General features: G+C 58.8%; 55 protein-coding genes and 1 pseudogene (2 of these 56 running past the window's edge). 20 read left to right on the top strand and 36 right to left on the bottom strand.

The features are described 5' to 3' along the window. The 4 genes from AB6803_RS27680 to AB6803_RS27665 all read right to left on the bottom strand — a co-directional run. Positions 1-140, bottom strand: the start of a protein-coding gene (locus tag AB6803_RS27680) for a carbohydrate ABC transporter permease (RefSeq protein WP_371111903.1). Its footprint begins 706 nt before the window's first position; the window shows 140 of its 846 coding nt (coding positions 1-140); the start codon lies at positions 138-140; its stop codon lies beyond the left edge, outside the window. A gap of 8 nt (positions 141-148) precedes the next feature. Next, positions 149-1090 (bottom strand): carbohydrate ABC transporter permease, encoded by a 942-nt coding sequence (locus AB6803_RS27675; RefSeq protein ID WP_371111902.1) that lies wholly within the window; start codon positions 1088-1090, stop codon positions 149-151. Positions 1091-1140: 50 nt separating this feature from the next. After that, positions 1141-2193, bottom strand: coding sequence for an ABC transporter ATP-binding protein (locus AB6803_RS27670; protein WP_371111901.1), 1053 nt, complete (start codon positions 2191-2193; stop codon positions 1141-1143). Positions 2194-2337: 144 nt separating this feature from the next. Then, positions 2338-3168: an IclR family transcriptional regulator gene (locus tag AB6803_RS27665; protein WP_371111900.1), complete on the bottom strand. Its 831-nt coding sequence runs from the start codon at positions 3166-3168 to the stop codon at positions 2338-2340. A gap of 168 nt (positions 3169-3336) precedes the next feature. On the opposite strand from AB6803_RS27665, the gene AB6803_RS27660 reads away from it, so the two are divergent. Both AB6803_RS27660 and AB6803_RS27655 read left to right on the top strand, forming a co-directional pair. Then, on the top strand, positions 3337-4341 hold the full coding sequence (locus tag AB6803_RS27660; RefSeq protein WP_371111899.1) for a Gfo/Idh/MocA family protein: 1005 nt from the start codon (positions 3337-3339) through the stop codon (positions 4339-4341). A 105-nt stretch (positions 4342-4446) separates the two neighbouring features. After that, positions 4447-5379 carry an SMP-30/gluconolactonase/LRE family protein gene (locus tag AB6803_RS27655; protein WP_371111898.1) on the top strand — a complete coding sequence of 311 codons (933 nt, stop codon included), beginning with the start codon at positions 4447-4449 and terminating at the stop codon, positions 5377-5379. 220 nt (positions 5380-5599) lie between these two features. Here the strand turns inward: AB6803_RS27655 and AB6803_RS27650 are convergent, their stop codons facing one another. From AB6803_RS27650 to AB6803_RS27640, 3 genes are all read right to left on the bottom strand, one after another. After that, a complete protein-coding gene (locus AB6803_RS27650; protein WP_371111897.1) occupies positions 5600-6406 on the bottom strand; it encodes a shikimate dehydrogenase in 807 nt (268 codons plus the stop codon). Further along, positions 6403-8376: an FG-GAP repeat domain-containing protein gene (locus tag AB6803_RS27645; RefSeq protein WP_371111896.1), complete on the bottom strand. Its 1974-nt coding sequence runs from the start codon at positions 8374-8376 to the stop codon at positions 6403-6405. The genes AB6803_RS27650 and AB6803_RS27645 overlap by 4 nt, the downstream gene beginning before the upstream one ends. A gap of 351 nt (positions 8377-8727) precedes the next feature. Then, positions 8728-9552: an IclR family transcriptional regulator gene (locus tag AB6803_RS27640; protein ID WP_371111895.1), complete on the bottom strand. Its 825-nt coding sequence runs from the start codon at positions 9550-9552 to the stop codon at positions 8728-8730. A 327-nt stretch (positions 9553-9879) separates the two neighbouring features. Here AB6803_RS27640 and AB6803_RS27635 point away from each other — a divergent pair, with 327 nt between their 5' ends. Both AB6803_RS27635 and AB6803_RS27630 read left to right on the top strand, forming a co-directional pair. Continuing rightward, complete coding sequence (locus AB6803_RS27635; RefSeq protein WP_371111894.1) at positions 9880-10755, top strand: ribokinase; 876 nt, start codon at positions 9880-9882, stop codon at positions 10753-10755. A 75-nt stretch (positions 10756-10830) separates the two neighbouring features. Continuing rightward, entirely contained in the window at positions 10831-11406 is a 576-nt protein-coding gene (locus AB6803_RS27630) for a LysE family translocator (RefSeq protein WP_371111893.1), read from the top strand. Between the two features lie 91 nt (positions 11407-11497). Here AB6803_RS27630 and AB6803_RS27625 read toward each other — a convergent pair whose 3' ends face one another. From AB6803_RS27625 to AB6803_RS27615, 3 genes are all read right to left on the bottom strand, one after another. Beyond that, positions 11498-11722, bottom strand: coding sequence for a transposase (locus AB6803_RS27625; protein ID WP_371111892.1), 225 nt, complete (start codon positions 11720-11722; stop codon positions 11498-11500). Positions 11723-11848: 126 nt separating this feature from the next. Then, positions 11849-12280, bottom strand: coding sequence for an IS5 family transposase (locus tag AB6803_RS27620; RefSeq protein WP_371111891.1), 432 nt, complete (start codon positions 12278-12280; stop codon positions 11849-11851). A gap of 660 nt (positions 12281-12940) precedes the next feature. Continuing rightward, positions 12941-13477: an STM3941 family protein gene (locus tag AB6803_RS27615; protein ID WP_371111890.1), complete on the bottom strand. Its 537-nt coding sequence runs from the start codon at positions 13475-13477 to the stop codon at positions 12941-12943. Between the two features lie 284 nt (positions 13478-13761). On the opposite strand from AB6803_RS27615, the pseudogene AB6803_RS27610 reads away from it, so the two are divergent. Next, positions 13762-14474: pseudogene (locus AB6803_RS27610) on the top strand (IS6 family transposase). An 88-nt stretch (positions 14475-14562) separates the two neighbouring features. Continuing rightward, positions 14563-14979 (top strand): NADPH-dependent FMN reductase, encoded by a 417-nt coding sequence (locus tag AB6803_RS27605; RefSeq protein ID WP_371111889.1) that lies wholly within the window; start codon positions 14563-14565, stop codon positions 14977-14979. Here the strand turns inward: AB6803_RS27605 and hpaI are convergent. The 7 genes from hpaI to AB6803_RS27570 all read right to left on the bottom strand — a co-directional run bounded on the left by hpaI (position 14944) and on the right by AB6803_RS27570 (position 22003). Then, on the bottom strand, positions 14944-15756 hold the full coding sequence (hpaI, locus tag AB6803_RS27600) for a 4-hydroxy-2-oxoheptanedioate aldolase (RefSeq protein WP_371111888.1): 813 nt from the start codon (positions 15754-15756) through the stop codon (positions 14944-14946). The two genes, AB6803_RS27605 and hpaI, sit on opposite strands and share 36 nt — an antisense overlap. 11 nt (positions 15757-15767) lie before the next feature. After that, entirely contained in the window at positions 15768-16571 is an 804-nt protein-coding gene (hpaH, locus tag AB6803_RS27595; protein WP_371111887.1) for a 2-oxo-hept-4-ene-1,7-dioate hydratase, read from the bottom strand. 2 nt (positions 16572-16573) lie between these two features. After that, a complete protein-coding gene (locus AB6803_RS27590; protein WP_371111886.1) occupies positions 16574-17443 on the bottom strand; it encodes a fumarylacetoacetate hydrolase family protein in 870 nt (289 codons plus the stop codon). A 20-nt stretch (positions 17444-17463) separates the two neighbouring features. After that, complete coding sequence (gene gabD / locus AB6803_RS27585; protein ID WP_371111885.1) at positions 17464-18918, bottom strand: NADP-dependent succinate-semialdehyde dehydrogenase; 1455 nt, start codon at positions 18916-18918, stop codon at positions 17464-17466. Positions 18919-18979: 61 nt separating this feature from the next. Beyond that, entirely contained in the window at positions 18980-19960 is a 981-nt protein-coding gene (gene hpaD, locus AB6803_RS27580) for a 3,4-dihydroxyphenylacetate 2,3-dioxygenase (protein ID WP_371111884.1), read from the bottom strand. Between the two features lie 38 nt (positions 19961-19998). Then, positions 19999-21516, bottom strand: coding sequence for a 5-carboxymethyl-2-hydroxymuconate semialdehyde dehydrogenase (gene hpaE, locus AB6803_RS27575; protein ID WP_371111883.1), 1518 nt, complete (start codon positions 21514-21516; stop codon positions 19999-20001). A 94-nt stretch (positions 21517-21610) separates the two neighbouring features. Then, the gene (locus tag AB6803_RS27570) at positions 21611-22003 is read right to left on the bottom strand and encodes a 5-carboxymethyl-2-hydroxymuconate Delta-isomerase (protein ID WP_371111882.1); all 393 of its coding nucleotides are present in this window, start codon (positions 22001-22003) and stop codon (positions 21611-21613) included. A 121-nt stretch (positions 22004-22124) separates the two neighbouring features. Here AB6803_RS27570 and hpaR point away from each other — a divergent pair, with 121 nt between their 5' ends. Further along, on the top strand, positions 22125-22598 hold the full coding sequence (hpaR, locus tag AB6803_RS27565) for a homoprotocatechuate degradation operon regulator HpaR (protein WP_112439865.1): 474 nt from the start codon (positions 22125-22127) through the stop codon (positions 22596-22598). A 12-nt stretch (positions 22599-22610) separates the two neighbouring features. On the opposite strand, the gene AB6803_RS27560 is transcribed toward hpaR, so the two are convergent. Genes AB6803_RS27560 through AB6803_RS27535 form a run of 6 tightly spaced genes read right to left on the bottom strand, consistent with a single transcriptional unit; the run spans position 22611 to position 28998 of the window. Next, a complete protein-coding gene (locus AB6803_RS27560; RefSeq protein WP_371111881.1) occupies positions 22611-23624 on the bottom strand; it encodes a phosphotransferase enzyme family protein in 1014 nt (337 codons plus the stop codon). An 8-nt stretch (positions 23625-23632) separates the two neighbouring features. Beyond that, positions 23633-24916, bottom strand: a complete 1284-nt coding sequence (locus AB6803_RS27555; RefSeq protein ID WP_371111880.1) for an aspartate aminotransferase family protein — start codon at positions 24914-24916, stop codon at positions 23633-23635. A 1-nt stretch (position 24917) separates the two neighbouring features. Next, positions 24918-26279 carry an aspartate aminotransferase family protein gene (locus AB6803_RS27550; RefSeq protein ID WP_371111879.1) on the bottom strand — a complete coding sequence of 454 codons (1362 nt, stop codon included), beginning with the start codon at positions 26277-26279 and terminating at the stop codon, positions 24918-24920. A 17-nt stretch (positions 26280-26296) separates the two neighbouring features. Then, the gene (locus AB6803_RS27545) at positions 26297-26947 is read right to left on the bottom strand and encodes an HAD family hydrolase (RefSeq protein WP_371111878.1); all 651 of its coding nucleotides are present in this window, start codon (positions 26945-26947) and stop codon (positions 26297-26299) included. Next, on the bottom strand, positions 26944-28212 hold the full coding sequence (locus tag AB6803_RS27540) for a Tm-1-like ATP-binding domain-containing protein (RefSeq protein ID WP_371111877.1): 1269 nt from the start codon (positions 28210-28212) through the stop codon (positions 26944-26946). The genes AB6803_RS27545 and AB6803_RS27540 overlap by 4 nt, the downstream gene beginning before the upstream one ends. Positions 28213-28236: 24 nt before the next feature. Then, on the bottom strand, positions 28237-28998 hold the full coding sequence (locus tag AB6803_RS27535; protein WP_371111876.1) for an IclR family transcriptional regulator: 762 nt from the start codon (positions 28996-28998) through the stop codon (positions 28237-28239). A 333-nt stretch (positions 28999-29331) separates the two neighbouring features. Here AB6803_RS27535 and AB6803_RS27530 point away from each other — a divergent pair, with 333 nt between their 5' ends. Together AB6803_RS27530 and AB6803_RS27525 are read left to right on the top strand one after the other, a co-directional pair. Next, positions 29332-30786, top strand: coding sequence for an APC family permease (locus AB6803_RS27530; RefSeq protein ID WP_371111875.1), 1455 nt, complete (start codon positions 29332-29334; stop codon positions 30784-30786). A 58-nt stretch (positions 30787-30844) separates the two neighbouring features. Then, a complete protein-coding gene (locus AB6803_RS27525) occupies positions 30845-32323 on the top strand; it encodes an aldehyde dehydrogenase (RefSeq protein WP_371111874.1) in 1479 nt (492 codons plus the stop codon). A gap of 85 nt (positions 32324-32408) precedes the next feature. Here the strand turns inward: AB6803_RS27525 and AB6803_RS27520 are convergent, their stop codons facing one another. Further along, positions 32409-32921, bottom strand: a complete 513-nt coding sequence (locus AB6803_RS27520) for a flavin reductase (protein ID WP_183688155.1) — start codon at positions 32919-32921, stop codon at positions 32409-32411. 9 nt (positions 32922-32930) lie between these two features. After that, positions 32931-34493, bottom strand: a complete 1563-nt coding sequence (locus AB6803_RS27515; RefSeq protein WP_371111873.1) for a 4-hydroxyphenylacetate 3-hydroxylase N-terminal domain-containing protein — start codon at positions 34491-34493, stop codon at positions 32931-32933. Positions 34494-34548: 55 nt separating this feature from the next. On the opposite strand from AB6803_RS27515, the gene AB6803_RS27510 reads away from it, so the two are divergent. From AB6803_RS27510 to AB6803_RS27460, 11 genes are all read left to right on the top strand, one after another. Next, positions 34549-35475: a helix-turn-helix domain-containing protein gene (locus AB6803_RS27510; RefSeq protein WP_371111872.1), complete on the top strand. Its 927-nt coding sequence runs from the start codon at positions 34549-34551 to the stop codon at positions 35473-35475. 154 nt (positions 35476-35629) lie between these two features. Beyond that, positions 35630-36601: a helix-turn-helix domain-containing protein gene (locus AB6803_RS27505; protein ID WP_371111871.1), complete on the top strand. Its 972-nt coding sequence runs from the start codon at positions 35630-35632 to the stop codon at positions 36599-36601. A gap of 126 nt (positions 36602-36727) precedes the next feature. Beyond that, on the top strand, positions 36728-38134 hold the full coding sequence (locus AB6803_RS27500; RefSeq protein ID WP_371111870.1) for an aldehyde dehydrogenase family protein: 1407 nt from the start codon (positions 36728-36730) through the stop codon (positions 38132-38134). 3 nt (positions 38135-38137) lie between these two features. Beyond that, a complete protein-coding gene (locus AB6803_RS27495) occupies positions 38138-39733 on the top strand; it encodes a GMC family oxidoreductase (protein WP_371111869.1) in 1596 nt (531 codons plus the stop codon). A gap of 73 nt (positions 39734-39806) precedes the next feature. Next, positions 39807-41060 carry an ABC transporter substrate-binding protein gene (locus AB6803_RS27490; protein ID WP_371111868.1) on the top strand — a complete coding sequence of 418 codons (1254 nt, stop codon included), beginning with the start codon at positions 39807-39809 and terminating at the stop codon, positions 41058-41060. A 69-nt stretch (positions 41061-41129) separates the two neighbouring features. Beyond that, the gene (locus AB6803_RS27485; RefSeq protein WP_371111867.1) at positions 41130-41996 is read left to right on the top strand and encodes a branched-chain amino acid ABC transporter permease; all 867 of its coding nucleotides are present in this window, start codon (positions 41130-41132) and stop codon (positions 41994-41996) included. Then, on the top strand, positions 41993-43030 hold the full coding sequence (locus AB6803_RS27480; protein WP_371111866.1) for a branched-chain amino acid ABC transporter permease: 1038 nt from the start codon (positions 41993-41995) through the stop codon (positions 43028-43030). Before AB6803_RS27485 ends, AB6803_RS27480 begins: the two co-directional genes overlap by 4 nt. Continuing rightward, positions 43027-43731 carry an ABC transporter ATP-binding protein gene (locus AB6803_RS27475; RefSeq protein WP_371111865.1) on the top strand — a complete coding sequence of 235 codons (705 nt, stop codon included), beginning with the start codon at positions 43027-43029 and terminating at the stop codon, positions 43729-43731. The genes AB6803_RS27480 and AB6803_RS27475 overlap by 4 nt, the downstream gene beginning before the upstream one ends. Before the next feature lies 1 nt (position 43732). Next, on the top strand, positions 43733-44452 hold the full coding sequence (locus AB6803_RS27470; protein WP_371111864.1) for an ABC transporter ATP-binding protein: 720 nt from the start codon (positions 43733-43735) through the stop codon (positions 44450-44452). 12 nt (positions 44453-44464) lie between these two features. Beyond that, positions 44465-45184 carry an SDR family NAD(P)-dependent oxidoreductase gene (locus tag AB6803_RS27465; protein WP_371111863.1) on the top strand — a complete coding sequence of 240 codons (720 nt, stop codon included), beginning with the start codon at positions 44465-44467 and terminating at the stop codon, positions 45182-45184. 10 nt (positions 45185-45194) lie between these two features. Next, positions 45195-46136 carry a helix-turn-helix domain-containing protein gene (locus tag AB6803_RS27460; RefSeq protein ID WP_371111862.1) on the top strand — a complete coding sequence of 314 codons (942 nt, stop codon included), beginning with the start codon at positions 45195-45197 and terminating at the stop codon, positions 46134-46136. 36 nt (positions 46137-46172) lie between these two features. Here AB6803_RS27460 and AB6803_RS27455 read toward each other — a convergent pair whose 3' ends face one another. The 11 genes from AB6803_RS27455 to AB6803_RS27405 form a co-directional block, all read right to left on the bottom strand. Continuing rightward, complete coding sequence (locus tag AB6803_RS27455; RefSeq protein WP_371111861.1) at positions 46173-46562, bottom strand: nuclear transport factor 2 family protein; 390 nt, start codon at positions 46560-46562, stop codon at positions 46173-46175. Between the two features lie 11 nt (positions 46563-46573). Beyond that, positions 46574-47353 carry a MoaF C-terminal domain-containing protein gene (locus AB6803_RS27450; RefSeq protein WP_371111860.1) on the bottom strand — a complete coding sequence of 260 codons (780 nt, stop codon included), beginning with the start codon at positions 47351-47353 and terminating at the stop codon, positions 46574-46576. A gap of 12 nt (positions 47354-47365) precedes the next feature. Next, positions 47366-48157 carry an SDR family NAD(P)-dependent oxidoreductase gene (locus AB6803_RS27445; protein ID WP_371111859.1) on the bottom strand — a complete coding sequence of 264 codons (792 nt, stop codon included), beginning with the start codon at positions 48155-48157 and terminating at the stop codon, positions 47366-47368. Between the two features lie 790 nt (positions 48158-48947). Beyond that, a complete protein-coding gene (locus AB6803_RS27440) occupies positions 48948-49649 on the bottom strand; it encodes an Asp/Glu/hydantoin racemase (protein WP_371111916.1) in 702 nt (233 codons plus the stop codon). A gap of 43 nt (positions 49650-49692) precedes the next feature. After that, complete coding sequence (locus AB6803_RS27435; protein ID WP_371111858.1) at positions 49693-51123, bottom strand: amidase; 1431 nt, start codon at positions 51121-51123, stop codon at positions 49693-49695. A gap of 30 nt (positions 51124-51153) precedes the next feature. Next, positions 51154-51918, bottom strand: coding sequence for an aspartate/glutamate racemase family protein (locus AB6803_RS27430; protein WP_371111857.1), 765 nt, complete (start codon positions 51916-51918; stop codon positions 51154-51156). After that, positions 51915-52931 (bottom strand): oligopeptide/dipeptide ABC transporter ATP-binding protein, encoded by a 1017-nt coding sequence (locus AB6803_RS27425; protein ID WP_371111856.1) that lies wholly within the window; start codon positions 52929-52931, stop codon positions 51915-51917. Before AB6803_RS27425 ends, AB6803_RS27430 begins: the two co-directional genes overlap by 4 nt. Then, complete coding sequence (locus AB6803_RS27420) at positions 52928-53890, bottom strand: ABC transporter ATP-binding protein (RefSeq protein WP_371111855.1); 963 nt, start codon at positions 53888-53890, stop codon at positions 52928-52930. The genes AB6803_RS27425 and AB6803_RS27420 overlap by 4 nt, the downstream gene beginning before the upstream one ends. Further along, the gene (locus AB6803_RS27415) at positions 53887-54762 is read right to left on the bottom strand and encodes an ABC transporter permease (protein ID WP_371111854.1); all 876 of its coding nucleotides are present in this window, start codon (positions 54760-54762) and stop codon (positions 53887-53889) included. The genes AB6803_RS27420 and AB6803_RS27415 overlap by 4 nt, the downstream gene beginning before the upstream one ends. Further along, positions 54755-55777, bottom strand: a complete 1023-nt coding sequence (locus tag AB6803_RS27410; RefSeq protein WP_371111853.1) for an ABC transporter permease — start codon at positions 55775-55777, stop codon at positions 54755-54757. Before AB6803_RS27410 ends, AB6803_RS27415 begins: the two co-directional genes overlap by 8 nt. 94 nt (positions 55778-55871) lie before the next feature. Continuing rightward, a protein-coding gene (locus tag AB6803_RS27405) for an ABC transporter substrate-binding protein (protein WP_371111852.1) crosses the window boundary here: on the bottom strand, positions 55872-56838 show its 3' portion. Its footprint extends 674 nt past the window's final position; 967 of the gene's 1641 nt are visible here — the last part of the coding sequence; the start codon falls outside the window, past its right edge — the gene reads right to left on this strand; the stop codon is at positions 55872-55874.

Genomic DNA, 56838 nt, shown 5'->3' with positions numbered 1-56838 from the left:
ACGACGACCGCTTCTACTTCTGTTTTGAACGATGTCGCAAAGGCCCATAGTACTGGCCCGAGAACGATAATCCCGATAATCAAGGATCCCAGGATCGCGGGTATCTGTCCGTTCGATCGGTTCGAGAGAGCGTTACTCATATTTGATCCTATCCGGTAGCGCGGCCGGTCAGCCGGCTGTAAAGAGCACCAAGGGCGACATTGATTATCAGGACGACGATCGAAATGACGGCAGTCGGCCCGATGTTGACCGCTTGAACGGTTCCGCGGAAAGCTTCGAAGCTAAGCGTGGTCGTCGACCCCAGCGGTCCTCCGCCAGTCATGACGATGATCAGCGTCATCAAGGTCAGATACATGATGGAAAGCGTCAGTGCCGTGCTTCCCAAAGTGGGAAGGATTTCGGTGAACGTGACATAACGGAACTTCACGAACGCACCGCCGCCATCAATTTCCACCGCTTCGTAGAGTTCCTTCGGAATGGACTGCATGGCTGCTGTCGCCATCACCATGACATAGGGAAATGACCACCAAGCAGTGACGATGATGATGAGGGGCAACGCCATTCCCGGATCCCCTAACATCAGGCCGGGGTCGATACCTAGCTTCTGGATTACATACGGTACCGGCCCGAAAGAGGGGTTGAGCAGCCAGAGCCAGATGCTGCCAACAACCGACATGGAAAGCGTCCAGGGAAAAAGGATGAAAACGCGCAACGCAGAGCCGGTAACGCCCGCCCGATTCAAGACCAGCGCTGAAGCCATGCCGAGGATCATGGCGCCCGCCAGAGAGCCTCCAACATAGGTCAAAGAAATTATGGTCGTGTCCCAGAACTCGGAGGAACGTAGCACTTCGACGTAATTGGCGAGACCGTTAAAGCCGACGAGCTCGTAGTATTTCGTTTTCTGAAAGCTCAACCAGATCACAAATATCGTCGGATAGAGCGTCACAAGAAACAGGATCAGGATTGCGGGCGTAAACCAGAGAAAGGGAGCCCAACTAAAGCGGTTTGCATTGTCAGTGGCGCCCACGACGTTGCTCGTCAGGTCTGTCGCGCCTTGATTGCTGCTGACTTGTAATGATGGTATCGACATTCGATTACTATTCCCCTGTGGCCGTCTCAGGCAGTGGGTAGTGTCTGTTCTTAGGACAAGCGCCTTCCGGTGCTCTCGCTGAAGAGGTGGACGCGCGAAAGATCAGGGGCCACGACGATGGTCTCGCCAACTTTCGGTAAAACTCGGTCTCGGAATATGCAGACGATGGTTTGAGTGCCATGCCGAGCGATGACCTGGGTCTCGGAACCTGTCGGTTCAACGACTGTGACGGTAAGGGGCAAACCCTCGTCACTCAGAGTGAGATGCTCAGGTCGAATACCGTAGATCACCTTCTCTGACGGACCGGCCATGCCTGGAGGCAAAGGCAGCTGGTGTTCATCCTCGAGAACGAACCGGCCTTGCTCCACATTCCCCTTCAGGAAATTCATCGATGGCGATCCGATGAATCCGGCGACAAATATGTTGGCTGGATAGTCATACAGCTCAAGCGGCGCGCCGACTTGCTCAACATAACCGTCGTGCATGACGACGATCTTGTCGGCCATAGTCATTGCCTCGACCTGGTCATGGGTCACGTAAACAGTCGTGGTCTTGAGCCGCTGATGAAGTTCCTTGATCTCAGCGCGCATTTGCACGCGCAACTTTGCATCGAGGTTCGAAAGCGGCTCATCGAACAGGAACACCTGGGGATTACGAACGATTGCTCTGCCCATCGCGACACGCTGACGTTGCCCGCCCGAGAGTTCGCGGGGGTAGCGATCAAGAAGTTTCGTGAGACTGAGGATTTCAGCTGCTCGTTGAACGCGCGTTGCCCGCTCCTCGCGGGGCGCCTTTTTCAGCTTCAGAGAGAAGCCCATGTTTTCCGCAACGGTCATATGCGGATAAAGGGCATAGTTCTGGAAGACCATCGCGATATCTCTGGCCTTGGGAGGAACATCGTTGACGGTGCGTCCGCCAATCTGGATCTCGCCACCTGAGATGTTTTCCAGGCCTGCAATCATCCTCAACAGAGTTGACTTTCCGCAACCCGAGGGCCCGACCAGGGTTACAAATTCCCCTTCATTGATGTCGACAGACACGCCATGAAGCACGGGTAAGGCGCCGTAAGCTTTGCGAACGGACTTGAGCTCAACACTAGCCAACTGTTTCCTCCTGCCGGCCACCGAAGCGGCCACTTGATCCAGCGCGATCTCCCCGATCGCTATTGGAACGTTATTCCACTAAGAGAAGCGGGTGTCAACAGACGTAGGCGTTACAAGAAGTACACCGTGAGCTACGGAAGATATTTAGATAATGTTGCCAACGACTTGCGACGCTTTCGAAGCGTTCGCTTGCGGGGTGGGCGAGGCGATCCGATAGGGCCAAAGTTCGGATAGTTCCTGGGCAGTGGCCTTCACCTGTTCCGCCAATTGAGGAACTACGAGTGGTGAAAAGTGGTGGATCGGGCCAGCGATGCTCACCGTTCCAACAACCTGACCGCCAACGCGAATGACAGCGGCGACAGCAGCGACGCCGGCTTCCGCTTCCTCAATCGCAGTGGCCCATCCCCTTTCTTCGGTCTCATCCAAAGCCGCAGAAAATGTCTGCCTCGAGGTAATAACCCGCGGGCCCCCCAGGTCTGTCCGTCCCAGTCCACTCGCTACGGCCCTTGCCAACGCCTCCTCCCGATCCAGCGTCGCTAGCCAGGCTTTGCCGTTGGCGGTCGTGTGCAGCGGAACTTTTGCAACGAGTTCCGGCTGGTAGATCAAGCCGGATCGCATCCCTTGTGAGTGGGAGATCCACGTCAAACCATCGGGATCCAGAATCGCAATCCTGCCCAGTCCTTTGGTATTACTGGCCAATCTGTCCAGTATCGGTTGGCAGATATCGGGGATTCGAGTTCCGGCCAACAGGCGCTGGCCCATTACGGCGAGGCGCAACGAAAGCCGGTAGAACCCGTTGTCGGGGTCCTGTTCGGCCCAACCCAAGTCACACAGACTGTTGAGCAGGCGATGCGCCGCGCTCTTTGGGACGTCCAGCCGACGGCTGATTTCGCCCAACGACAGTCCAGTGGCGTTCTCGCTCAACAGCGTGATGACGTCGAAACAACGATCTAGAAGGGATTTGACAAGGCGCATGGTACCACGATATTCGGTTTGTCGGAACGCTATTCCAATAGCATTGCGGAGGGCGTTTCACAAGGAGCCGCTTGACGGCGGTCAAACGTTAGTCCGCCGTTGTCCGGCCGGCCCATGCGTTTAACCACGGCTCCTCGCCTTGATAAACCTCCAATAAACGGAGTCGAGATGAAGATCGCAGTATTCGACGTCAGCCACTGGCATTTTCCGCTTTACATCGCTGCGCTGAAGGATCCGGGTATCGAGGTGATCGGCATATCGGACAGCGCTTCATTCGCCGGGCCTCGTTTTTCCGATCTGCTCAATTGCAAGCTCTTTGGTTCCAATGACGAACTGATGAGCCAGGACTTTGACTTTGCGCTCGTCTTTAGCCGTCACTCCGACATGGCCGAACTCGCTGAGCGGCTAATCGCCAAGGGCAAGCCCTTTCTCATCGAGAAGCCATGCGGGCTTAATGTAGAGGAGGTTCGTCGTATCCGCAATTTAGCCGAGAAACGCGGCGTCTACGTTAGTGTGCCTTTTATTCAGCGGGTGAGCGCTCTGGCTGATCTTCTATCGCCGGCTGCAGGTCTGATGGCAGACGGATTTGAACATCTTTCCTTCCGATTTGTCGTAGGCTCGGTCGCACGGTATGAACGAAACGGGTGCGCATGGATGCTTGAAAAGGCCCTCGCAGGCGGTGGGTCGATGCTGAATGTCGGTATTCACTTCATCGACCTGATCTCAAACCTGACGCAATCCCCCATCATCGAGGTCTCAGGCCAGGTCCAGATCTACCGGCCTGACGTGACCGTCGACGAACAGGCTGTCTTCACCTGCCGAACTGCCGCAGGACAGATCGGCGTGATCGAGACAGGGTATTTGTATCCATCCACAGCCGACGATCAGCGGGATTTCGCCTTTTCGCTGTCGCATCGTCAATCCTACATTCGCGGTTACGCCGACCAATTCTATGCAAAGACGCGTGAAAACGGGAGGGCTAGCTCGACGACAATCGAATATAACACGGACGAGTATTACCCTGTTTTCCTTCGCCGAAGTTGGGCTGACCTCGCAAATAATCGTCGTCCCGTTGCAGGCTTGCTCGAAGCGGAGCGAGCACTGGCCGTCATTGAGGCAGGCTATCGTTCGGCAGCAAACCGGGGCATGCCCGAGCGCGTGGAGACCAATTAGCTCGCTTACGAAATCAATCCTCACGGGCGGGCCATAGTATAAATCTGTCCGGATCCCCACAATAAATCGCTATTCCGACCTATTCGTTCAGGGCTTTCCCATTCTATGACGAAACCTGACATCGAGATCATTGCCAAGGGACTTCACTTTCCCGAAGGACCCGTCGAACTCCCCGACGGTTCGATTGCCGTCGTGGAGATCGGTGCCGGCAGGATCGTTAGGATCAGCGGAGGCGGAAAACACGAACTACTGGCCCAGACCGGCGGCGGCCCTAACGGGATGGCTTTAGGGCCGGATGGAGCGCTCTACGTTTGCAATAATGGAGGGTTCTCCTGGGAGCAGGAGGGCGAGTGGTTGCGACCCGTTGGTCTGGCCCCAGATTACTCCGGTGGAATAGTCCAGAGGGTCGATATCGCGACGGGCGAGGTGACGACCTTGTATGACCAGTGCGACGGCCGAACACTTAGTGGTCCTAACGACATCGTTTTCGATAATCAGGGCGGCTTTTATTTCACTGACACGGGCAGGGTCGGGGAGTTCCAGCGCGACCATGGTGCTGTCTATTACGGAAAAGCCGATGGCAGTTCGATAAAGAAGGTGGTATTTCCGCTTCTCGCACCAAACGGAATTGGCTTGTCACCCGATCTTTCGACGCTATACGTCGCCGAAATGGAAACAGCACGACTGTGGAGCTACGCCATCGCTGGGCCGGGGGTAGTCCACAAAAGACCTTTTCCGAGCCAGAGTGGCGGCGAGCTCATTATCGGACTAGGCGGCTTCCAGCGTCTAGACAGTCTGAAGATTGCGGCTTCCGGTAACATCTGCGTTTCAACCTTGGTGACCGGGTGCATAACGGTGGTGTCGCCAGGAGGCGAGTTGCTCGACCAAGTGTGGATGCCAGAGATTTATCCCACAAATCTAGGATTTATTGGCCAAGACTTGCAAGATGCCGTCGTGACCCTTTCGCTGACAGGTCGGGTTGGCAGACTTCGGTGGCCCGAGAAAGGTCTGAGGCTGCAACATCAAGGAGAGGGATAATCCTCGCCCAATTCTCTGGGAAAAGGCACGTGGATGTGTCATAGCAAGTCAGTCGGGGAAATCGCTTTTCTCGAAAGAAAAGCGTTGCGGAGATCGAGCAACATCTCGATGGCGCTTGGGGCGTATCACTTGAAGACGCGAAGTATGCCGCTACGCCGGATGGCGTTCGAGAACGTCATGCCTTACGGGTCAGGCATGACGCTTGATGCGAGAAACGCAGCTAAGCCCAGAGCTCACAGATATGGTCGACGGTGAGATCGGCTTGTCCGGTGATCATGTGCATGCCGGAATGGGTTTCGACACCCTTTGCTGCGGCCAATGCGAGAAGCCTGGTTGTTTCGGGCTGGGCAATGACTTCAGCGAATGTCATCCCAGGCAGCAGGAGATCCGGATTAAGCGGTAGCGCGTCCGTATCTTGAAGGCCGAGTGACGTGGCATTGACGACGAGCTGGCCCGCTTCCGGCTCGGCTTTGCCTGCCTTGGCAACTTTTCTTCCAAAGTCAGCGTTCACCGTCTCCGCCAGCGCTTCGGCTTTGTCAAAAGTTCGATTCGACACCGTGATGCTGCTGGCACCTGCCTCGACGAGTGCAAACGCTATAGCAACCGAAGCACCGCCGGCTCCGATGATGAGAGCATCGCGACCCTCTATCGCAATCCCTTTCGATTGGAGGCCACGCACAAAGCCTTTGCCATCGAACTGGTAGCCTCGAAAGCTACCGTCGCGTTCGCGCCGGACGAAGTTGACAGCGCCGACCCGGGCTGCCACCGGATCGAGACTGTCGCAGAGGTCGATCGCCGTCTGTTTGTGAGGTAGAGTAATGCCGAACCCCACGAGGTTCGGCATCGCCCTCAGGCCGGCCCAGATTGTGGCCAATTGTTTTGCTGGCACATGGAGCGGGATAGACACTATATCTGCCCCGCGTGCCGCGAAAAGAGGATTGACCGCAGCTGGCGACTTGGCTTGGGCGATCGGGTCGCCGATAATGCCAATCAGCTTAGTTGTACCTCGAATGCTGACGCCGCTCACCACGACAATTCCTCGCGCTTGAGCCAGACGATGCTGCCGTCCTCGATCCCGACAATGATGTCGAGATTTCCGCGGCCGGCCCAATCGACAACTTCCGGGGAGGCGACATGCATCGCCATCTGAATGGTCTCGTCGTGGTGTTTGATCGGGATTGGCAACGCAAAGCGCGGCTCTTCCGGCGTTCCGACATTGCGGGAGTAGAACAGGCCCGCCTGCTTCGTCGTATTTCGTGGTGCGCCGGTCCTCGGATCCGGTGGCACGCAGGCGCGGGCATGGGTGCCAAAAATAAGGTCCGTGCGACCTGTGCCTTCCCAATCGCAGAAGCACAGCTTTACGCGCCCGCGCCCGCCGCCAACATCGACCGTAAAACGTATAGCTTCGCCGTCTTCCCAACGTAGGAAACGTTTGTCGACGAGTTCCGTGTCGGACGCCTTCCTCCAATCGCTGAGGACTCCGTCCTCATCCAGTGCGACATAGTGGAGGTCGCTGTCCTTGAGCCAATCAACGACCGCCGGTCGAACCCGCCAGACTGTCTTCAACGGCTTGCCCTTGAAGGTTAGGAACTCCTCCTCGCCAAAGCGTGGCGGCAGGACCTTTTCGCCAGTGTTGCGGAACAGCCGATGACGGCCCGTAACGTCGCTGACCAATATGTCCATGCTGCCATTGCCGGTCCAATCGGCAAGGGTCGGGCAGGAGTAGCCGAACATTTTTTCCGACGGCCCCTGGATAGAGCCGGTCAATCCGGCTGCAAGCCGGATCGGCGTGTCGCCACCCTTCAGCATGACTTCCTTGTCGAGATAAATGATCCCGTCTTTTTCCCGGCTTTGGTAGAAGAGCAATTCCCCCGTGCTGTTGCCAACGACAAGATCGTAGTGCCCGTCACCGCTGAAATCATAGGCCGCGGGGCTTGGCAGGATACCCGCGTGGATCAATGGCTTCGTGGTCTCGATGCGGCCGCGCTGCTCGAAACGCGGAAGTCCGTCTTCGCCATCGCCGACGTTCTTGAGAAAGCTGATGTATCCATCCTCGGCGCCGTAAACGATATCTTCGCGACCGTCGCCATCCCAATCGACGACGCAGGGGAGATGGATGCACTGTTCGAGTTCCAGAACCGTGCCGTCGATACCGCGCACCAGACTGGTCGGCTCGAAGGTTCCGTCTTCGCGCTGCCGGGCAATATGCAGGATATTCCAGAACTCGCCTGCGATGATGTGTTGCTGCCCAGTCCCAAACTGGCCGAATGCATGCGCCAGCTGCCCATAGACCTCAAGTGGCGTTTCGCCGGCGATGAGGGCATGGCCCTTTTCCAGCACGGGCGCTGCGAGCGTACCTTTGTTCTTGAATGCGTACAGGAAGCCACGTAGCGGACCGCCGAGCCAACGTCCGGCGTCGTCATAGCCGCGATAGCCTTCGTCGTTCCATTCCAGACCGTTCGGCCAATAGTCGTTCCAGTAGTCGCTACCGACGATGAGTTCCGCCACCCCGTCGCCATCGATATCGTGGAACCGGGCCATATGGAAATATTCGTTACCCTTGACCCAGTCGGCATCGAGGTCAAGGCGCACGGGGTCGCCAAATTCAGGTGCGCCTTTTTTCCCGACATTGGGAAAGACGTAAATCTGTTTGCGCAGCCGCGACGCGGAGACTAGATGGAAAATATCTCCATCCTTAACGGCCGTCACGTAACCGCGGACGCCTTCCACCAGTTCTTCTTCACCCAGAATAGGCGTGCCGTCAGGATTGGTGCCGATCTGGCGACGCAGGAAAACGCGACCGTCATAGCATGCGTCCCATGCCGAAATCAGCATGTCCTTTGTACCTGTGCCGCTCCAATCGACGATCTCGACACAGGTGATGATCCGACCTGCGACAGCCGCCGACTTGACGTCCGGGTGGTATTTCAAAGCCTCCGAACCATAGTCTGGACCGTGCCAAAGAGTGGCGTCGTCCTCCCATCTTGTCACGCTCATCGCAAATCCTCTCCACTTGCAGAATTAATTGGAAATGATTTCTAAAACGAAACCACCTTTCAAATCTAGTGGAAAATTGAGTCGAGCGCCTTCGGGTGCAGAAGATCGGGACGGCGATAGATGGGGAGGAAGAGGCTGCTGTCCGGCAAAGGGCCGAGGATAAACGCGAGTATGCTCCATTCAGCCTGCGTTGCTGGCGGGCTGGCAGTGGACAAGCTGTTCTAGCGCGGGCGCGGGAGGCTCGCAGAACTGCCTCCGCGATGGCGCATGATGACGTCTGCAATGCAGAGCCCGGCGATCCTTGCAGATCCAGCCGGTTGTGATCATGCTTCAAAGTAACTGTAGACGCGGCTACCGCACTGCGCCGGTTGCAACGATCAGTGGCGTCATGGTTCGCTGGCGAACTCGCAGAGGCCAGATGTCGCTTAGTTCTTCTGCAGCGTTTTTGAGGGAACGAACTAAGTCGGGCCAACGATCTTCGGTTATGCGCATAAGAGGTCCCGCAACGGAGATCGTTCCAGCGACCGGCGCTTCAGCATCAGAACTCGTTCGAAAGGGAACCGCAACTGCTGCGGTACCAGCCTCACCCTCCTCGACAGAGGTTGCGAAGCCCCGCTCCCGGGTTTCATTCAGTCGGACTCTGAGTTCATCGATTGATCGAGCAGAATTGGGACCAAGCTTCCGTTTGGCCGTAAAACCGCGAGAATAGACAATCTCCAGTGCGCGTTCTTCAGGCAGAGTCGAAAGCCACGCCTTCCCATTCGCCGTTGCGTGAAGAACGATTTCTTGTCCCATGTCCGGATCATATCGGAGGCCGGTTGTCGCACCTTGTGCGCGTGCCACCCATACCAAATCCTGACCTTCCAGGATCGCTAGACGGCAATATTCTTGCGTTTCCGCAGCCAACCGATTCAGGACAGATTGCACCACGTCCGGGACGTTCCGGGCATCGAGATTCCGGAATGCCAAGGCGCTCAACCGAAGAGAAAGGGCATAGTTTTGGCTCGCGGCATCTTGGGTAACCCAACCGTGGCTAATCAGCGTAGTCAAGAGGCGATGGACCGCACTCGCTGGCATATCAAGACGTCCAGCGAGGTCGGACAACTCGATTGATCCTGCTTCTCCAGCCAACTCTTCCAAGAGCGTCAGGCATCGTGATACGGCTGCGACGGTCAAACATTAATCTCCTTTTAGCGAAGCCTATAAGGTTTGTTTCCAATATGGAATAGGCTTCCATAAACGATCCCCGTTAGTTGTCGCTTCCGTCAAGTGTCGGTTTGGTGGTCCGGGGACAGGCGCTCGCCCAATCGTTCGGATTTTACTCTTGAGCTTGATGAAAATAGAAATAGATTCTAAAAGAAAAATCAATTCTGATTATAGGCGATGCGAACGGGAGTGATAACTGGCGGATTGTCACGGTGATGTTCGCTTCGATTGCAGACGAAGATCACAGCGATCGCGCATTTTGGCGCCGCCGGCGAGAAGAAAGCTAGGGGTTGTAGTATGATCGTCACGTTCGGATCAATAAATGTTGACCTCATCTACCTGGTCAACGAGATACCTCAAGCGGGTCAGACGGTTTTAGCCCGCGGATCCCGAACCGAGGCTGGAGGGAAGGGGGCTAACCAAGCACTTGCAGCTGCGCGGGATGGCGCAAATGTCGTCATGATCGGGGCGGTGGGTAACGACGCCATGGCCCCTATCGCCCTTCAGAATTTGGAAAGCGAGGTCGATATCAGCCGTGTGGTCCGATCGAACGAGCCTACCGGCTCCGCCGCAATAATGATCGATGCCGATGGCCGCAATATGATCGCAGTTGCAGCAGGCGCCAATCTGGCAGCCCAATCCGATGGCGTTGAAGATGAGCTGCTTCGTAACGCAAGTTACGTCCTGATGCAGATGGAGAACGACGCTGTTGAGATCGAAAATCTGATCAGACGGGTTTCCAATCATCCCGCAAAATCGATTCTCAACCTCGCTCCGGCCTACCGGCTGGATCGCGACCTTCTCTCTCTTGTCGATATCGTAATCGTCAACGAAGATGAGGCCGAAGCTCTTTCCGGTTGGCTTGGTTGCGAGCCGAGCGCGAGATCGTTGTCCGAGTCCCTCGACACCGGTGTCCTACGCACCATGGGAGGAGAGGGAGCCGAAGCGTTCATCAATGGCGAGAATGTAAGGGTCTCGGCGCTGCGCGTTGATGCCGTGGATACGACCGGAGCTGGTGATTGTTTTGTGGGCGTCCTCGCGTCGGCTCTCGATCGAGGCCTCTCGCTAGACGCGGCAATGCGACGAGCCGCGAAGGCCGCTGCGATTGCCTGCTCGCGTCCGGGAAGCCAGTCGAGCATTCCTCACAACGACGAGACAGATAGTTGGACCTGAGAAAAGCCAAGGGCAAACACCTGCGCGAACCCCATCGGAATTGACTGAAGACACTACCACTACAGGTGACCTCTAATGAGCTATCCAGCATATATCTCGGCGGCGTTCATTCTCCTACTGAGCCCCGGCCCGACCAATACGTTGATGGGGTTGGCATCGGCACGCAACGGTTTTTGGGTCGTTCCGAGACTGTTCCCCGCCGAATTGCTCGGTTACCTCACTATGATCTTGCCCCTTACGTGGCTTGGGGGAGAGCTGATCGCGCGTTGGCCGGAAACAGCTCTGGTGTTGAAGGCCGCAGCGGCGATTTGGGTAATGTATCTCGCAATAAAGCTTTGGGTGGCGGGAAACAAAGATGTATCGGACCGCAGCGTGACCGCTCGACACATATATGTGACGACGATGCTCAACCCCAAGGCCCTTGTGTTCGGACTTGTTCTTCTACCTCCGCCGAGCGTGTCGGACTTCTTGCCAAGGCTTATCATTTTCGTTGTCTTGGCAAGCATCGTTGTCGTGATTTGGGGTTTAATCGGCAGGTTGACGCAGGTCGGTGCGCGAAGCCATTGGCGGCTGATGATACTTCAGCGGAGCGCGTCCGTGTGGCTAGCTATCGTGTCCTGTATGGTTGTCGCAGGGCTGTTTCAAGCCTAGGATCGTTAACCGATCGGGTCTGAGTTCGCATCCGAGTACCTTGCAGTAGTGCTGCATCAAATTTGAACTCTTCAGCCGAAGTTCAGGATACCTAGGTCCTGTTGACAAAGTAAGGTAACCATATCTTTGCGGCGGCCAGAGCGAGGAATGCGGAGAAGGACTTTCGGGTCTTGTCGTATCGAGTGGCGACGCGACGAAACTGCTTGAGCCGGTTGAACATGCGCTCGATGCGGTTTCGGTCCTTGTAGGCTTGGAAGTCGTAGGCAGGTGGGTTCTTCCGGTTTGCCTTTGGGGGGATTACGGGCCATGATTCCATGGATCAGCGATTTTTCACGCAAGACGTCGCCGTCATAGCCCTTGTCCGCGAGAAACATTCTCGGCTTGGCGACCGGCATGGCCAGTAAGTCCGGAACGGCATTGTAATCGGAAGCCTCACCACCAGTCAGGATGGAGCCGAGAGGGCGTCCCTGACCGTCTGCGCGGGCACGGATTTTTGTCGAAAAGCCGCCGCCTGATCGACCAAAAGCCTCCTTATAAGTCCCCCTTTAGCGCCCGCAGCCGGAGAGTGGCCACGAACCGTGGTGCTGTCGATCATGTGTTGCCAGTCGTCGGTCAGGCCAAGCTCAACGAGCGTTTCGAGAAGGGCATCCCATACCCCTTGCTCTGCCCATCGGCGAAAGCGAACATACACCGAGTTCCATTTTCCGTAGCGTTCATGCATATCGCGCCACGGGCATCCGGCCCGAAGCACATGCAGCATGCCGTTTAAGAATTTCCGATTATCATAGGATGGGCGGGATTTGCGCCCATGCTCTGCTGGCAAAAGTGGTTCTGCGATCCGCCATTCCGCGTCACTCAAATCCCCACGGGCCATTTGAACCTCCTAAAAGGGAGGCTTGAATCATTTTTTCGATGTGATGGGAATCGTCGGGCTGCTAGCATCTGAGAGAACGATGCAAACGTGACCCGAGACAGCTATGGTTCGCAACGAAACGCCTTCGCCGCAATATCTACATCCGTATGCGTGCTTCCAGTGCAGGAAGAGCTTTAGGCGAGCATCACAGGCGGATGCTATCTTGGCCTGCCCTCACTGTGGCGGACCAAGCATCGGCCTCAATCGCAAATTCAAAGCCCCGAAAATGTCTGACATCAAGCAGTGGAATAAAGTCGAGAGGCTGGTGCGACACGGGTTCTTTTTTGAAAGCGTGGGTGAGGCTTACCCAGCGGAGCTTGGTGAGGTCGATGCTTTCGCAAAAAGGCACTCCACGTATCTCGTGCATCAACGCGAACGACACGCGGCTACATATGCTGAAATCGAGGCCGCATTGAATGCGCGGGTAGATCGTTAAACTTTGTCAACAGAACCTAGGCAATTGAAATATATTCCGTTTTGTGGAGAAAGTGGCGAATATACCGGCGTCGCCCATGACCCGTTGATGTTCAGATTTTCCTATCAATTTCAAATTGTTGCAGGGGGTCTCAATGGGGTCATTGTTCGGAGCCGGTTCACGACGACACTTTCTGACTGACCGCGTCAGGCATTTTTGCGAAGAAAATGATCTACAACGGAATTAAATCTGGCGTGATCCATGTTCAGACTATTCGTATAGACCGCCACAGGCGTCGATATGGATTTCTGATTGGACACCATCTTTTTGTATAGTGGATGTTGTTTGTGCGCGGATAAGTAGCCTTCCGGATCTTTAAGGATAATTTTGTACCCAGTCAGATGCGAGGACGTAAAATCCTCATAATGCTCCAAAGCAGCTATATCGTTCCATTTCACCAGCAATGAACCATTTAAGTCGATGCCCTCATGATTGACCGTCAAACCTTTTGCACCCGAGATGAGCCGATAGAGGCCTCCAACGGAGAGCGCTAGAAGAAGCACAAGCCCAAATCCGAATATAGGATAAAATAGATAGCCTTCCCTGAGCACGATCCGCAGGCTGCTTTGGTCCGGCCCTCTGTGGAGATAATAAAACGCAATTGCAGAGATCGTAATGAGAAATATTGTCGAGAGCAGTAATTTTACCTTATTCTGTTTCGCTACGAAGAACTCTTGATTCATAAAATCCCCCTATGTTGGACGTATCCTGGATCAACAAAACTTAAGAAGCCCCAAGATTAAGCGGACGGGCTCGCCTTAAAGTGTTCGTTTCCGCGGCAGAGCCCCTTTTTAGGAACTCGACCTCTGTCCGACAAGCCATCCAGGCGTCACGACACGAAAGTGGTTAATCTGTCCGACTTTTGAGAACATAGGGTGATCACGCGGCCCGGATGGAAGTTCCCGCCGTAATGCTCTGGGCACAGTCACGTTGACGCGGCAACCGACGCTCGGGAACGATATCTGATATGAGCGCTGTTCGAAATTCGCTCTATCGAGGTCGCCGGTTTCCCGCCGAAATCATAGGCCGAGCCGTCTGGCTGTATTTCCGATTTCCGCTCAGCCTGCGGATGGTCGAAGATCTGCTTGCCGCGACGGCCATTGTCGTCAGCCATGAGACGGTTCGGCGTTGGGCCGAACGGTTCGGACGCGACTTCGCCGGAAAGATCCGCCGTCGTGCTCCGCAGTTCGGCGACAAATGGTATCTTGATGAGGTTGCCATCACGATCAACGGCCGGAACACTGGCTTTCGCGGGCTGTCGATCAGGATGGCTTCGTTCTCGATGCTCTGGTCCAAAGCTGCCGCGACAAACTGGCCGCCGAGCGGCTCCTGCGCAAACTCATTCGCAAGCAGGCGCGCACCCCTCGGGTTCTGATCACAGACAAGCTCCGGTCTTACGGCGCGGCACGTCGGGGTCTCGGGCTGAAAATGGAACACCGCCATTACAAGGGCTTGAATAATCGCGCGGAAAATTCGCATCAGCCCACGAGGCGAGGAGAGCGGATCATGAAGCGGTTCAAATCAGCGCGCCATGTGCAGCGCTTCGTCTCAATTCATGATCCGATCGCCAATTTGTTCCATTTTCCCCGCCAGTCCCTGACCTCAGCCGACTACCGAACGCTTCGCAGCGAGGCGATGGTCGTCTGGTCAGAAGTCACAGGCGTTCGCGTCGTCGCATGACACACCGGCTCAATACGCCATCCGCCGGCTAACGCTCCTTAATGTGACAGTGCCTCCCTCACGACAATGGGGATGTTCAGTCTGAAGGTTGCCCACCATCGTGCTCGAGTGGGCCGACATCATTCGGTCCTCAGATGCTGTTGTGTTCGTCACACCGGAATATAACTACTCGATCCCCGGCGTTTTGAAGAATGCGCTCGATTGGCTGTCACGATTGTCTCCGGCGCCGTTCTCGGGCAAGCCGGTCGCGATCCAGACGGCTTCGGTCGGCATGCTTGGCGGTTCGCGGGCGCAATACCACCTGAGACAGGCGCTGCTTTATCTCGATGCATTTGTGCTAAGCAAGCCGGAGATCATAATCGCAGATGCAACCAGCAAGATTTCGGCGCAGGGAGAGCTTATCGACGAGACGATTGATCGCGGAACAGCTCGTCGTGCTTCAGGGTCTTATCCGGAGGATAGCGGCGTCTTAATAGACCTTTGCCGTGCCCGAACTTCCGGCTGAAGCAGCAGCTGCGTTCTGAAAGTCTGAGAGCAGACGCGAAGCGCCGTTTGCCAGGAGGCTGACATCGTTTCCGATGGCGACGAAGCTGGCTCCGAGTTCGAGGTAGCGTTTGGCAAGCGACTGATCGGCAGTCAGGATGCCGGCGGCCTTGCCATGCGACTGAATACGGATCAATGCGGCTTCCACCGCCTGCTGCACCTCCGGATCGCCGGGTCTGCCGAGATGACCCATGTCAGCGGCAAGATCGGCCGGTCCGATGAAAACACCATCCACGCCGTCGGTGGTCGCGATGTCATCGAGTGCGGCCAGGCCGGCGCGGTTCTCGATCTGTAGCAGCAGGCAAATCTCATCATTGGCGGTCTGGAGATAATCGGGAATGCGGTTGAACGCCGAGGCTCGCGCGAGCGCGGCGCCAACGCCGCGCATACCGTGTGGCGGGTAGCGCACAGCGCGCACCAGGGCCTTGGCTTGCTCGCCATTCTCGACCATGGGCACGAGTATTGTTTGCGCGCCGATATCAAGCGTCTGCTTCAGCAACCAGGCTTCACCGATCGGTACCCGAATGACGGGATGGCTCGATGTTCCCTTCAGCGCCTGCAACTGCGCCATCAGCAGTGGGATATCGTTCGGAGCATGCTCGCCATCGATCAGTAGCCAGTCATAGCCAGCGCCCGCGCAGATTTCGGCTGTATAGGGATTGGCCAGCGCCAGCCAGAGGCCGATCTGCGGGCGCTTCTCCATAAGAGCGGCCTTGAACGTGTTTTTGGGCGCGGGCATGGGTATCTCTCCTATGCGAAATAGCTGCTGACGGTACCGTAGGGTCCGAAATCGGCAACGATGGTATCGCCGTGGCGTGCCTCGATCGGACGAATGAAGGAGCCGGCAAGCACGATCTGACCCGCCTCGATGCTGTCGCCGTATGCGGCCAGCCGGTTGGCGAGCCAGGCGACACCACGGGCAGGCTGGTTCAGCACGCCAGCACCCAGACCGGTTTCCTCGACCTCGGAATTGCGACTGACAATCGCGCCCATCCAGCGCATGTCGACTGTGTCGGGACGCGCCATGCGTCCGCCAAGTACGATGCCGGCATTGGCGGCATTGTCCGAGATCGTGTCGACGATGGTGCGGGCCTTCTTCGTTTCGGGATCGACCCGCAGAACGCGCGTATCGAGGATTTCCAGCGCAGGGGTAATGTAGTCGGTGGCGTTCAGCACGTCGAACACGGTGACGCCCGGACCTTTCAGGGGAGCCTTCATGATGAAAGCGATTTCTGCCTCGATCCGGGGCTGGATGAACCGATCCGCGGGAACGGTCCCACCGTCCTCGAACATCATGTCGTCGAACAGCACGCCGGAATCCGGGATATCGATGTTGAGCGCATATTGCATCGCCTTCGAGGTCAGCCCGATTTTCCAGCCGATGATCTTGCGACCGGAGGCCGCCTTCTTCTTGACCCAGGCCGACTGTACTGCATAGGCGTCGTCCATCGTCATGCCCGGGTGTTGCAGCGACAAAAGGCCGGTCTGGATTCGCGTCTTCTCCGCGATATCAAGCCGTTCCGCCGCTTGCCGGATTTCGTCAGGTGTCAACATGGTCAAACCTCGTCTGCGATCGTGTTGCGCAAGATACCGATGCCATCGGCCTCGACCTCGACGACATCGCCCGGCTTCAGCCAAATTGGCGGATCGAAGCGGGCGCCGGCGCCTGTCGGCGTGCCGGTGACGATCACATCGCCGGGCACGAGCGTCGTGAAAGTGGAGATGTAGTTGATGATCTTGCGGAAAGAGAAGATCATCCGGCTGGTTCGGTCGCTCTGGCGGACCTCGCCGTTGACGCGGGTTTCGAGCTTGATGTCGGCGATCTGCGCTTCGCTCGTGAACGGGATTAACCAGGGACCGATCGAGCCAGTGCGGTCGAAGTTCTTGCCTTGGGTCACGTTGAACTTGGCATGGCGCACCCAGTCGCGGATCGTGCCTTCATTGCAGAGCGACAGCGCGGCGATATGGTCGAGCGCCTGTGCCTCTGGAATACGGCGGCCGCCCTTGCCAATGACGATGACGATCTCGCCTTCGTAGTCGAGCTGCGGGCTTTCCGGCGGACGGATCAGCGGCTGGTCGTGGCCGGTGAAAGAACGCGGAAAGCGGATGAACAGGGAGGGGTTGGAAGGTGCTGCCTGCCCGTCCTTGTACTCCTCGTTGCGATCAGGAAAATTCACGCCGACGCAGATGATCTTTTCCGGGGCGGGAACGGGGATTTCGTAGCGGATAGCCGACACGGGGAAATCGGGCTCAAAACCGACGGCCTCCTCAGCGAGCGTCAGCAGCGCACCATCTGCGATGACTTCGCGGAGCGTCGGCCACTTTGCGCCATGGCGCGCGAAAAGATCGACGACGCCGTCTCCGGCAAGCATGCCATATCCGGCATGTCCGTTACGGGAAAAGCTGACAATTTTCGGATGGGGCATCGTTTCTCTCCCTATTCTGCTCAGGCAATGCCGCCGAGGCAGACATATTTGATCTCGGTGAATTCTTCGATCCCATACTTCGAGCCTTCACGGCCAAGGCCGGAGAGCTTGACCCCGCCGAATGGTGCTTCCGCTGTCGAAATCAGCCCGGTATTGACGCCGACCATGCCGTATTCCAGCGCTTCGGCGACACGAAACACGCGGGCGAGATCCTTGGCGTAGAAGTAGGAAGCGAGGCCGAACTCCGTATCGTTCGCCTGCGCAATCACATCTTCCTCGTCCTTGAAGCGGAAGAGCGGAGCCAAGGGTCCGAAGGTTTCTTCGCGTGCGACCGCCATATCCTTGGTGACATCAGCCAGGATCGTCGCCTCGAAGAAGGTGCCGCCCAGTGCATGCGGTTTGCCGCCCCGCAGGATGCGCGCGCCCTTGCTCAAGGCATCGGCAATATGCTCCTTGACCTTGGCAAGGGCCGCCTTGTCGATCAGCGGCCCCAAAATGACCCCTTCGTCAAAGCCATTGCCGGTTTTCAGCTTGCCGACCGCCGTCGTCAACTTTGCAGCGAAGGCGTCGTAGACACCGTCCTGCACATAGATGCGGTTGGCGCAAACGCAGGTCTGGCCGTTGTTGCGGTATTTGGCGATCAGCGCGCCTTCGACCGCCGCATCGAGATCGGCGTCGTCAAAGACGATGAACGGCGCATTGCCGCCAAGCTCAAGGCCGAGTTTCTTGATCGTCGGCGCGCTCTGCTTGTAAAGCTCGGTGCCGATTTCGGTCGAGCCGGTGAAGGTCAGCTTGCGCACCACCGGGTTGGAGGTCATCTCGGCGCCAATCGCCGCGGCCGAGCCGGTGATGACGCTGAACAGTCCCTCTGGCAATCCGGCGCGTTCGGCCAGGATCGCAATTGCGATCGCCGAAAACGGCGTCTGCGAGGCGGGTTTCAAGACCATGGCACAGCCGGCGGCGAAGGCGGGGCCGGCCTTGCGGGTGATCATCGCATTGGGAAAATTCCATGGCGTGATCGCGGCGACAACGCCGATCGGCTGCTTCATCACCATGATGCGCTTGTCGGGCTGGTGGCCGGGGATCAGGTCGCCATAGATACGGCGACCCTCCTCGGCAAACCATTCGATGAAGCTTGCGCCGTAGACGATTTCACCGGTCGCCTCAGTCAGTGGTTTGCCCTGCTCCAGTGTCAGGATACGACCGAGATCGTCCTTGTTCTCGATCATCAGCTCGTACCATTTGCGAAGGATGGCGCAACGATCCTTGGCAGTGCGCGCGGCCCAGCCCTTTTGCGCCACGCGGGCGGCCTCGATGGCCACCCTTGTCTCGGCGGCGCCCAGCTTCGGCACAAGGCCGATGATCTCGCCCGTCGCCGGGTTATTCACCTCGATCGCGTTAGCGGGATCGGCGTCGATCCATTCGCCGGCGATAAGTGCCGCCTGGCGGAAGAGTGAAGGATCTTTCAAAGACATGATGCAGGTCCGATCGATTGATGAGGAGCGGATACACGGTTCGCGGCGGGGTCGCCCGTCGTTACGGCGCGACGATCGGCTGCGCCTTCAGGACGGAATCAACCACGGGGGCTCCGGCAAAAAGACTGCCTTCCTCGAACCAGGACTTTGGCGCCGGCGCGCCCCAGAGCGTCTGGCGCTGCGGATCCTTGAGATCCCATTTGATCGGCTCCAGATCGGGATCGACCGTCTGATAGTCCGAGCAATAAATCTCGATGCGGTGGCCATCCGGATCGCGGATATAGAGAAAGAAGGCGTTGGAAATGCCGTGCCGGCCGGGGCCGCGCTCGATATTCGAAAGCCAGCCGGTGGTCGCCATCAGGTCGAGCAGGTCGATGATGTTGAGCGGCGTCGGCACCCAGAAAGCGGTATGGTGCAGGCGAGGGCCGCGACCATTGGTGAAGGCGATGTCATGCACGCCGCCCTTGCGGTGCGTCCAGGCCGCCCAAAGCCTGCCGGTCTCCTCGTCGGCCGTGTATTCCGTCACCCGGAAGCCGATCTCATTGTAGAAGGCAACGCTCTCATCGACATTCGGCGAGAAGCAGTTGAAGTGGTCGATCCGGAGCGGCTTCACACCCTTATAGAGGGCATATTGTTGATGGATCGGCGGAAGGCGGTCCATCTTCGAATAGAATTCCAGCGGAATGCCATGCGGATCGCGAGTGCGGAACGTGCGTGACTGGTATGGCCGTTCGATCCATTCGACCGGCAGGCCTTTCGCCTTGAAGAAATGCTCAGCCTTGTCGAGGTCTTCTTCGGAAAATACCTTGAAGCCCAGGTCTCTTGCTTCGGCGGCGTCGGCCTTCTTCAGGATGATGCAGTGATGGCCGCGCTCTTCAAGCGCGCGCAGATAGATCGTGTCCGCCGTCTCATCGGTGACTTGCAGGCCGAGCGTATCGACATAAAAGGCGCGCGACTTGGCAAGATCGGTAACGGCAAACTCGATATGGCTGAGGCGCACGATGTTGAAGGGCGGGTAAAGGTTTGGTGCGGGCAGGGACATGGGGTTCTCCTCCAAAGTTTATGTGGCTTATTGTGCTGTCAGCCGCCGAGTTTCTGGATCGCATGCGCCGTGGTGGCGAAGGCAACGTTTTTGGTTTCCATGTAGAAATCGAAGGACCAGTCGCCGCCGTCGCGCCCGATGCCGGAATTCTTGACGCCGCCGAAGGGGGTCGGCAGATGGCGAACGTTTTCCGAATTCACCCAAATCATTCCGGCCTCCAGTGCATCGGTGAAGCGGAAGGCGCGGGTGACGTCCGAAGTCCAGAGGTAACCTGTGAGGCCGTACTGCACGTCATTGGCGAGCGCCAACGCCTCCGCCTCGTCCTTGAAGGGGATCGCGGTCAGCACGGGGCCGAAGATTTCTTCCTGGGCGATGCGCATCTGGTTATTCGCCCCGGTAAACAGAGTGGGGGAGACATAGCATCCACCGCCCGGTCCATCGAATTTCGCACCACCGGCGGCAATCGTCGCGCCGTCCTGTTTGCCGATCGCGATATATTCCAGCACCTTCTTTTCATGAACGGGATGGATCAGCGGACCAATGACGGTTTCGGGATCGAGCGGATGGCCGACGGTGATGCGTTTGGCCTTCTCGGCGACCATTGCGGTGAAGCGATCATAGATACTCTCTTCCACCAGCAGGCGCGAAGATGAGGTGCAGCGCTCGCCGTTCAGCGAATAGATCATGAAGACCGCCGCGTCGGCCGCGCGCTCCAGATCGGCATCGGCAAACACGATGGCAGGGTTTTTACCGCCAAGCTCGAAATGCACGCGCTTCAGCGTATCGGCTCCCTGTTTCATGATCATCGATCCGGTTCGGCTCTCGCCGACGAAGCCGATCGCCTTGATGGCCGGATGCTCGGTCAGCGCCTTGCCTGCATCCTCGCCGAAGCCATTGACGAGGTTCCAGACGCCCTTGGGCAAGCCCGCCTCTTCGGCGATCTCGACCAGCAGGCGAGCCGTCAGCGGTGAAAACTCCGCCGGCTTGTGGACAATGGTGCAGCCGGCGGCAAGCGCTGGTGCGATCTTCCAGGTCGACAGCATGAAAGGGGTGTTCCACGGCGTGATGACACCGACCGGGCCGATGGGCGCGCGGCTGGTGATGTTGACCTGACCGTTCGCACGCAACGTCTTTCCATCGCGAGCCTCCGTGGCGCGATCGGCGAAGAAGCGGAAATTCTCGGCGCCGCGTAGTGCAGCCTTTGCCATGAATTTCAGCGATTGGCCGGTATCCATGCATTCGGTGAAGGCGATTTCCTCGGCGCGGGCGACGATCGCATCGGCTATCTTGTGCAGCAGCTTTTTGCGCGCATCGCCCGGCATTGCCGCCCAGGCGGGGAAGGCCGCTTTCGCGGCTTTTGCAGCCCGGTCCACATCCGCGGCCTTGCCATGCGCAACCTTTGCCAGCACCTTCAGATCGACGGGCGAGATGACATCGAAGGTCGTGCCGTCGGCAGCGGAGACGGCCTCGCCATCGATGTGGTTCAGCACGCCTTGCTCGCGGAAGCGGGCCAGATAGGCCTCTGCCTTTGCGATGTTATCTTCGAATTTCGACATTTTCTTCTCCGATATTGCTTGTCTCGCCGCGTTCGAAACGGGGCAGGTGCGAAGCTTTCCGTGGACTGCTGCGTCTGGATTCCGGCTGTGCGGCCTAGTCGCTCGATTTGCGAAGACGCGGATGGATGGCGTTTTTCTTCCAGCTGAGCGTGGGGTCGATCTCGCGGATTTCGAGGGTCAGCGCAAAGTGCGGCGTCTGGAAAAGCGCATCCAGGTGTTGGGTCACCGCCTTGAAGATCGCCTCGCCGGTTCGCTGCTTGTCTTCCTCGCTGCGCCCCTCGCCAATACGGAAGGACATGTCGATGAAGGCGTTCTCGCCAAGAAGATCCGCGATCGCATAGGCTTCGCAACGGATGGCGCGCACCCGCACGGCGCCGATCTCGAACAGGCCCGTTTTCAGGATTTCGGCGTGGACAACGCGACAAAGCGCATCGAAGTCCACGGTTCGATCGAGATTGGCCGAATAGTCCATAGTGAAATGCGGCATCGTTCCTCCCGCGCCACAGCGATCTATATATTTAACATGTTAACAATATGGCCAGCCTTGTCAAGGGTGCAAGCCGCTCGGCATCGTTGCGCATCTCAAAAAATTGATCCATAGAACTCACATGACGAGACAATCCCCTGAAACGAACGGCATCACGCAGGATGCGCTTCTTCCCCGCGACACCCGCCGGTCGCTGCCGATTGCGTTGCTCCGGGCACGCGAAGCCGTGATGGGACATTTCCGCCCCATGCTGGCGTTGCATGACGTCACGGAGCAGCAATGGCGGGTGATCCGCATTCTGGCGGAAGCGGGAACGCTGGATGCCTCGGAGATGTCGGAACGGGCCTTTATCCTCGCTCCGAGCCTGACGCGGATTATCCGGTCCCTGGAGGAACGCGGCTTCATCACCAAAAGCAAGGACGCTGGAGACGGCCGCCGCATTCTGCTTCAGATCACGCCTGCCGGGCTGAAGATCATCAACGAGGTCAGCCCCGATAGCCGGACGATCTATACCGCGTTGGAGCAGCGCTTCGGCCGGGAACGGATCGATATACTGCTCGATATGCTCGACGAACTGGCGACGCTCAACAAGTAGCACGGCTGCTCCTCACACCCTGGTTCCCAGTGTATCCGCCAAGGCCAACGTGTCGCTCGCGTAACGCTGCAACCGCTCTGCCGCATCCGGCGTGTCGGCGCGCGCTCCGATCCAACCGATGTAGGTCAGGCTGCGCAGGATCGTGAAGAGGGGCAGGGTCTTAAGCGCCCAGTCCGGCAACGGCCGCACTGTAGTATATCCGCCAATCAATGCCGTCTCTATGAGAGCATAGTGCGGTTCATCCCGGTTTTTGAACAGGGCGGTGGCGATGTCGAACATCCGCCAGCCGTAACCTCCATCGTCGAAATCGATCAGCTCGATGGCGTCGCCATCGACGAGCACGTTTTCCCGAACGAGATCGGCATGGATCAGGCCGTAGTCGAGGTCGAGAGAGGACAATCTATCAAGCTGCTTGCGCAGGAGCAGCCGCAGATCGGACAGGCGCTTGTGTTGGTCCGGCGACAATCCGGCGCAATCCCAGAAGCGGCCCCAAAGCGGCCGTTCGCCCAGCAAGCCGCAACCATCCCAGGCGGGGCGATGAAAAGACGATGGCGGTGCCCAGGCATCAGTTGCCACATGCATCCGCGCCATGGTTTCCCCGAGGACACGGAAAATGGTGACAAGTCGTTCCGGCGAATGCGTAAGCGGCACGCCTGACTGACCAAGCGGCATGCCGGCCATCCAGCTGACGATATCGGCATGCTGAGCGTCGAAATCCGGCGTCGTAGTAAGGGGAACGATGTGCCGTCCGTCCGGCGTGGCGACCGGCGCGGGTACGCGCAAATTCGCCTGCCGCAAAGCCGCCATCCAGGAGAGTTCCGAGGCCAGCGCCTGCTCGTCGTGATAGCCCGGCCGATGCAGCCGCAGGGCTGCCGGTTCGCCGTTCTCGAGGCTGATCCGGAAGACGGCGTTCTCACGGTATTTCAGGAGTTGCGGCGTCTGCGCGCCTAGACCCCAGTGGACGAGCGCTTCGCACGCACGCGCGCTTAGCGCCGCCATGAAGGGAGCGGTTCCGTTTTCAGACATTGTCGCCTTCACAATCCAGACAGAACATCGTCGAGAGTCGACAGCATCAGATCGGCATTTTCTTTCGAAAACGGCATCGGTGGGCGGATCTTGGTCGCGCATTGATGAATGCCGAGCTTGCCCATCAGAACGCCGCGCTCGCGCATGTCGTTGATGACTTTCGTGGCGATATCGGGCGCGGGTGTCTTCGTCGCGCGGTCAAGAACGAGTTCAGAACCAAAGAAAAGACCGCTGCCGCGCACGTCGCCGATGATGTCGTGTTTCTCGGACAGGCGCTTAAGGCCGTCTCGTGCGTAGGCGCCGACGATACGAGCGTTCTCCAAAAGCTTTTCATCTTCGATAACGTCCAACACCGCCATGGCTGCGGCGCAGGAAACCGGATTGCCCCCGAAGGTGTTGAAGTAGCGGAAGGCCTTGCGGAAGGCGTTCAGCGTGTCGGCGTTGGCGACCACGCCGCCGACCGGATGGCCGTTGGCCATCGGCTTGCCGAGCGTCACCACGTCGGGCACGAAGCCGGCACGCTGATGGCCCCACATGTGGCCACCGGTGCGTCCGAATCCAGGCTGCACTTCGTCGGAAATCACCAGCCCGCCTGCTTTGCGTACGGCAGCGACCGTCTTGTCGAGGAAGCCCGGCGGTAGATCGGGGAACCCTTCATTGGCAAAGAAGGGGCAGATGATCAGCGCCGAAAAGCCGTAGGGACCGTCTTGCAGCGAGGCGATCGCCTCTTCCACTTTAGCAGCGAAAGCTGCCGCGAAGGCTTCGCCGGGAACGCCGCCAAGTGGCCGGTAGCTGTCGGGCGCCGGCACATGGCGGACATGGCCGCCGAAGCCGCCGACCGGCGGCATGCGCGTGGAGAGCTGCGATACCGCCGTGGTGTTACCGTGATAGGTGTGGTCGGTGGCGATAACCCCGGTCCTGCCGGTCACCGCCTGTGCCATGCGCAGCGCCACATCGTTGGCCTCGCTGCCCGTGCAGGTCATCATCGCGGTATCCAGACTGTCATCGAAGGTCGCCGTCAGGCGCTCGACATAGTCGAGGATACCTTCATGGAGGTAGCGCGTATGAGTGTTGAGCGTCGATGCCTGACGGGTGATCGCTTCGACCACGCGCGGATGGCAATGGCCGACATGCGGCACGTTGTTGTAGCAGTCGAGGTATTTCCGGCCATCCGCATCCCACAACCAGACGCCTTCGCCGCGTACGAGCTGAACGGGATCATTATAGAAAGTCGACATGTTGCGGCCGAGAAGTCGTTCCCGGCGGGCAAGAAGCGTTGCGTTCCCGGTCATCTCATTTGCCTCCACTTACAGCGGTCAAACCTTCATCAAGTGCTGCGAGAATCCGGTTTACGTCAGCCGTGGTGATAACCAGCGGCGGCGAAAGGATGACGTTGGAGCCGGAGGTGCGCACCATCACACCGGCCTCGTAGACGACATCCTGCAGGCGCTGGACGGTGTCTTTGGCGGCTCCCGTCTTCTTCTCGCGATCAGTCACCAGTTCAAGAGCACACATCAGGCCCTTGCCGCGAACGTCGCCGATCAGCTCGTGCTTGGTCTTCAGGATTTGAAGCCCGGCCAGCAGCTCGTCGCCCCGCGCGCCCGCATTGGCCGCGACGTTCAGGCGTTTCGTTTCCTTCAGCGTCGCAAGTGCCGCCGCCGCGCCGACGGGGTGGCCGGAGTAGGTGTAGCCGTGGCCGATCATGCCGACGGTGTTCCTGTTGGCTTCGAAAGCCTCGGCGATCTTGTCGGCGATCATCACCGCGCCGAAAGGATAGTAGCCATTGGTGATGGCCTTGGCGGTGGACATCAGGTCGGGCTTGACGCCCCAGAGGCGCGATCCGGTCCAGGCGCCCGTGCGTCCGAAGGCGGTAATCACTTCGTCGGCGATCAATAGAATGCCATGCTTGTCGCAGATCGCGCGCATCAGCGGCATGAAGGTTTCGTGCGGCACGATGATGCCGCCGGCGCCGAGTACGGGTTCCATGATGAAGGCGGCGATGGTGTCAGCGCCCTGAAAGGCGATTTCGTCCTCGAATTGTCGGCCGATGGCTGCGGCGATTTCCGCCGGATTATCCGTTCCGAAGGGGTTACGGTAAGGGTAGGGGGCGGCCAGATGGAAGACGCCCGGAAGCAATGGTTCGTAGTTTCGGCGATTATTGGCGTTGCCGTTGATTGATGCGCCGCCGAAATGCGTGCCGTGATAGCCCTTTTTCAGCGCCACGAACTTCGTGCGCTCCGGCTGACCGTTGACCTTGTGATATTGGCGGGCGAGCCGCAGGCAAGTCTCTACTGAGTCCGACCCACCTGAGGTAAAGAAGGCACGGCTGAGGCCGTCTTCCCTGAACCATTCGGCAAGCTCGTAGGACAGCTCGATCAGTGGCGGGTTCGTTGTGCCGCGAAACGCTGAATAATACGGAAGCTCGTCGAGCTGGTCTCGGATCGCCTCCTTGATTAGGTCGCAGGAATAGCCGAGATTGACGTTCCACAACCCGCCGACGCCATCGAGCACGGTCTTGCCGTGGACATCGGTAATTTCGACGCCGGACGCCGCCTTGATGATGCGTGGCGGACTGGCCAGCATCTCGGCTGGATGCGCCATCGGGTGCCAGACGTGACGGGCGTTGTTTTCGGTCAGGAAATTTGCTTCGCGCATATCGCGGTCCTCTTCGTTCAAAGTCCAAGCATGGAAAGGGCGCGGGCATAGCCGTCCGCGGGGTGGGTAACGTCGAAATGGACGTGCGGTAGCCCCACCACCTCGGCGCCCTCGATGTTCTTCAACTGATCGTCGACGAAGACGCAGGCTTGGCGCGGCAGGCCAATCCGCGAAATCACCTCTTCATAAGCACGCGGATCGGGCTTCAATATCTTGGTGTAGGTGGCATCGACGATCACGTCGAAGAGGTCGATTAGCGGGAAGCGCTTGCGGAACTCGACGCCATAGAAGAGATCAAGCTCATTCGACAGAATAGCCAGCTTGAGACCCGCTTCTTTGGCGCGGGTGATGGCGTCGCGCGCTTCCGGACGCAAGACCAGCTCGGCTTCGGCGCCTCGAGCGCGCTGGACGAAGGTCTTCATATCGGTCCAGTCCTCGCCGACGAGCCGACCCACTTCCGCCGTACGTATCATCCAGTAGTCGCGCTCAGTAATCTCGCGGTTCTGCATCGACACCCAGAGGGGGTCGGTTGTCGTATCGAACGGGCCGCGCCAGGCAAGCGTGCCAGGCTGAAGTCCCAGCGCCCGCTCGGTGATGTCATGTGTCTCGAACAGCGTGCGGGTGACGACGCCGCCGAAATCGAGAATAAGAGCACGATCGCCTGTCATAGCTTGCCTTCCGGAATAATGCCCTGCTCGACCCATGCGTCGAAGATGGCGAGAGCCTTTGTGGAGAAGAGAGTTGAATTGATATGCGCATCGACCTCATGAAGGGCGACGGACGCGGGCAATGCCTGACGCATCGAACTCATGAAGGCCTCAAGTCCTTCAGGATCATGTAGCGGCTCGCCCGGCTGATCCCATTCCTGCAGGCCCTTCAGCGGCAGCAGAAACGCGACCGGCGCCTGCGCTCGGCCGAGCTTCTCGCCGATCAGCACAGCCGTCGCTCGGCGTCCTTTAGCCGAGGTGGTGACCGAACCGATCAGGCGGTTGTGAGCGTGATAAGGACGCTCTGAAAGTGCTGCAGGCAGTGGCTGCCATGCCGGAAGGTCGACCATGTCTGTCGCGCCGGGAGCGACAATTTGCGGAATGCGGGCGCGACCGGCGTTCTCCATCCGGTCAGGACCCGATGTAACGACCGTGCCGTTCTGATGATTGACGACCTCCTGCATGCAGAAGTCAAAGACGGCGGCAAAGCCGTTCTGGGCGGCGATTGCCTCGAAAGCGCGACCACCCATGCCCGTCGAGTGAAATACCGCGACTTCATAACCGCGTTTTTCAAGCTGGGGCTTCAGATGCTTCATATATTTGAGGCAGGTGGAACCGAGCGACGTCATGCCGATCAGCGGCCGGTATGCTTTGGGTCTGACTGTGGCGCGCGCCGCGCCGACGACGGCGCCGCAAGCCTGCGAAAGAACGGCGCGGCAGATATCATTCAACCCGTAGAGTCCGCCGGCCCAAAGGATCATCATCAGATCCGGGGCAATGCGTTCGGGTGGTACGAGGTGGGAATAAGCGATCGTGGAAACCACGAATTTCGGCACCCCGAGCGGCAGCGCCGCCGCCACGTCCAGCGCGAGATCGGTGCCCATGGAGCCGCCGAGGATGATGACGCCATCGGCTTTTCCGCTCGCATGCAGAATACCGGCCAGAGCGCTGGCGCCGTTCGACATCAACGCCATCGCCGAATTTTCGTCGCCGCTACCAATGATCGCCTCAATCGAGGTTCCCGCGGATTTGGCGACGTCGTGCCTGGAATAATCGGGTTGGTAAGGTGGATCCGACAGAATGCTGACGTCGACCATGACAGGCTCTCCGCCGGCTTTGCGGATGATGCCCGCCATATATTGCAGTTCATCGAATTTGGTATCGCCCGTTCCAACGACGAGGATGCTTGGTATGCTTGTCTCTGATGAAGGCTCTGCGACGCTCATTCAACCGATCCCCTTTCTTTATGTTCATGTTCCCGAAGGTCTTTCCGACCCGTAGTATTTTTCCGAGATGCGTTTTGCCGTGTCTGCGACGGATGCGCCGAAGCCCTTCAGCACGGCGACGCTTGCGCGCGCCAGAGGGGCGGCGATGGCGATTGCGCCGATCGGCTGGCCCGATGGCGAACAAATGGGGGCGGCCGTGCTGACCACACCGATTTCAAGCCCTTGATTGCTGATCGAAAATCCGCGCTCAGCCGTTTCCGCCAGCATCTTTCGAAACACGGACGGATCGGTCACGGTGTAGTCGGTGAAGGATTTCAGGGAATGCGACAGCACTGTCTCGATCTGCTGTCTGCCGGAAAAGGCCAGATAGGCAAGGCCTGAAGCCGTGGCGTGAAACGGAAGATGCGTGCCGACATCGACGATGACCCGGTGCGCGCGCGGCGAATCCTCCACATGGATCGTCGACAATTGACCGCCGGCAAATTCGGAGAGGTGAACGGTCTCCTCTGAGGTTCCCGCGAGATCCTTCACAAAGGGGATGGCGACCCTAAGGAACGGGTAGCGCGCCTCGCGAACCCGCGCCAGACGAACCGGAGCCGCTCCGATCCGGTATTTCCGCGTCTCAGGGTCCTGCTCGACGAAGCCATGCTTTTCCAGTTCGACAAGCAGGCGGCGGGCCGTTGCCTTGTCGAGATCACAGATGCGGGCGACATCCGTCAAGCCTGGTTCGGTGTTTAATTGAGACAGTCTGTCCAGCAAGGTCAGCGCTTTTCCAACGGTGCTCATACGGTCTTCCTCTTTTGTCCGGTCATTGGTCTTGCAAGGCCGGATAGATCGTTTTGTGCACCCATCAGGTTTCAGATCGCGAGCCGCGCTTTTCACAATCACGGCACAAACTACTTAACATGCGAAATAACTTGACAGGTGTGGCGATTGTTTGCAAGTCTATATTTGAAGCATGGGTTCAATATATGAACCATATGCGCTGACAGTCGCACGACCAAGAACAAAAAAACAAAATCGTGTGCCCATCAGTCCGGCATGGATGCAAAGGTCGCTGACGGGAGACTGTTGCCCGCGGCGCGATCGGATAATCGCAACAAGGGGAACGTTAGCGACATGGACAATCAACTCTCAACGAGCGCAGGGGAAAACCAGCTGCGCAAAAACAGTCTCGGCGTTGGTGCCGTGACATTTCTGGTGGTGTCTGCGGCTGCGCCGCTGACGGCTGTGGCGGGCGGTGTTCCGCTCTCCATGCTGCTCGGCAACGGCGCGGGTATTCCGCTGACCTTTCTGCTGGTCACTCTGATTTTGCTGCTCTTCGCGGTCGGCTATGTCGCCATGGCCCGCCACATCCGCAACGCCGGCGCGTTCTACGCCTATACGGCGCAGGGCCTCGGCGGCATGATGGGAGGTGCTGCCGCGCTGATCGCCATCCTGGCGTATAATGCCATGCAGATCGGCGTTTTTGGCCTGTTTGGCGCGGCAACCTCGGGTCTCTTCGCCGGCCTCGGCCTGACACTGCCCTGGTGGGTCTGGACCTATATCGGTATCGCGATCGTTGCCGTTTTCGGCTATCGCCGCGTCGACCTCTCGGCCAAGGTGCTGACGGTTCTCGTCATCCTCGAATATCTCGTCGTGCTGATCATCGACGCCGCGATTCTCGCCAAGGGCGGCGACAGCGGCCTGTCGGCGGTACCTTTCACGCCCGCCGCATTCATGAGCGGCACGCCGGCCATTGGCATCCTCTTCTGCTTTGCCGCCTTTATCGGTTTCGAAGCCACCACGATCTATAGCGAAGAGGCCCGCGAGCCGCATAAGACCGTGCCGCGCGCTACCTATATCTCCGTGTTGATCATCGGTCTTTTCTACATGCTGACCTCGTGGCTGATGGTGAATGGTGCGGGCGCCGACAAGCTTGTTCCGGAACTGCAGGGTCTCGCCGATCCGACCACTTTTCTGTTCGGCCTTGCCGAACGCTATGTCGGCCACTGGATTGTCCTGGTCATGAACATCCTGTTCGTCACCAGCCTATTTGCCGGCGTGCTCGCCTTCCACAATGGCGTTGCCCGTTACATGTATGTTGCCGGCCGCGAAGGGTTGTTGCCGAAGTCCGTCGGCGTAACCCATCCCGTATTCCAGAGCCCGCATGTCGGTTCGGTGATCCAGACGATCATTGCCGTTCTTGTCATTGCGCTCTTTGCCTTCACGGGGCAGGACCCTATTCTGGCGCTATTCTCCTGGCTCACCAATGTCGGCACGCTGGCGATCATCCTGCTGATGGCGTTCACCGCGTTCGCCATCGTTGCGTTCTTCGGTCGGAACCCCGGCCTCGAGAACAACATCATGGTGACCAAGGTGCTGCCGATTATCACCGGTGTGATCCTGCTGGCGCTGGTGGTCTACATCGCCATCTATTTCGGCAGCATCGCCGGTGCGAGCGGCTTCCTCGCCGTCTTCTTGCCAGGGCTGGTAGCGATTGCTGCGCTTGTCGGTTTCGCCGCAGCCGCTCGGCTGAAGTCGGTGGATGCAGCTGGTTTCTCGCGCCTCGGCGCGGGCCAGGAAGCCTTATAGAAACTGAATAAAGAATGGCGGGCCAATTACCCGCCATTTTCATTTGCGAGGAATTGGGATGCAGGACAAGATCGATCAACTCCGGATGCTAGCCATCGCACCGCAGTCGCTGTTCATCGGCGGCACCTGGCGAGAGCCTGTCGGCGGCGACGTGATGGATGTGATCTCGCCGATAGATGGCAAAAAACTGACGACGATCGGTGACGCCGGCGCGGAAGACGTCGATCTCGCCGTCAGGGCGGCGCGCGGCGCGTTTGAAAAAGGCGGCTGGTCGAAGGCCACCCCTGCCGAGCGCAAGAAGGTGATGCTGCGCATCGCGGAACTGATCGAGCGTGACGCGCTGGAACTTGCCGTGCTTGGCGTGCGCGACAACGGCACGGAAATTGCCATGGCGCTCAAGGCCGAACCGGGAAGTGCTGCAGCCACCTTCCGCTACTACGCCGAAGCCGTGGACAAGGTTTACGGTGAAATCGCGCCGACATCCGGGACCGTTCTCGGCCTTATCCATAGAGAGCCGGTCGGCGTCGTCGCGGCTATCGTGCCTTGGAATTTTCCGATGATGATCGGCGCGTGGAAGATCGCCCCGGCGCTGGCTGCCGGCAATTCCATCGTGTTGAAGCCCGCCGAAGGGGCATCGCTGACGCTGCTGAAACTTGCGGCTCTTTGCGCGGAAGCCGGATTGCCGGAGGGCGTGCTGAACGTCGTCACCGGTCGCGGCACTGTCACCGGCGAGGCGATCGGCCTGCATGGCGATATCGACGTGCTGGCTTTCACCGGGTCCGGTGGCGTCGGCCGGCGCCTGCTCGAATATTCGGCGCGCTCCAATCTCAAGCGGGTCTATCTCGAGCTTGGCGGAAAGTCGCCCAATATCATTTTTGCGGATGTGCCCGACCTCGAACAGGCGGCGAAGATTTCCGCCTACGGCATCTTTCGCAATTCGGGTCAGGTCTGCGTCGCAGGTTCGCGGCTGCTTGTCGAAAGGTCGATCCACGAGGAATTCACGGCCAAGGTCGCTGCCATCGCCGCAAAGATAAAGGTTGGCGATCCGCTGTTGCTTGCGACGGAGGCCGGCGCCATAACGAGCGAAATTCAGCTCGAAAAGAATCTTGGCTTTGCGGGACAAGCCCTTGCGGAGGGCGGTACTCTGAGAGCCGGAGGCGAGCGCATCCTTCAAGAAACCGGTGGCTTCTATATGCGGCCAACCGTCTTTGACGTGACCCCGGAGATGACGCTGGCGAAGGAAGAAGTGTTCGGTCCCATCCTTTCGGTGATTCCATTCGAGGATGAGGCGGACGCGCTGCGCATCGCCAATGCGACGCCTTATGGGTTGGCCTCGGCGGTCTGGACCGCCAACCTGTCGCGCGCTCATCGCATGGTCGGCGGCATCAAGGCCGGCGTTGTCCATGTCAACACCTATGGCGGTGCCGACAACACCGTTCCGCTCGGCGGCATCCGCCAATCCGGCAACGGTCACGACAAGTCGCTGCATGCGATGGACAAGTACTATAATTTGAAGACGGCATGGATCCAGCTGTAGCTTCGTCAAACGGCATATCAAAGGCTGGAACCTCTGCCCGCATTGCATTCGATGTCAGCCGAAGGCGGCTGACATCGAGCATTATTTAACCACCGAAGCTGCCGAGTTGCGTCGGGACATGAACATAGTTCCGGTCAAAATATAACAGCGCATTCCCATCCGGGCGAGATCTGATACCGGCGATCCGTCCGATGAAAATGTGATGGGTGCCGACAAGTCTTGACTCAGATAGTTCGCAGTCGAACGAGACGATCGCATCGGCCAAAGCATCCGTGCCCGAAGGCATAGTAACCCAGTCCGCAGCGGCATAACGTGCCTCCATGTCAGCGGTTGCTCCGGCAAACTTCCCAGCCAATTCTCTGTGGTCATGACTTAACACGTTCACGCAGAAACGGTGATTTTCCAGAAATAGTGCAGTTTGTGCGGATCGACTATTCATGCAGACAAGCAGCGTCGGCGGCTCATCGGTCACGCTGCACATGGCGGTGGCCGTGAACCCGCCGCGCCCGGCGGGTCCATTGGTGGTGATGACGTTGACCGGTGCACAGACACGGGCCATTGCATTGCGGAACTCGGTTTTGGAAACAGCCTCCTCCATGGTCGCCTCCTATTCAGCAGCGGACTTGAACGGGTCTGCGTTGCCGATCGGCGGCAACCAGGTATCGCCTGTCCAGCCGTTTTCGTCGTAGTCACTCATGCAGGTATCGACGAGTGCTTCCATCTCTCGCAGCCGCCCGCCGCGCTCGGCGCCCTTGAGCACCTGAAGGCGCACTTCTTCCGGTGCTCCGGCATAGTTCAGCTCGTAAAGGGCGTGCCGGCCGCCGAACTCGGTTCCAGTGGCGTCCCAGAGCAGCTTCATGATTTTGATGCGCTCGATATGACCCATGTCGTTGGAGCCGCGCACATACTGGCTGAGATAGCGATCAATCTCAGGGTTGCCGAAATCCTTGGCCGAGGACGGCAGATAGATGAGACCCGAGGCTACGACCTTGCGGACCGTCTCAATGACGCGGGGATAGGCTTCCGACATGAAGGTACGGTAGGCGAGAGCAGCTTCCAGATTGGGGAGCACTGCGCCATTCGCCCAGGGGATCGGGTTGTAGGCCATGGCGTTGGAGAAGCTCCAGAACATGTGGCGTAGCGCGATGACTTCGCCAAGTGCGGCCTGATTGCCGCGGAAGGCGTCGCCCCCGGTCGCCCTGAGAGCCTTGGCGAGCAGGCCTGCCAGGAAGTCGAGCTTGACGGCGAACCGCGTGCAGCCCTGGAAGCAATAGCCATGCATGAAGCCCGAAGCCGGATGGAAGGACAGGATTTTCGGTGCGTCACGCAGCACTAGCACGTCTTCCCAGGGGATGAAGACGTTATCCAGCACGAGGATGGCATCGTTCTCATCGAAACGGGAAGAAAGAGGGTAATCGAACGGCGTGCCGACACGGTTTGCCGTTTCCTCGTAGGAGACGCGGCAGAACATCTTGATGCCCGGCGCGTTCATCGGCACGATGAACATCACCGACAACGAGGGATCTTCGGTAACCGTCGCCGAGCTTTGGGCCAGGAAATTATAATGTGTGAGCGCGGAGGATGTAGCGACAACCTTGGCGCCCGAGACATAGATGCCTGCATCCGTTTCCTTGGTGATGTGAACGAACACGTCCTTCACGGCATCCGCCGGCTTGTGGCGGTCGATCGGCGGGTTGACGATCGCATGGTTCATGAAAAGTGCTGCTTCCTGGGCGCGCTTATGCCAGGCGAGTGCATTGTCCTTGAAGGGGCCATACCAATCGGCGTTGGCCCCGAGCGTATTCATCAATGCGGCCTTGTAGTCGGCGGTGCGGCCCATCCATCCGTAGGACATGCGGGCCCAGTCGGCGATTGCGCCCTGCTGGGCGACAAGATCAGTGGAGGATTTTGCGACGCGGAAGTATTTGTGGGTGTAGCCTCCAGAGCCGGTATCGGTCGGCGATGTCAGACGCTCCTTCGTCTTTTCCGCGTGCAGCGCATCGTAGAGCCTTGCCAGCGAGCGTGCGGAATTGCGCATCGAGGGATGCGTCGTCACGTCCTTGATGCGCTCGCCGTTGATATAGACTTCACGGCCGTCGCGCAGGCTGGCAAGATACTCCTCGCCGGTGAAGGGCCGTTTGGTATTGGTCCGAAAATCTTCTGATCTCATCGTCATTCCTCCTGTGATGCTGGAGAAAAGCTAACGCTTGCATCCGCATTCGACCATGGACAGAATGACCAAATCACTTGCACTTTTTTCGGCGGTTCGCATGGAAAACATCATCCCGAGCTTCTTCGTCTACGGCGAACCGGATCGCCCTCTGGAGCTGGGGTTTCTTCACGTCGAAACGGTCATGGCGCGTGCAAATATTCATCTTGGGCAGGTCAAAGCGCACAAGCATGACAGGATGGTGCAGATCACCTTCTGGACCGGCGGCAACGGCTCCTATTTTATAGAGGATCAGCGCTTGGACTTTTTGGCGCCAGCCGTCAGCTTCGTGCCGAGCGGCGTAGTCCACGGCTTCAATGTCGATCCCCTCGTTTCCGATGCAATCGTCGTATCGATCGCCGACAGCCTGCTGCCATCGATCGCGGCTCAAACGACCTTGCCGCTGGATCGTCCGGTGATGGTGAGGGGGCAGGGTGCGACGGCGCTCTGGGACAGGCTGGGGCGCACCATGCGGTTAATTTTCGAGGAGTATGCCGAGGGAAGCGGCCGGGCCGACAAGATTATCCCACCGTTGGCCGCTGCCGCCCTGACCCAGATCGCACGCCTGGCGTCAGACGCGCCGATATTGGCGCAATCGCCGCAAAAGCAGCTCGCGGCCCAACTTCGGCGGCTGATTGATCAGCACTTTCGCGAGAACTGGCCAATTGAGCGCTATGTCTCGACCCTCGGCACCACACCGCATCTGCTTGCGAAGGCCGGACACACGGCTTTCGGCCAAGGTGTCAAGGATATGATCGCCGAGCGTCGTCTGCTCGAGGCCAAGCGGCTGTTGCTTTTCACGATCCGTTCGCTGGAAGACATCGCCTATGAAGTGGGCTTTAAGGACGCTGCCTATTTCTCGCGCTTCTTCCGCGCCCGAACCGGGATTCCGCCCAGCGAATGGCGACGGCAAAATGCATCCGGTGAGCATGGCATGGGATAGTTCATTCTATTTAACATGTGAAATACATTGACAGCGCGATAGATCTTCGACACTCTTTCAGTCTAACCGTCTCAGACGGCCATCGCCGTTTTGCGCTCATGGGAGAGTTGCACGAGACGGACATATCATGGACTGACACTGTTGGGAGGCAGAGTTGGAGCTATTGAATAATCAGGCCCTGACACAAAACGCGTGGGCGCCCGTTTCCTACGATCAATGGACAAATGATCTCCAGTCGATCTGTGGGAACTTCAATCCGAAAGCGATGGAAAGCGGCAAGGCCGTGACGGGGGCCGCCCGGCGTGTCGATGTCTGCGGCATGGAGTTCGCTCATGTTTCCAACGACCTCGACCGCGTCCATCGAGATTGGGACGATATTCGCCGCGATGCCAACGAGCATCTTTTTCTCATCCTGCAACTCGAAGGCTCTTGCGGCGTCGAGCATGTCGGGCAGCAGGCAATTCTGGATGTCGGTGATTGCATTCTCGTGGATTCGACGCGACCGACGACATTTTATTTCGGTGGACAATTCAGCAACCATCTGTCGCTGCATTTGCCGCGACAGATCATGTATTCCGAAAGTCATGTCGATTTCGACATAGCCCGCAAACTGGAAGCCTATGATCCGATGGCAATGATGCTGCGGGCTCTGGTGGCAAAGATCATGTCCACGTCGGAATCGGATGCGAGTTCCGCCAATCTGCGGCATCTGATGTTTAATGCCACGCGCCAGGCCTTCGTCTCTGGCGGTGGCGTCATGCCCGCTCTCAACGACAGCGCATCGCGCCGGCTGCAGGTGGTCGATATTCTGATCGACCGGCATCTGACGGAGAGCGATCTCAGCGCCAGGTGGCTGGCGACACGCATCGGTGTATCCATCCGGACGCTGCAAGAGGATTTTCAGGGCCTGGGCGTTACTTGCACCACTGTCATTCGCGACAAGCGGCTGCGGCTGGTGCGTGAAAAGATCGAACAGCTCAAGGACCAGAAAAGTGGGCGAACCATAGCGGAAGTGGCTTACGCTGCAGGGTTCAACGATATTTCCTATTTCAATCGCAGCTTCAAGGAGCTGTTCGACTGCGCGCCCACCGATCTGCTGAAGCCGATATCGACCACTGCGCAATAATAAGCGCAAGAGGGTGCGCTTTAGTCTGCCACGTCGCGTTTCAGGTCAAGCCGTGGCGCGCTCCAGCCCAAGACTGCCTTTGTCTGCTAGCGCATAGTCCTTCCATAAATACGGGAGGAGCCGATCGTGAAGCAGTATAGCCTGTTCTTTGGTGGAGCACGCGTCGATACCGCGGCTTACGCCGATGTTCGCAATCCATCGACTGGAGAGGTCGTGGGCCAGATGCCGCTAGCGACACCGGCGGATCTCGACCGCGCCGTTGCCGCCGCGTCGTCGGCCTTTCAGACATGGAGCCGGGTACCGGAAGAAGAGCGTCAGGCCGCATGCCGCGCCATTGCAGAAAAGATCGCCGCGAATGGCGAGGAACTGGCGCAGCTTCTGACGCTTGAGCAGGGTAAGCCGCTCAATGGACTAGGTTCGCGTTTCGAAATCGGCGGTGCTCTTGCTTGGACGCGCCATACAGCGGAATTGAATCTTCCGATCGAAATCCTGCAGGACGACAACGAGGGGCGTGTCGAATTGCACCGTAAACCCATCGGCGTCGTCGGTTCGATCACGCCCTGGAACTGGCCGGTCATGATCGCCTGCTGGCATATCGTCCCGGCGGTGCGTGCCGGCAATACGGTCGTCATCAAACCTTCTCCGCTGACGCCGCTTTCGACGATCCGCCTTGTCGAGATCATGAACGAGGTGCTGCCGCCTGGCGTCGTCAATGTCATCACCGGCGAAAACAGCATTGGTGCCGCTCTCTCTTCTCATGACGGCATCGCCAAAATGACTTTTACGGGCTCGACCGAGACCGGCAAGAAGGTCATGGCCTCGGCAGTCGCGACATTGAAGCGACTGACCCTGGAACTTGGCGGTAACGATGCGGGTATCGTGCTTCCTGATGCCGATCCGGCCCAGATCGCCGAGGGCCTGTTCTGGGGAGCCTTCATCAACAACGGCCAGACCTGCGCGGCACTGAAACGCCTGTACGTGCACGACAGTATCTACGAATCCGTTTGCAAGGCGCTTGCTGAATATGCGGCGCGGGTTCCGGTTGGCGACGGTCTCGACGAGGCAAGCATTCTCGGCCCGATCCAGAACGAAATGCAGTTCAACAAGGTTCGCGAACTTGTCGATGATGCACGCGCAAACGGCGGCCGCATTCTCGTCGGCGGTGCGCCGATGGATCGGCCGGGTTATTTCTACCCGATCACCCTTGTCGCCGATGTGGATCACGGCGTCCGCCTCGTCGATGAAGAACAGTTCGGCCCGGCGCTGCCGATCATTCGCTATACCGATATCGACGAGGTCATTGCTCGCGCCAACACCAATCCGGCGGGACTTGGCGGCTCGGTCTGGTCGGCGGATGCCGGGAAGGCGAGACATTACGCAATGCAGCTAGAATGCGGTTCCGTCTGGATCAACAAGCATGGCGCGATCCAGCCCAACGCGCCCTTCGGCGGCGTCAAGCAATCGGGCATCGGTGTCGAGTTCGGTGCCGAGGGGCTGAAGGAATTCACGACGATCCAGACGGTGTTGAGCTGAGCCATGGCGAATTTCGATTATATCATCGTCGGTGGCGGATCGTCCGGCTGCGTGCTGGCAAACCGGCTTTCCGAAAATCCGGCCAACAAGGTTTTACTGATCGAATCCGGTCGGCGCGATAGTGATCGCTGGATTCATATTCCGGCGACCTTCTTCAAGGTTCTCGGCAAGGGTATCGACATTCATCCCTATGCATCCGAGGCGGAGAAAGGCCTGAACGGTCGCCCGAGCATAATTCCGCAAGGAAACGTGCTTGGCGGCGGCAGTTCCGTCAATGCGATGATCTACATACGCGGCCACAGGAACGATTACGACACATGGTCGCAGATGGGGTGTCAGGGCTGGTCCTACGAAGATGTGCTGCCTGCCTTCCGGTCACTTGAGAACAATGAAAGCTTCAATGGCGAATTTCACGGCCAGCGCGGCGGCCTGCATGTTTCAAATCCGCGTCATCGCCATCCGCTGAGCGAAGCCTTCGTTCAGGCAGCAACGGAAATCGGCATCCCGTACAATCCGGACTTTAACGGCGCCGAACAGGAAGGTGTCGGTTTCTACCAGAACACAACTTACCGGGGGCGTCGTTGGAGTTCCGCGCAGGCATTTCTGCGTGACGCCGAGGGGCGGCCGAACGTCACAGTTCTTACCGAACGTAAGGTCGCGCGCATCCTGTTCGAGGGTCGTAGGGCAATGGGTGTGGAGCTGCTGGACGGCACCATATTTACCGCTTCCAGGGAAATCGTCTTGACCGCTGGCGCGATCGCCACGCCCAAGATCCTGCAGCTTTCGGGCATTGGCGAGGCCGAACACCTCCGCTCTCATGGCATCAATGTGATAGCGGACCTGCCGGGTGTCGGCGCAAACTACCAGGATCATCTTGAGGTGCCGGTTCAAGGCGAAACGCAAGAGCCGATCTCCATGCTCGGGCATGACACCGGGCTTCGTGCCGTCGGGCATATGGCGCGCTACCTGCTTTCGCATCGCGGCTTGCTCTCGTCGAACGTCGTTGAATGCGGCGGTTTCGTCGATACTGCGGGCACGGGCCAGCCGGATGTGCAGTTCCATGTCCTGCCTGCGCTCGTCGGCTTTGTGGATCGCGAACCTGAACCCGGTCACGGCCTCAGCATCGGCCCTTGCTATCTGCGGCCGCGTTCGCGCGGCACCATCCGTCTTAGAAGCGCCGATCCAAAGGATAAGGCGGATTTCAACGCCAATCTTCTCTCCGATCCGGCTGACCTCGATACATTGGTGCGCGGCGTCGAGACGGCGATCCGCATTCTCGATGCGCCCGCGCTTGCAAAGCTGGTCAAGCGGCGCGTCCTGCCGAAACCGGGGGTCGAAAATGATCCGGTGGCGCTGCGCGACTACATTCGCCAAACCGCCAAGACCGTGTTTCATCCCGCGGGGACCGCGCGCATGGGCCGATCAGACGATCCGATGGCGGTCGTCGAGGCTGATTTGAAGGTGCGCGGCGTGGAAGGCCTCAGGGTGTGTGACGCATCGGTGATGCCGACCCTGGTTTCGGGCAACACCAATGCACCCGTGATGATGATCGCTGCACGGGCTGCGGCATTCATGACCGGAAAGGCGATCGCCGGCTGAAATATAAATCCCACAAGGGGAAAACGGACCGGTCGGGGAGCCCGGTCCGCAATCGAAACTGGAGGAGGAAACCATGAGAATAGATATAAGGGGGCTGACCGTCGGTCTCGCTCTAGTGCTGCTTTCGGCGTTCAGCGCCCATGCCGCCGCGTCCTGCGGCGACAATACCGGCAAACCGGCGACCGGTGAGCCGATCGTCATCGGCGCGATCACCGGCAAGACCGGGCCGGATGATTTTTCGAACTCGACCAAGGCCGCCAAGGCCTATTTCGACTGCCTGAACGCCAATGGCGGCATCAAGGGGCGGCCCGTCAAATATCTGGTCGAGGACGATCAGTGGAATCCGGAGACGGCGTCACAGCTCGCCGCAAAGCTCGTCAACGACGAGAAGGCCGTATTGATGGTCGGCAATTCGAGCTATGTCGAGTGTGGCGCCAATGCGGATTTCTATAAGAAGTCGGGCATCCTCGTCGTCGCAGGCGTTGGCGTGCCGCGCGAGTGCTATTTTGCCGAAAACTATGCACCGACGAACGCCGGCCCTCGCGTTTCGATGCTGGGCGCCATGGGCTATGCGCTCGACAAGCTGAACGCCAAGTCGGTGGTCTGCATCGGACCGAACATCCCGAATGTCGGCACCTGGTCGTGCGACGGCGTGATGCTTCTCGCCAAGGAAAAAGGCTTTGCAGCTCAAACGATCCTCATGGATCCGGGTTCGGCGGATGCCACCTCGATTATCCTGCAAGCAGCGTCAAGCAAACCCGACGTTATCGTCCTCGGCCTGTCCAAAGGGGTGGCCGTGCCGCTTCTGAGCGCAGCTGAAGAGCAAGGTCTCAACCAGACGATCACCTTTCTCAGCGCTGCCTCGGCTTACGATCTCTCCGTTCCCGGTACCCTCGGTCCGGGTTGGGATGGCAAATTCTACGTCAACATGGAATTCAACGACCTGGAAGCCAAGACGCCTGACAACCAGAACTGGCTGGCAGTCATGGATCAGTACGGTCAGAAATCCGACCCACGCGATACCTTCGCCCAGGCGGGCTATCTCGCGGCGCGGATTGCGGAAAAGGCGCTGGTGACGCTCGATCCTTCGAAAGTCACGCGCGAAACGGCATCCGCTGCCGTGCGCCAGATCAAGGGCTTCAAGAGCGATATCTTCTGCGCACCCTGGTATTTTGGCGATGGACAGCCCCGCCACAACGCCAATTCGACGACACGCATGGCGGTTGCCGAGGGTGGCAAGTGGAAAGTCGTCTCGGATTGCGTCCAGTCACCCGATCCGGAGCTGAAGGATATTCGCGCCTTCGAAGCGTCCTCCGGATTGAACTGAGATTGCCGGTGAAATCGGTCCCGTGGCTCATGCAGCCGCGGGACATGTCCGGCCCGATAGGATCGACCTATGAACATTCTGCCATTTATCATTTCCGGGCTGGGCATCGGCGCCGTCTATGCTCTGTCGGGCGTCGGCCTTGTCATCCTCTTTCGGGCAACCGGTGTCCTCAACTTCGCCTTCGGTGCTTTTGGTGCGATCGGCGCGCATTGCGCCTGGCAGCTTCTCGAATGGAAGATGCCGCTTGCCGTCGCCATCCTTGCCGCCGTCGCCGTATCCACGGCCATAAGCTTCCTTTATGGACGCATCTTCGCGCCCATGCTGTCGCATCGCGACACCGTCGTGCGTGCAGTCGGGACACTGGCGCCGGCCCTGGTGCTGATTGCCTTGATGGGCGTCGTCTGGGGCGAATTACCCCGCCGCCTGCAATTTCCGACCGACCTGATGTTCGTTTCCCTCTTCGGCGTGCGCCTGACCTATACACGCATCATCGCCATCCTGCTTGCGGTCGTGATGGTTGGCGCAATCACGCTGCTGCTCAACCGAACACGCCTCGGTCTCGATATGCGAGCCTTGGCGAATGACCGCGACCTCAGCGCGATCCTCGGCGTACGCATTCTTTATACCGAGACGGCGGCCTGGATCATCACCGGTATTTTCGCCGGTTTTGCCGGCCTGCTCCTTGCCGACCTCGTTCGCCTCCAGGGCACCTTCCTGACGCTGCTGGTTATCCCGGCGATCGCTGCCGCAATTCTCGGCCAGCTGCGCTCGCTATGGGAAACGGCCGTCGCGGGGCTTCTGATCGGCATTGCCGAGGCAGCGCTCACGCCGCTTGGCTGGATATCGCCCTATCGCGCGGCCGCACCGTTCATTATCGCGCTCGTCGCGGTCACGATCTTGGGGAGTACGGCCAAGGCCGTATTGAAGGACCGATGATGACTTCGCAACAGACAATGCAGGCATTGCCAGAGCGCGTATTGATGGCGCGCTTTCCAAAACAGCTTCTCAATATTCCCGCGACGATGGCCGTGTTTGCAGTTGTGGTCATGTGCCTCGCCAATTCCTACTGGCTCTCGGCGGCAACGTCGGCGGTGGCGCTCTCGCTCTCGGTCGCGGGTCTGGCGATCCTCTATGGTCAGCTTGGTCTCGTCTCGCTCTGCCAATTCGCACTTGTCGGGGTCGGCGGCTGGGTAACGCTTCGCGTCGGTCACGCCTTTCACCCGCCATTCGAAGTGAGTCTGCTGGCCGGAGGTGTCGTTGCTTCCGTTGTCGGCCTTGCCTTCGGCCTACCCGCGCTGCGTCTGAAGGGGCTCTATCTTGCCCTTGTCACGCTCATGCTGGCGGGCGCATTCCAGATCATCATCAGCGCCTGGGGCTTTCCCGACGGCGGCGACGGTTTTCTCGGGCGGGCCGACGGCTCCGGCCGTGCCATGCTCTCCCGGCCCGAAATTGCCGACGGAGCGGTCGCCTATTTCCTCTATGTCTGCCTTGCCGCGACGATCGGTCTGCTGATTGCGCAATGGCACAAGCTGGGGCGACCCGGACGGGCCTGGGCCCTGATCCGCAAAGGTGAAACGGTCGCCGTCGCAAGTGGTGTCAATGTGTTGACCTACAAGGCATGGGCCTTCGCGCTCAGCGGCTTCCTTGCAGGCATCGCCGGCGCGCTGCTCGCCGGAAACGTCGGCCAGCTCGATGGCCGCGCCTTTGGCGCTTTCGAGAGCTTGAACCTCTTCGCACTTGCCATCGTCGGCGGCGCTTATAACTGGTATGGGGCGCTGATTGCCGGGCTGCTGCTACGTGCGGTGCCGGCATTGCTGACCGATCTCGGTATCGATGGCTATGTCACGATCGGAATTTTCGGTATCGCGCTGTTCCAGGCACTGGCAACGGCGCCCGCCGGTATTGCCGGGCAGATCGCCTCTCTCATCGCCAGACTACAATTCCGTTCGACAAAGGAGAGGGCGCGATGATCGCCATCGACAATCTTGTCGTGCAGTTCGGCGGCTTCAGGCCGATCAATGAATTGACCGCGACACTCACGGCACCTGTTGCCGGGCTGATCGGCCCGAACGGCGCGGGGAAGACGACCCTCCTCAATGTTCTCTCCGGCTTCGTCACGCCGGTTCAAGGCAGCGTCGCGCTGAATGGCGATCAGCTGTTGAAGATGGCTCCGCTGCAGCGCGTGCGCGCCGGGCTCCGCCGGTCTTTCCAAACCGAACAGGTCGTGGAGGATTTGACGGTATCGAGCAATCTCGCGGCGATCGCCGATCATGTGGTGGCGCCGCTCCATCGTGCTGCGGCGGTCGATGCGGCACTTGTGTTCACCGGTCTTCGAAGCGTTGCCGACACGCTCGGCCAGTCGCTCAATCTCTTCCAGCGCCGTTTGGTCGAACTCGGCAAATGCGTCATCGGAAATCCCAAACTCATTCTGTTGGACGAGCCTGCGGCTGGCCTGACCGAAGAAGAGGGGAACATGTTTCGGGAACTCGTGTTGCGGATCCCGAGCGAAATCGGGGCGCAGGTGTTGGTGATCGACCATGACGTCGAGCTCATTCGTGCCATGTGCAGCGAGACGATGGTGCTCGACTACGGAAAGCTGCTGGCGCTGGGGCCGACCGAAATCGTGCTTGCCGACCCGAATGTCCGGCGCGCCTATCTGGGGGAATTCTGAGATGGCGGCGATCTCATCGGTGGTTGTTGAAAATCTTGTCGTCGAGCGCGGCGGTAAACGGGTCATTCACGATCTCTCCTTTTCAATCCGGAGCGGAGAAATCACGGCATTGCTGGGAGCCAATGGCGCCGGCAAGTCCAGCACCGTCATGGCGCTTGCTGGCGTCCTGCCGGCCGTCGGTGGCGCGATGAGGCTCGACGAGGTGTCGCTGAATGGGTTGTCGCCAGATCGCATCCGCCGGACCGGCATCGCGCTGGTGCCGGAGGGGCATCGGGTGCTCGGCCAGCTCTCGGTGGAAGACAACATTCTCGTCGCCGCTCTCGATGGATCGCCATCTGCCCGCCGCGATGGCCTGGAAAGAGCGTATGAGATATTTCCGGAACTCGCCCAGCGCAAACGCCAACTGGCTTCTGATCTCTCAGGGGGACAGAAGCAGATGGTTGCTATGGCGCAGGCATTCATCGCCAAGCCGCGCTTCATGATCGTCGATGAGCTTTCGCTCGGGCTTGCGCCGGCCGTCGTCAAGCGACTGGCGGAAGCGTTGAAGATTGCAGCCCAAAGCGGTATCGGCGTCCTTCTGATCGAACAGTTCGCCAATCTCGCTCTCGACCTTGCCGCCCATGCGATGGTCATGGAACGCGGCCGGCTGGTCTATGACGGCACCTCCGCGACATTGAAGGCCAAGCCCGAAATCCTTCATGGCGCCTATCTTGCCAGTTGATCTCAAGGAGTGATGATGACCTTTGCCCATGATCTTTTTGTCGGCCGCACGGTCGTCATCCCTGGTGGAACATCAGGCATCGGGGCTGCTACGGCTGAGCGTTTTGTCGGACTCGGCGCCCGGGTTGTCTGCTGCGGCCTTGGCGCCTCCGGCGGGCCACGCAGCGAGCGGATCGAGAGCCGGGACGTCAATGTGCTTCAGCCCGGTGCTCTCGATGATTTCTTTGCAACTCTCGATCAGATCGATGTCCTCGTAAACTGTACCGGCGTCAGTCGCGATCGCGACGAATGGCAGAAAGATAAGTTCGACGAGGTGATCGCGATCAACCTGACGTCCGTCATGGATTGCTGCCGCTTGAGCCGTGGCAGGATGAAGGCTGGATCGTCCATCATCAATATCGCCTCCATGTATTCGACTTTCGGCGCAGCCGATCGGCCGGGCTATTCGGCGAGCAAGGGAGCGATCGTGCAATTGACCAAGTCTCTGGCGCAGGAATATGCGGCGGCGAATATTCGCGTCAATGCTGTTGCTCCGGGCTGGATCGTAACGCCGCTCAGTCGCGCCTTGTTTGCCGATGAGGTCGTCTCGACACCAATACGTAACCGCATACCGGCCGGGCGATGGGGCGAGGCGGCGGAGGTCGCCGACGCGATCGTCTTCCTCTCGTCGGAGGCAGCGGCTTACATAACCGGCGTCTGCCTGCCGGTCGACGGCGGCTATCTGATCTCATGAGGAGGGCATCATGGTATCGTTTTTCCCATCCGTCGAAGTTGCTAGGGGGAGGGATCTCGCCGGCGTTGCCCGCAGTTTGTTCGGCAATGTGCGGCTTGATTTTCAATGTGGCAATGAAGAGAAGAGCCGACTGGTGTCGGCAATGCTTGGTTCCTGTCGCCTGACACGGCTGGAAGCGGATACGCATACCGTCTTCGGCGAACGGGTGGCCCTCGGCTCGGACAATCCCGACGCCATCAAACTGATTATCCAGACACACGGTCGCTCCTCCCTCATCCAAAATGGCCGCAATGCTCCCATTGGCGCCGATGCTGTGGTCATTTACGATCCGAGCCGCCCCTATATGCTGACCAATAGCACGGCTGTTCGTCTGCTCCTCCTGCAATTGCCCCGCCGCGCTTTGCCGGCCGCAGCGGTTATCCGGCTAACGGAGCCGTTTGTCGCGATGCCCGAGCACGCGGGGATGCGGCGCATCCTGCTGTCGCTGATGGATTCGACAATCCGGGAGATCGGGGAGCTGGACGACACAACGCGCGCAAGCCTCGGCCAGACGATGATCGAACTCGTTCGAACGATGATTGGCGCCGATCAGCGGCATGAGCGATCAAGCGCCCATTCCCTCGATTTGCTAAGGCGGCGAGTGAAGGACTTCGTCTCGGATAATGTTTCGCGGCCGGATCTCGATGTCGGTATGATTGCCCGCCGGATGGGGTGTTCCGTGCGGTATGTCTATCGTGCGTTCGAGATCGAGGGGACGACGCCCGCCGACTATATCTGGAGCCTGCGGTTGGAGAAAGCCGCGTCCCGGCTACGGGACGCAACATGCCGTCCGGGCGAAATCTCCGAGATTGCCTTTGCGCTCGGCTTCTCTTCGAGCGCTCATTTCTCGCGGGCGTTTCGTGGCCGCTACGCGCTTTCGCCATCCGAATGGCGAAGGGTCGAGGCACCGTGAGATCCGACCCTTCTTGTCACGCGGCCGCCTTCGCGTTCACTTCATTGCTTCCGCCACACGCAGCGTATCGGTAAACTGCTCGAAGCGCCTGATCTTGCCGTCCGCGACGCCCCAGACATGGACGACACGCGCCCTGAAGGGCTTCCCGGTCTCCTTGTGAGTTCCGGCATAATCGCCGATGCCGATCACGTCGCTGCCGGCGTCCAGCAGTCGGTCCAGCTTGAAGTTATAGCCCTCGAAGAGGCCACCCAGCGCCTGGAAGACGTTCTTGAAAACCTCTTGCGGGCCGACATAGGTGCCGGCGCAGGGAAAGCCATCCATCTCCGTCCATCGGCAGTCTGGCGCTATGTCGGCAAGCATGCCGTCCATATCCCGGCGTTCGTTGGCATCGTAGTGTGCCTTCACGATATCATATGCTGTGCGCATTGCCGTTCCTCTCAGACCGGTTCCTGACCGGGAAGATAGTATGTCATCGATGCCTTGCGTATGAAGGCGCCGGCCGGGGAGTTCTGGATATGGCCGTCGCCGGTGATGCCGAGGAACTTGCCGGTCGAACGCATATCCTTGAAATTGTAGAAGAATGTCGACGCGACCGCGATCTTGAATTCGCGGAACGTGAAGATGTATTGGTCCTCGTCGAACTTGTAGGTGGTGGTCAGGTCGACGTCGCCGTGGCCACGCTGAACGCCGATCAGGCACTGCCATGCATAGCGCTGCGACGAGAGGTAAGTGTGTTCGTAGACGTGGTTCGGGCTATAAGTGAAATGGGCCCTCAGCCCGATCAGATCACGGCTTTCGACCGGTATCGGTCCGCTGACCGCACCGCCTTCAATGATGCCTGGCCGAAAAATCTGGCCCACCTGCGGTTCGCCCAAGGTTTGCTCCTTTTCGCGCACAATCGAATAGATCGAGAGAACGCGGCGGCTGGAGACATTGAGGATCAAGGTTTCGGCTTCCTTGGGGCGCCCCGCGAAGATGATCTCGACGAAAAAGGTGTTGGGCGCGACCTCGATGACTTCGACCTTTTCGGTCGCCCCGTCTTCGCCGTCCGACCACTGGACCTTCCCCTTCGAGAAGACGAGATCAAGCTTGCGGCCGTCGTCAAAAGCAATCTTGTGGGATGAGCCGGAAAGGGCATTCGTCGCCGGCAAACGGTTGGTGTCGATCCCGTATGCAAACTGATCGTAGGTTTTCCAGTCTTTCGGATTCTGATTCATGATGTTTCCTCCTCAGTGTTCGGCGAATGCGAGCGTGGGCAGATCGACAGTTCCGGCTCCGCCGTCGACCGTCAGTATGGCGCCGTTGATCATCGCCGCTTCCGTCGATGCCAGGAAGCAGACAGCATTGGCGACATCTTCGGCCGTGGCCGGGCGCCCAAGCGGAACGTCTTTCGTCACCAGGGCATAGGCCTCCTCGATGTTCTTCAGCTTGAATTTTTCCACGATGAATTCCATTTGCTCGTCGGCCATTGCTGTCGTCACCCAGCCGGGGCAAACGGTGTTGGTCCTCACGCCAAAACGGCCATAGTCTCGGGCAAGCGACTTCGCCAGACCGATACAGCCATGCTTCATCGTAACGTAGCCTGCGGCATCGGGACCGGCGAAAAGACCGGCGATCGAGGCGAGCACGACGATATTGCCTTTGCTCTCGATCAGGTGCGGGAGCGTCTCGCGCGCACTGACGAAGGCCGTATTTAGATTGAGCCTAATGGCCAAATCCCAGGTCTCGTCCGACATGCTGATCGTGGGGCCGACGCCATGACCGCCAGCATTGGCAACGAGGATATCCAGTCCGCCGAACGTCTCGACGACCGTTACGACGGCGGCTTTCATGCTGGCGCTGTCCGCTGCGTCGGCCGCAACGACGGCAGCACCGATCTCCTCGGCAATCGCATGAAGTGGCTCCGGACGTCGCCCCAGGAGTGCGACATTGCCACCCTCCGATCGAATGCGGCGCGCCACCGCCGCTCCGATTCCAGTTCCTCCGCCCGTGACCAAGGCTGTGTTGTTCTTGAAACGCATGATGTCTCCTCTCATCCTTGAGGGGTATCATGGCCGAAAGTGCCGGAGCCGTCGCGTCCACTTCTGCAATCAGTTTTGACTGAGAGTGCACACAGCGCGTTGAAAAAGACGAACGGATAAGGTCGGCTCAATTTTTAATTGACAACTCATTGGTTAGGCGCGCCAGGGGCAAAACCCAATCCCGAAGAGAAGCAAGGCTCCGTGAACGTCAGATACCGGTGAGATTGGAAGGCTCGACGGCACTTGACTTCAACACGCCGAATAGAGAAGTTCCATAATTACTATTTACCATCCAGCACGGACAATTTCTGATCAGATTCAGAGCGATGCCGTGTCTCGCGGGCCGTTGGATCGTTCCTTTTCAATGGCTTAGAATAGTGGACGTCTCGGGTCGACAGTTCACATCCCTTCAAGACCTTGCATTCCCTCCGGTTGTTAGAAGCTGGCCGGTTTGGCGGCGTGATAAAGATATGCACGATTTTGCTTTCGCTTTGCTCTTGCGATATCCCTCCGTGAGGATCAGCTAGATCAGTTCCGGTGACCAATCAGCGAAGGTTCAGCAGTGCCCACGTGGCCTTTCGCCGCCCTCATGCCGCAACCTGACGTGCCACCTTTATTGGGCTCAGGTTTCAATTAGCCGCCGTGTTGATTTCAATTAGTCATTCCTTGACTTTCAATTAGTCATCAAGACCAGGGATCAGTGCGGCTCAAGGGCTATCTCGCAGATTGTTTGATCCGCTGAAGATCGATCGCGCGGTAGAACGCGCGACCGACCTTTGATGTCGGGATTCTAAGCTTGAGCGAACATCTTTCCAAAACCCGAAACCTGGGTAAGGTCATATCCAACTGTCGACATAGCACCGTAGATCGCTGTCGCCACACTATCATGGATTGCGATGCCGTAAGTCTGTTCAAGCAGATTGACGAGCGGGGCGCCGGCAAGGTTCGTGCAGAACACGGCGATCGAATCCGGCTGTGACGGAACAAGCTCCGAAATCATCTCGGTGATGGTCTCAGCCGTTACTTGACTAAAGCTAAAATTATCTCTGATGCCCTGATGTCGTTCGCAGATAATCTCGACACCTTCGTTGGCGAACGATTTGATGATCGCAGCCTGTACGTCGGAGGTATAGGGAGTTGCCAGGCCAATCCGACGCTCGTTTCGCTGTCGCATGACATCGAATAGCGCAAGCACCGAGGTCGAAGCCCTTACGCCTGTTGCCTGCGTTATGCGCTCACAGAGCAATCGGTCGCTGTCGAGGCCGAGCCATCCGGCACTTGTCCCGTTCCAGACAATGACATCGACCTTGGCGTCGGCCAGTAGTTCTGCCGCCGTCATCATCGGGCGGTCATCGAACTGGCTGAGGGCCGCCTGATCAAGTCCGATGGCTGTCACCCGGAAACGGGAGAAATGTGCCGTCACATCAGGCAGATCCTTGAGCATCTGCATTGTGACGGGTTCAAGGACGGTATTTGACGAGGGAGTAAGCATCCCGATGCGAAGTGGATTCACGGATGTTTCCTGGAAATGAGAACTAGGCATGGATCGGTGGCCGCCCAATCGGCGGAAGTACTGCCTCGAACGTTGCGGCAGCAGATAGCACCTGCGCGTCAGCGAGATGACGACCGACAATCTGCAGGCCGATCGGTAGCCCGTCGACCAAGCCACATGGCACACTCGCAGCCGGCTGCCCTGTCAGATTGAACGGTGAGGTGAACGGGCACCACTCATAGGGTGCGATCGGATTCCCATCGATTTCCGAAGGGCCGTCCTGGTCCTTTGCAAAGGCGGTAACGGATAGCGTCGGCGTCAGAATGAAATCATAGCGGCTCATGATTTTGGCGATCTGGTCGGCAAAGGCTTTTCGGGCGGTGATCGCGTCGGTCGCGTCTTCGAACGGTCGGGATTCCGCAAGAAGAGCCGTGACAGCCTTCGAGACTGGCAACGGCTTTTCCGCGAGCAGCGCCCGCATGCCGGTAAGATCGGTTTCCAGGGCCACCATGGTTTTGAATGTCGCATGGACGTCGATTTCGGGAGGTACGCCGATAGTAAGATCGAGGCCGCAGGCTTCGGCGACTATTTTCACCGCCTTGTCAGTCGCTTCGCTCAATTTCATTTCGATCGCCTGATCATGCCAGGTCGGCCAATAAAGAACTCTGGAACCGCGCGACAGTGGTGCGATATCCGTCCATGAGACGTCGGAGCAGGGAATGGACCAGCGATCGCGCGGGTCGGGGCCGGCGATAACGGACAGCATAAGCGCGGCATCGGCCACATCCCTTGCTATCGGCCCGATGTGCTCTATCGACTCCCAGCCGGATACTCCGGGAAGCGATATGTCGCGGCAGCCGGGCCATAGGGGAACGCGGCCCATCGCTGCCTTGACGCCGACCAATCCAGAAAGTGCTGCCGGAAGACGGACGGAGCCGCCGCCGTCGCTGCCGATGGCGATTGGGCAAACACCGGCCGCAACGGCGGCAGCCGAACCAGCACTTGAGCCGCCTGGCGAACGTTCGGAATTCCAGGGATTGCCAGTTGCCGGAAACAGGAGATTGTTGCCGTGGGCGCCAAAGCCGAATTCCGAAACGTTGGTCTTGCCGAGGATGATGGCATCGGCCGCTTTCAGGCGCTCGACGACGATGTCGTCTGCATCCGGAATATAGTCGGCGTAGAGATTGGAGCCAAATGTGGTTCTCAACCCCTTCGTGAGCACAAGGTCCTTGATGGCAACGGGTACGCCGGCCAGCGGGCCGACAGGCTCGCCGCGCGCAATCCGCTCATCGAGTGCGGCGGCAGTGGCGTAGGCCTCTTCTCGAGCCAGCGTCGCGAAGGCGTGGATGATTGGCTCCACTTTGTCGAGTGCTGCAAAAGCGGCATCCAGAACAGCTCGCGCGGAGACCGCGCCGGCCGAGACCTTTTGCGCGATCAGGCGAGCCGGCATCGTCGGATATTCATCGATAAGCATGGAAGCCTCCTGATAAGAGAATGTTTCGGTTCATGATCCTGTCTCGAGGGGTTCGGCCATCAAGAGCCGTTCAAGCGCCGGGGACAGGCCACGCGAGCTTTTTGGGTCGGGCCGACGGAAAGTGCCGGCAGATGCCTTCTTCGGGTTGAGAGCAACGAGGAGCTCTGCCTGTTTGACGGCCGCAACCACTGACTCGACGACTGGTACCGGGATGCGATCACGAACGCGGGCGGCAAGACCGGCAAGCGGCGCGCCCGCAAGAATGATGACGTCTGCCTCATCCTCTTCGATGGCGCTCAGTGCGAGCTCGATGAGGAACTCTTCTTTTTCGTCCTGAACGTTTGCCAGCGACGCGAACTTGCCATCGAGCAGCCTTATGCTCGCGAGCCTGTCCAGGAGGCCATGCATTGCCACGCATTCTCTGAACCACGGGCCGAGCGCGGCCGAGAAGGAGACAATGGAGAAGCGTCGGCCGAGCATGCAGGCGCTGAGCATAGCCGCTTCCGCCAACCCTATCACCGGAACCGACATCAGTTCGCGCGCTCCGCCAAGACCCGGATCCCCGAACGCGGCGACAATCGCGACGTCGAAGCTGCCTTCTCGCTCGGCAAGAACCTCCAGCACAATACTGGACGCGATTACGGCCTCCGCCCTTGTGGCGATGTATGGAACACCGCGCGGAGCCGTCACTGGTATGAGTTCGGAGCCCGGAGAAAGCGATTGGTTTGCCGCTCGAACGAGGTGATCCGTCACATCTGCGGACGTGTTTGGATTGAACAGCAAAATCCGCGTCATGGAGGGCTTGCCCCCGTTTCGGTTGATGGCAGCTTTGCCAATTCGTCGGCTCGATGGCATGCCACAAGCCGGTCTCCGTCGCGAGCAATCAACGGCGGCATGGCCTGGCTGCACATGGGTACCTCCACCGGACAGCGCCCAGCGAAGCGGCAAGCGCTCTGATTTGGGTCGATCGGGCTCGATGCCGAGCCTTCGAGCTTGGCGCGCGGCGTGTTCTTGCGTTCGGGATCCGGGATAGCGTCGATAAGCGCACGGGTATAGGGATGCCCCGGTTCGTAAAAGACGGACTTCGACGGGCCGAACTCGACGATGCGACCGAGATACATCACTGCGATTTTATCGCAGAGCAGGCGCACGACATTCAGATCGTGCGACACGAACAGGTAGCTCATGTTTCGCTGCTTTTGCAGTTTCGCCAGTAAATGCAGGATTAGGGACTGAACCGAAACATCGAGTGCCGAGGTTGGTTCATCCAGAACAAGCAGCTTTGGCTTGACGGCAATCGCCCGAGCGATGCCGACGCGAGCCTTTTGCCCGCCCGACAACTGGTGGGGATAGCGGCTCCCATATTCTCGTGGCAAGCCGACATCATCTAGGGCCGCAAGGACCATCTCGGCAATCTGTTGACTTGAGCCACCGACGAGCTGCTTCAGGGGGTCGGCGATCGCCTGGAATACGGTAAAGCCGGGGTTGAGGCTCTCCGTCGGATCTTGAAAGACAACCTGGATATCGCGCCTGAGCGGCGACCCGCCGAACGTCTTCGCAGGCATGGCTCCGACGTCAACGCCGGAGAGGGTGATCTCTCCTTCAGTTGGGTCGATCAGGCGTGCAAGCACGCGAGCCAGAGTCGACTTCCCACAACCGGATTCACCGACCAGGCCAATAGATTCGCCTTCGGCAATCGTCAGATCGACCTCATCGACTGCATGCAGCATCTTGCGACGCATCGCGCCAACGGGATAGCGCTTCGACACGCCGCGAACCTGTATCAGAGGAGCAAGGGAAACTGTCATAGCGGGTGCCTGCAGCGAACGGAGTGATCATTGCCCAACAGTTCGAGCGGGATAGGTCCTGCTTCGCAGTCCGTCTTGCGTCTGTCGCAGCGATACAGAAATCGACAGGCGGGCAGGTCGCCTCTCAGATCAGGAAGGCTTCCGGGTATCGAGGCCAGATCTTGAAGCTCCGTGCGGGCGGTTGGCGTGGCTGCGAAAAGCCCGCGAGTGTAGGGATGGGCAAAATGCGACTGCAATTCGTCGGCTGGAGCCGCTTCGACCATATGGCCCGCGTGCATGACGACGATCCGGTCGCAATATTCACCGGCCAGCGCCAGATCGTGAGTGATCAGTATCGCCGACATTCTGGTTTCCTGCACCAGATCGCGCATCAAATCCATGACCACGGCCTGCGTTGTTACATCGAGCCCGGTGGTTGGCTCGTCGGCGATTAGGAGGGAGGGCGAGCATGAAAGCGCCATCGCGATCATCACCCGCTGGCACATGCCGCCGGACAGCTCGAATGGATAGGCATTGTATCGTCTTTCCGGATCCGGGATTTGCACGCGCGCCAGCGCGGCTATGGCCGCGGCTCTTGAGTTTGCCCTGGATACCGGGCCGTGCCGCCTCAGAACATCCTCGATCTGGCGACCAACCCGCATGATCGGATTGAGTGCCGTACGTGGGCTCTGGAATATCATAGACAGCTCGCGGCCGCGGATGGAAGCAAGCGGGGAGTTCGGTCCGGAAAGGTCAATGCCGCCGAATTCGATGGCGTCCGCCTTGATCTCGGCATTGTCGTCGAGAAGCCCCATCAGCGCATAGGAAAGCACCGACTTCCCCGAGCCGCTTTCGCCGACGATCCCCAGTACCTCACCCTTGCCGAGAGAAAAGGTGATGTCGTCGAGAACCTTGACCGTGCCCGAGCGGGTGCGAAAATTCACACTGAGGTTCTTCACGGATAGCAGGGGTACACTCATGTCCGCCTCCTGGGGTCGATTATGTCTCTGAGGCCGTCACCGATCAGGTTGAAGCAGAAGACGGTGATGACCAATGCTGCGCCGGGAAAGAGGAAGGTCCACCACTCGCCGGAGAAGATGTAGGACGCACCCTCGGACACCATGATCCCCCATTCCGGCGTCGGTGGACGCACGCCCAGGCCAATGAAGGAAAGTCCTGCCGCGTTGAGGATAGCCCAGCCGAGATTGAGGGATCCTTGGACCATCATGGTCGGCAGGATGTTGGGCACGATATGAAAGGCAAGCAGCCGGAACGAGCGGTTGCCACCCATCCGGGCTGCCTCGACGAAGGTCATGTCCCGCCGGACGTTGACCTCGCTGCGGGCGAAGCGCGAATAGAATGGCAGGTTGATGATCGCGGTTGCCAGCACGATGTTCTCGACGCTGTTGCCGAGGGCAGCAACGATGCCCATGGCCAGAACGAAGAGCGGGAACGCCATGATCGTATCCATGAAGCGGCTGATGATGGTATCGGTCCAGCTGCCGAAATAACCGGCGATCGCGCCAATTGCTGTTCCAACGATGAATGATAGCGCCACGGCTCCAATCGCCATGCCTATATCTAGCCGCGTGGCAATGGCGACCCGGCTCAAGATGTCGCGGCCAAGCGCGTCCGTACCGAAGAGATGGGCAAGGCTTGGAGGTTTCAATGCGGCAGATGTGTCGACCGCCAGCGGATCGTAGGGGATGACCCAGGGCGCAAGTAGCGAAATGACAACAAAGGCCAGCAGGATCAGTGCGGCAAACAACGTCAGCTTATTTTCGCCGGCCATATGGCGGGCGTCGCGCCAGAAAGTGCTGATGTGCGTGTTTGCGGATAAGGTTTCAGCCATCGTAACGAACCCTCGGATCGATTGCAGCTGCCGTAAGGTCGACGGCCAGATTGAGGAGGATGTAGAGGATCGCCATCATCAGCACGAAACCCTGGACTGCGGCGTAATCCGATGTGATGACCGCATTGACCGCGTATGCCCCGATCCCCGGCCATGCAAAGACCTGCTCCACCAGGACGTTGGCGCCGAGCAGGAAGGAAAAGACCATCCCCAGGATGTTGACGACCGGAAGCATGGCGTTGCGCAGCCCATATCCGTAGACGATCCTCGTTCGGGAGAGGCCCATGGCGCGCGCCGTGCGACAGAAATCGCTTGAGAGTGAGGCCAGCATCGATGCCCGAGCGATGCGCGCGATCGGCGCAAGCGCGAACAGTCCAAGCGAGATCGACGGTAGTACCAGTTGCGAGAAAGAAGCCCAGAAGGCGGCAACGTCGCCTGCGAGCAGAGTATCTATGAGGTAAAGCCCGGTTACGGTCGGCGGTACGCTGAAGTAGGTATCGTTCAGCCGACCGAGAGGTTCAGGTGCGATGCCCAGCCTGAAATAGAAGACGTAGACCAGGCCCAGGGCGACAAAGAAGGTCGGGAACGCGGCGCCAACCGAAACGATGATACGACAGATGTGGTCCACCGCCTTGCCAGGCCGCGTGGCAGCCGCGATACCGAGCGGCAATCCGATCAGCATTGCAAAGAGAAGAGCGCAAAGCGTCAGCTCTATGGACGCCGGCAGCCTCGTCACCAGATCCTGGAACACAGGCTGGCCGCTTGAAAGTGACGTTCCAAGATCGCCGTGCATGAGACGGAATGCATAGTCGCCAAACTGAAACCAAAGCGGCTTGTCGAGCCCAAGGGCTGTGCGAATCTGAGCAATGCTTTCCGGGGTTGCCGACGAGCCTGCGTAATAGGCGGCCGCATCGCCGGGCAATGCGCGCGCCAGCAAGAAAGTGACGATGACGACACCGATGATGCTCGGAATTGCCGTGGCAATTCGCTTCGCAAAATTCAGGGCTATCTTCATGAACTCAATCTCCGCAGGCTCGTTTCCGAGCGGCTGATCGATGTGTGTCTGTCTTCGGGGGAGCTGAGCCTGGTTTCAGCTCCCCCGATCGGGTCTATTCTTTCGAGATCGACCGGAGATCGAGATGCGTATGGAACCAGTAGACGTAGCCCTTCACGTTCTTCTGCATGGCGATGTCCGAATAGAGATGGGCGACGGGCACGCGTGGTACATCGTCCATGGCTATGCCGTTCATCTTCGTGATGATCGCGTCATAGGCCTTCGGATCGCTTTCGAAGCGAGCCTGCTCGATCAGCTTGTCCAGTTCCGGGTTCGAATAATTGGCCGTGTTGAACACGCTGTTGTTCTTGCCGTCATAAGTCCAGAAGTAGAAATATTCTGGGTAGTCGAGCCAACCGTAGAAGTAGTTGATATCCATCGGCATGCTCTTCGAGCCCATCTTGGCGAACCACTCTGAGCCGGGCACCTTGTGTATCTCAATATTGATCCCGATCTTCTTCAGCTGTTCCTGCATCAGCAGCGCCATCGGCTCCTGAACGGTCGTCTGGCTCATGTCGATATAGAGATCTGTCTTGAAGCCGTCGGCGTAGCCGGCGTCCTTCAGCAGCGCCTTCGCCTTGTCGAGGTCCGTATTGTACTTCGATGCGACAGGCCACTTCGGCGGGAATGGTGCTGAAGGATCTGCCCCGAAGAGCGGCTCACCGCGCTGGTAGAGCGCCTGCTTCATGATGGAGTCGTAGGGCAGCGCATAGGCGATCGCCTGACGAACGCGCTTGTCGTCGAAGGGCTTCATCGTGACATTGAGGTCGACATTGAACTGCTCGTTCTGCATCAATGTCCCGACAACGTTGACCTTGCCGGCCGCGGCCAGTTCCGCGTAGTCCTTCGGGGGCAGGCCGATGGAAACATCCACGTCACCCTTTTCAAGTAGGGCGCGGCGTGTTCCAGGTGAGGCGATCTCACGCAGCACGACGCGCTTAAGTGCCGGCATTGGACCGGACTTCCAGTTGTCGAAGCGGTCGAAGACAATCCTGTCGCCACTTTTCCAACTGCCGACCTTG

The organism is Rhizobium sp. RCC_161_2, from assembly GCF_041355235.1.
GTDB lineage: Bacteria > Pseudomonadota > Alphaproteobacteria > Rhizobiales > Rhizobiaceae > Rhizobium.
Note: the sequence above shows the minus strand (reverse complement) of the source record. Positions and strands in the feature narration are given on the sequence as shown.

Coding starts and splice junctions, on each gene's coding strand:
- AB6803_RS27675 (WP_371111902.1), bottom strand. CDS start 1,090: ATGTCGATACCATCATTACAAGTCAGCAGCAATCAAGGCGCGACAGAC.
- AB6803_RS27665 (WP_371111900.1), bottom strand. CDS start 3,168: ATGCGCCTTGTCAAATCCCTTCTAGATCGTTGTTTCGACGTCATCACG.
- AB6803_RS27660 (WP_371111899.1), top strand. CDS start 3,337: ATGAAGATCGCAGTATTCGACGTCAGCCACTGGCATTTTCCGCTTTAC.
- AB6803_RS27655 (WP_371111898.1), top strand. CDS start 4,447: ATGACGAAACCTGACATCGAGATCATTGCCAAGGGACTTCACTTTCCC.
- AB6803_RS27645 (WP_371111896.1), bottom strand. CDS start 8,376: ATGAGCGTGACAAGATGGGAGGACGACGCCACTCTTTGGCACGGTCCA.
- AB6803_RS27635 (WP_371111894.1), top strand. CDS start 9,880: ATGATCGTCACGTTCGGATCAATAAATGTTGACCTCATCTACCTGGTC.
- AB6803_RS27630 (WP_371111893.1), top strand. CDS start 10,831: ATGAGCTATCCAGCATATATCTCGGCGGCGTTCATTCTCCTACTGAGC.
- AB6803_RS27625 (WP_371111892.1), bottom strand. CDS start 11,722: ATGGAATCATGGCCCGTAATCCCCCCAAAGGCAAACCGGAAGAACCCA.
- AB6803_RS27620 (WP_371111891.1), bottom strand. CDS start 12,280: ATGGCCCGTGGGGATTTGAGTGACGCGGAATGGCGGATCGCAGAACCA.
- AB6803_RS27615 (WP_371111890.1), bottom strand. CDS start 13,477: ATGAATCAAGAGTTCTTCGTAGCGAAACAGAATAAGGTAAAATTACTG.
- hpaI (WP_371111888.1), bottom strand. CDS start 15,756: ATGCCCGCGCCCAAAAACACGTTCAAGGCCGCTCTTATGGAGAAGCGC.
- hpaH (WP_371111887.1), bottom strand. CDS start 16,571: ATGTTGACACCTGACGAAATCCGGCAAGCGGCGGAACGGCTTGATATC.
- AB6803_RS27590 (WP_371111886.1), bottom strand. CDS start 17,443: ATGCCCCATCCGAAAATTGTCAGCTTTTCCCGTAACGGACATGCCGGA.
- gabD (WP_371111885.1), bottom strand. CDS start 18,918: ATGTCTTTGAAAGATCCTTCACTCTTCCGCCAGGCGGCACTTATCGCC.
- hpaD (WP_371111884.1), bottom strand. CDS start 19,960: ATGTCCCTGCCCGCACCAAACCTTTACCCGCCCTTCAACATCGTGCGC.
- hpaE (WP_371111883.1), bottom strand. CDS start 21,516: ATGTCGAAATTCGAAGATAACATCGCAAAGGCAGAGGCCTATCTGGCC.
- AB6803_RS27570 (WP_371111882.1), bottom strand. CDS start 22,003: ATGCCGCATTTCACTATGGACTATTCGGCCAATCTCGATCGAACCGTG.
- hpaR (WP_112439865.1), top strand. CDS start 22,125: ATGACGAGACAATCCCCTGAAACGAACGGCATCACGCAGGATGCGCTT.
- AB6803_RS27560 (WP_371111881.1), bottom strand. CDS start 23,624: ATGTCTGAAAACGGAACCGCTCCCTTCATGGCGGCGCTAAGCGCGCGT.
- AB6803_RS27555 (WP_371111880.1), bottom strand. CDS start 24,916: ATGACCGGGAACGCAACGCTTCTTGCCCGCCGGGAACGACTTCTCGGC.
- AB6803_RS27550 (WP_371111879.1), bottom strand. CDS start 26,279: ATGCGCGAAGCAAATTTCCTGACCGAAAACAACGCCCGTCACGTCTGG.
- AB6803_RS27545 (WP_371111878.1), bottom strand. CDS start 26,947: ATGACAGGCGATCGTGCTCTTATTCTCGATTTCGGCGGCGTCGTCACC.
- AB6803_RS27540 (WP_371111877.1), bottom strand. CDS start 28,212: ATGAGCGTCGCAGAGCCTTCATCAGAGACAAGCATACCAAGCATCCTC.
- AB6803_RS27535 (WP_371111876.1), bottom strand. CDS start 28,998: ATGAGCACCGTTGGAAAAGCGCTGACCTTGCTGGACAGACTGTCTCAA.
- AB6803_RS27530 (WP_371111875.1), top strand. CDS start 29,332: ATGGACAATCAACTCTCAACGAGCGCAGGGGAAAACCAGCTGCGCAAA.
- AB6803_RS27525 (WP_371111874.1), top strand. CDS start 30,845: ATGCAGGACAAGATCGATCAACTCCGGATGCTAGCCATCGCACCGCAG.
- AB6803_RS27520 (WP_183688155.1), bottom strand. CDS start 32,921: ATGGAGGAGGCTGTTTCCAAAACCGAGTTCCGCAATGCAATGGCCCGT.
- AB6803_RS27515 (WP_371111873.1), bottom strand. CDS start 34,493: ATGAGATCAGAAGATTTTCGGACCAATACCAAACGGCCCTTCACCGGC.
- AB6803_RS27510 (WP_371111872.1), top strand. CDS start 34,549: ATGGACAGAATGACCAAATCACTTGCACTTTTTTCGGCGGTTCGCATG.
- AB6803_RS27495 (WP_371111869.1), top strand. CDS start 38,138: ATGGCGAATTTCGATTATATCATCGTCGGTGGCGGATCGTCCGGCTGC.
- AB6803_RS27490 (WP_371111868.1), top strand. CDS start 39,807: ATGAGAATAGATATAAGGGGGCTGACCGTCGGTCTCGCTCTAGTGCTG.
- AB6803_RS27485 (WP_371111867.1), top strand. CDS start 41,130: ATGAACATTCTGCCATTTATCATTTCCGGGCTGGGCATCGGCGCCGTC.
- AB6803_RS27480 (WP_371111866.1), top strand. CDS start 41,993: ATGATGACTTCGCAACAGACAATGCAGGCATTGCCAGAGCGCGTATTG.
- AB6803_RS27475 (WP_371111865.1), top strand. CDS start 43,027: ATGATCGCCATCGACAATCTTGTCGTGCAGTTCGGCGGCTTCAGGCCG.
- AB6803_RS27470 (WP_371111864.1), top strand. CDS start 43,733: ATGGCGGCGATCTCATCGGTGGTTGTTGAAAATCTTGTCGTCGAGCGC.
- AB6803_RS27465 (WP_371111863.1), top strand. CDS start 44,465: ATGATGACCTTTGCCCATGATCTTTTTGTCGGCCGCACGGTCGTCATC.
- AB6803_RS27460 (WP_371111862.1), top strand. CDS start 45,195: ATGGTATCGTTTTTCCCATCCGTCGAAGTTGCTAGGGGGAGGGATCTC.
- AB6803_RS27455 (WP_371111861.1), bottom strand. CDS start 46,562: ATGCGCACAGCATATGATATCGTGAAGGCACACTACGATGCCAACGAA.
- AB6803_RS27450 (WP_371111860.1), bottom strand. CDS start 47,353: ATGAATCAGAATCCGAAAGACTGGAAAACCTACGATCAGTTTGCATAC.
- AB6803_RS27445 (WP_371111859.1), bottom strand. CDS start 48,157: ATGCGTTTCAAGAACAACACAGCCTTGGTCACGGGCGGAGGAACTGGA.
- AB6803_RS27440 (WP_371111916.1), bottom strand. CDS start 49,649: ATGCTTACTCCCTCGTCAAATACCGTCCTTGAACCCGTCACAATGCAG.
- AB6803_RS27435 (WP_371111858.1), bottom strand. CDS start 51,123: ATGCTTATCGATGAATATCCGACGATGCCGGCTCGCCTGATCGCGCAA.
- AB6803_RS27430 (WP_371111857.1), bottom strand. CDS start 51,918: ATGACGCGGATTTTGCTGTTCAATCCAAACACGTCCGCAGATGTGACG.
- AB6803_RS27425 (WP_371111856.1), bottom strand. CDS start 52,931: ATGACAGTTTCCCTTGCTCCTCTGATACAGGTTCGCGGCGTGTCGAAG.
- AB6803_RS27420 (WP_371111855.1), bottom strand. CDS start 53,890: ATGAGTGTACCCCTGCTATCCGTGAAGAACCTCAGTGTGAATTTTCGC.
- AB6803_RS27415 (WP_371111854.1), bottom strand. CDS start 54,762: ATGGCTGAAACCTTATCCGCAAACACGCACATCAGCACTTTCTGGCGC.
- AB6803_RS27410 (WP_371111853.1), bottom strand. CDS start 55,777: ATGAAGATAGCCCTGAATTTTGCGAAGCGAATTGCCACGGCAATTCCG.